Origin of the sequence: Bacillus sp. XT-2 (assembly GCF_025696525.1) — a bacterium.
Lineage (GTDB): Bacteria > Bacillota > Bacilli > Bacillales > Bacillaceae > Bacillus > Bacillus halotolerans.
The window spans coordinates 1-57,671 of sequence record NZ_JAHVOC010000012.1 but is presented as its reverse complement, the minus strand read 5'-3'; the positions used below and the strand labels follow the sequence as shown (position 1 = coordinate 57,671).

The 57,671-nt window shown below is 39.7% G+C and carries 58 protein-coding genes, 1 rRNA gene and 7 pseudogenes (1 of these 66 running past the window's edge); 24 read left to right on the top strand and 42 right to left on the bottom strand.

Annotated elements, in window-relative coordinates; genetic code table 11:
* From KXD37_RS22645 to KXD37_RS24050, 10 genes and pseudogenes are all read right to left on the bottom strand, one after another.
* Positions 1-223, bottom strand: the start of a protein-coding gene (locus KXD37_RS22645; RefSeq protein WP_106019898.1) for an SDR family NAD(P)-dependent oxidoreductase. Its footprint begins 527 nt before the window's first position; 223 of the gene's 750 nt are visible here — the first part of the coding sequence; its start codon is at positions 221-223; its stop codon lies off the left edge, out of view.
* A 326-nt stretch (positions 224-549) separates the two neighbouring features.
* Positions 550-1,335, bottom strand: coding sequence for an SDR family NAD(P)-dependent oxidoreductase (locus KXD37_RS22640; RefSeq protein WP_188323421.1), 786 nt, complete (start codon positions 1,333-1,335; stop codon positions 550-552).
* A 75-nt stretch (positions 1,336-1,410) separates the two neighbouring features.
* Positions 1,411-1,569, bottom strand: coding sequence for a hypothetical protein (locus KXD37_RS22635; protein WP_188323422.1), 159 nt, complete (start codon positions 1,567-1,569; stop codon positions 1,411-1,413).
* Between the two features lie 108 nt (positions 1,570-1,677).
* On the bottom strand, positions 1,678-2,736 hold the full coding sequence (locus tag KXD37_RS22630) for an alkene reductase (RefSeq protein WP_106019899.1): 1,059 nt from the start codon (positions 2,734-2,736) through the stop codon (positions 1,678-1,680).
* 14 nt (positions 2,737-2,750) lie between these two features.
* Positions 2,751-3,599 (bottom strand): alpha/beta fold hydrolase, encoded by an 849-nt coding sequence (locus KXD37_RS22625; RefSeq protein WP_106021829.1) that lies wholly within the window; start codon positions 3,597-3,599, stop codon positions 2,751-2,753.
* A gap of 110 nt (positions 3,600-3,709) precedes the next feature.
* Positions 3,710-4,285: a TetR/AcrR family transcriptional regulator gene (locus KXD37_RS22620; protein WP_106019901.1), complete on the bottom strand. Its 576-nt coding sequence runs from the start codon at positions 4,283-4,285 to the stop codon at positions 3,710-3,712.
* Between the two features lie 223 nt (positions 4,286-4,508).
* A pseudogene (locus KXD37_RS22615) lies at positions 4,509-4,673 on the bottom strand (tryptophan--tRNA ligase); the annotation flags it as partial.
* A 211-nt stretch (positions 4,674-4,884) separates the two neighbouring features.
* On the bottom strand, positions 4,885-5,889 hold the full coding sequence (locus KXD37_RS22610) for an NADP-dependent oxidoreductase (protein WP_106019902.1): 1,005 nt from the start codon (positions 5,887-5,889) through the stop codon (positions 4,885-4,887).
* A gap of 10 nt (positions 5,890-5,899) precedes the next feature.
* A pseudogene (locus tag KXD37_RS24195) lies at positions 5,900-6,201 on the bottom strand (zinc-binding dehydrogenase); the annotation flags it as partial.
* Positions 6,200-6,414, bottom strand: a pseudogene (locus tag KXD37_RS24050) (TetR/AcrR family transcriptional regulator); the annotation flags it as partial. The pseudogenes KXD37_RS24195 and KXD37_RS24050, both read right to left, overlap by 2 nt.
* 507 nt (positions 6,415-6,921) lie before the next feature.
* Here KXD37_RS24050 and KXD37_RS22595 point away from each other — a divergent pair.
* The 3 genes from KXD37_RS22595 (at position 6,922) to KXD37_RS22585 (ending at position 9,500) form a co-directional block, all read left to right on the top strand.
* Entirely contained in the window at positions 6,922-7,734 is an 813-nt protein-coding gene (locus tag KXD37_RS22595; protein ID WP_106019903.1) for a MerR family transcriptional regulator, read from the top strand.
* Between the two features lie 90 nt (positions 7,735-7,824).
* Positions 7,825-8,514, top strand: coding sequence for a DUF554 domain-containing protein (locus KXD37_RS22590; protein WP_106019904.1), 690 nt, complete (start codon positions 7,825-7,827; stop codon positions 8,512-8,514).
* A gap of 95 nt (positions 8,515-8,609) precedes the next feature.
* The gene (locus tag KXD37_RS22585) at positions 8,610-9,500 is read left to right on the top strand and encodes an AraC family transcriptional regulator (protein WP_106019905.1); all 891 of its coding nucleotides are present in this window, start codon (positions 8,610-8,612) and stop codon (positions 9,498-9,500) included.
* Positions 9,501-9,778: 278 nt separating this feature from the next.
* On the opposite strand, the pseudogene KXD37_RS22580 reads toward KXD37_RS22585, so the two are convergent.
* Positions 9,779-9,859 (bottom strand): annotated as a pseudogene (locus KXD37_RS22580) (MarR family transcriptional regulator); the annotation flags it as partial.
* A 55-nt stretch (positions 9,860-9,914) separates the two neighbouring features.
* Between KXD37_RS22580 and KXD37_RS22575 the strand changes: the two are divergent.
* Positions 9,915-10,019 (top strand): annotated as a pseudogene (locus KXD37_RS22575) (DUF255 domain-containing protein); the annotation flags it as partial.
* A 65-nt stretch (positions 10,020-10,084) separates the two neighbouring features.
* Here KXD37_RS22575 and KXD37_RS22570 read toward each other — a convergent pair.
* Positions 10,085-10,921, bottom strand: a complete 837-nt coding sequence (locus KXD37_RS22570) for a helix-turn-helix transcriptional regulator (protein WP_106019906.1) — start codon at positions 10,919-10,921, stop codon at positions 10,085-10,087.
* A gap of 103 nt (positions 10,922-11,024) precedes the next feature.
* On the opposite strand from KXD37_RS22570, the gene fabF reads away from it, so the two are divergent.
* The 5 genes and pseudogenes from fabF to KXD37_RS22545 all read left to right on the top strand — a co-directional run bounded on the left by fabF (position 11,025) and on the right by KXD37_RS22545 (position 14,162).
* Positions 11,025-12,257, top strand: coding sequence for a beta-ketoacyl-ACP synthase II (gene fabF, locus KXD37_RS22565; RefSeq protein ID WP_127696216.1), 1,233 nt, complete (start codon positions 11,025-11,027; stop codon positions 12,255-12,257).
* A gap of 171 nt (positions 12,258-12,428) precedes the next feature.
* Positions 12,429-12,596: pseudogene (locus KXD37_RS22560) on the top strand (DUF255 domain-containing protein); the annotation flags it as partial.
* Positions 12,597-12,668: 72 nt separating this feature from the next.
* Positions 12,669-13,094 carry a recombinase family protein gene (locus KXD37_RS22555; RefSeq protein WP_223203896.1) on the top strand — a complete coding sequence of 142 codons (426 nt, stop codon included), beginning with the start codon at positions 12,669-12,671 and terminating at the stop codon, positions 13,092-13,094.
* Positions 13,095-13,230: 136 nt separating this feature from the next.
* Positions 13,231-13,560, top strand: coding sequence for a recombinase family protein (locus KXD37_RS22550; protein ID WP_223255254.1), 330 nt, complete (start codon positions 13,231-13,233; stop codon positions 13,558-13,560).
* A gap of 32 nt (positions 13,561-13,592) precedes the next feature.
* Positions 13,593-14,162 carry a hypothetical protein gene (locus KXD37_RS22545; protein WP_223203898.1) on the top strand — a complete coding sequence of 190 codons (570 nt, stop codon included), beginning with the start codon at positions 13,593-13,595 and terminating at the stop codon, positions 14,160-14,162.
* A 237-nt stretch (positions 14,163-14,399) separates the two neighbouring features.
* Here the strand turns inward: KXD37_RS22545 and KXD37_RS22540 are convergent, their stop codons facing one another.
* Positions 14,400-15,002 carry a TetR/AcrR family transcriptional regulator gene (locus KXD37_RS22540; protein ID WP_106019909.1) on the bottom strand — a complete coding sequence of 201 codons (603 nt, stop codon included), beginning with the start codon at positions 15,000-15,002 and terminating at the stop codon, positions 14,400-14,402.
* A gap of 477 nt (positions 15,003-15,479) precedes the next feature.
* On the opposite strand from KXD37_RS22540, the gene KXD37_RS22535 reads away from it, so the two are divergent.
* A complete protein-coding gene (locus tag KXD37_RS22535; RefSeq protein ID WP_106019910.1) occupies positions 15,480-15,722 on the top strand; it encodes a hypothetical protein in 243 nt (80 codons plus the stop codon).
* A 39-nt stretch (positions 15,723-15,761) separates the two neighbouring features.
* Here the strand turns inward: KXD37_RS22535 and KXD37_RS22530 are convergent, their stop codons facing one another.
* On the bottom strand, positions 15,762-16,922 hold the full coding sequence (locus tag KXD37_RS22530) for an FAD-dependent oxidoreductase (RefSeq protein WP_164848137.1): 1,161 nt from the start codon (positions 16,920-16,922) through the stop codon (positions 15,762-15,764).
* Positions 16,923-17,156: 234 nt separating this feature from the next.
* Here KXD37_RS22530 and KXD37_RS22525 point away from each other — a divergent pair, with 234 nt between their 5' ends.
* Both KXD37_RS22525 and KXD37_RS22520 read left to right on the top strand, forming a co-directional pair.
* Positions 17,157-17,624 (top strand): ImmA/IrrE family metallo-endopeptidase, encoded by a 468-nt coding sequence (locus KXD37_RS22525; RefSeq protein ID WP_127696210.1) that lies wholly within the window; start codon positions 17,157-17,159, stop codon positions 17,622-17,624.
* Between the two features lie 209 nt (positions 17,625-17,833).
* Positions 17,834-18,691 (top strand): arginase family protein, encoded by an 858-nt coding sequence (locus tag KXD37_RS22520; protein ID WP_106019913.1) that lies wholly within the window; start codon positions 17,834-17,836, stop codon positions 18,689-18,691.
* A 105-nt stretch (positions 18,692-18,796) separates the two neighbouring features.
* On the opposite strand, the gene KXD37_RS22515 is transcribed toward KXD37_RS22520, so the two are convergent.
* The 6 genes from KXD37_RS22515 to KXD37_RS22490 all read right to left on the bottom strand — a co-directional run bounded on the left by KXD37_RS22515 (position 18,797) and on the right by KXD37_RS22490 (position 22,903).
* Entirely contained in the window at positions 18,797-18,937 is a 141-nt protein-coding gene (locus tag KXD37_RS22515) for a hypothetical protein (protein ID WP_223255253.1), read from the bottom strand.
* A gap of 171 nt (positions 18,938-19,108) precedes the next feature.
* Positions 19,109-19,603 carry a tetratricopeptide repeat protein gene (locus KXD37_RS22510; RefSeq protein WP_223255251.1) on the bottom strand — a complete coding sequence of 165 codons (495 nt, stop codon included), beginning with the start codon at positions 19,601-19,603 and terminating at the stop codon, positions 19,109-19,111.
* Between the two features lie 194 nt (positions 19,604-19,797).
* Positions 19,798-20,439 carry a TVP38/TMEM64 family protein gene (locus KXD37_RS22505; protein WP_223255250.1) on the bottom strand — a complete coding sequence of 214 codons (642 nt, stop codon included), beginning with the start codon at positions 20,437-20,439 and terminating at the stop codon, positions 19,798-19,800.
* Between the two features lie 124 nt (positions 20,440-20,563).
* Positions 20,564-21,640 carry a sensor histidine kinase gene (locus tag KXD37_RS22500; protein ID WP_127696208.1) on the bottom strand — a complete coding sequence of 359 codons (1,077 nt, stop codon included), beginning with the start codon at positions 21,638-21,640 and terminating at the stop codon, positions 20,564-20,566.
* Positions 21,637-22,323, bottom strand: coding sequence for a response regulator transcription factor (locus tag KXD37_RS22495; protein ID WP_106019915.1), 687 nt, complete (start codon positions 22,321-22,323; stop codon positions 21,637-21,639). Before KXD37_RS22495 ends, KXD37_RS22500 begins: the two co-directional genes overlap by 4 nt.
* Positions 22,313-22,903 carry a class I SAM-dependent methyltransferase gene (locus tag KXD37_RS22490; RefSeq protein WP_106019916.1) on the bottom strand — a complete coding sequence of 197 codons (591 nt, stop codon included), beginning with the start codon at positions 22,901-22,903 and terminating at the stop codon, positions 22,313-22,315. Before KXD37_RS22490 ends, KXD37_RS22495 begins: the two co-directional genes overlap by 11 nt.
* Positions 22,904-23,330: 427 nt before the next feature.
* Here KXD37_RS22490 and KXD37_RS22485 point away from each other — a divergent pair, with 427 nt between their 5' ends.
* On the top strand, positions 23,331-25,400 hold the full coding sequence (locus KXD37_RS22485) for a thioredoxin domain-containing protein (RefSeq protein WP_263463742.1): 2,070 nt from the start codon (positions 23,331-23,333) through the stop codon (positions 25,398-25,400).
* Here KXD37_RS22485 and KXD37_RS22480 read toward each other — a convergent pair.
* Positions 25,397-26,296, bottom strand: a complete 900-nt coding sequence (locus tag KXD37_RS22480) for a CPBP family intramembrane glutamic endopeptidase (RefSeq protein WP_101859628.1) — start codon at positions 26,294-26,296, stop codon at positions 25,397-25,399. The genes KXD37_RS22485 and KXD37_RS22480 overlap by 4 nt on opposite strands.
* A gap of 228 nt (positions 26,297-26,524) precedes the next feature.
* On the opposite strand from KXD37_RS22480, the gene KXD37_RS22475 reads away from it, so the two are divergent.
* Positions 26,525-27,877, top strand: a complete 1,353-nt coding sequence (locus tag KXD37_RS22475; protein ID WP_101859627.1) for an MFS transporter — start codon at positions 26,525-26,527, stop codon at positions 27,875-27,877.
* Positions 27,878-27,907: 30 nt separating this feature from the next.
* On the opposite strand, the gene KXD37_RS22470 is transcribed toward KXD37_RS22475, so the two are convergent.
* The 11 genes from KXD37_RS22470 to KXD37_RS22420 all read right to left on the bottom strand — a co-directional run bounded on the left by KXD37_RS22470 (position 27,908) and on the right by KXD37_RS22420 (position 36,568).
* The gene (locus KXD37_RS22470) at positions 27,908-28,462 is read right to left on the bottom strand and encodes a maltose acetyltransferase domain-containing protein (protein WP_024123563.1); all 555 of its coding nucleotides are present in this window, start codon (positions 28,460-28,462) and stop codon (positions 27,908-27,910) included.
* An 18-nt stretch (positions 28,463-28,480) separates the two neighbouring features.
* Positions 28,481-28,861: a VOC family protein gene (locus KXD37_RS22465; protein WP_059335345.1), complete on the bottom strand. Its 381-nt coding sequence runs from the start codon at positions 28,859-28,861 to the stop codon at positions 28,481-28,483.
* Positions 28,862-28,917: 56 nt separating this feature from the next.
* Complete coding sequence (locus KXD37_RS22460) at positions 28,918-29,853, bottom strand: LacI family DNA-binding transcriptional regulator (RefSeq protein WP_254517979.1); 936 nt, start codon at positions 29,851-29,853, stop codon at positions 28,918-28,920.
* A gap of 59 nt (positions 29,854-29,912) precedes the next feature.
* Positions 29,913-30,671 (bottom strand): exodeoxyribonuclease III, encoded by a 759-nt coding sequence (gene xth, locus KXD37_RS22455; protein WP_127696204.1) that lies wholly within the window; start codon positions 30,669-30,671, stop codon positions 29,913-29,915.
* 60 nt (positions 30,672-30,731) lie between these two features.
* Positions 30,732-30,971, bottom strand: coding sequence for a 30S ribosomal protein S18 (gene rpsR, locus KXD37_RS22450; RefSeq protein WP_010332656.1), 240 nt, complete (start codon positions 30,969-30,971; stop codon positions 30,732-30,734).
* A 42-nt stretch (positions 30,972-31,013) separates the two neighbouring features.
* The gene (ssbA, locus tag KXD37_RS22445; protein WP_010332657.1) at positions 31,014-31,532 is read right to left on the bottom strand and encodes a single-stranded DNA-binding protein SsbA; all 519 of its coding nucleotides are present in this window, start codon (positions 31,530-31,532) and stop codon (positions 31,014-31,016) included.
* A gap of 40 nt (positions 31,533-31,572) precedes the next feature.
* Positions 31,573-31,860, bottom strand: a complete 288-nt coding sequence (gene rpsF / locus KXD37_RS22440; protein WP_010332658.1) for a 30S ribosomal protein S6 — start codon at positions 31,858-31,860, stop codon at positions 31,573-31,575.
* A 110-nt stretch (positions 31,861-31,970) separates the two neighbouring features.
* Entirely contained in the window at positions 31,971-33,071 is a 1,101-nt protein-coding gene (ychF, locus tag KXD37_RS22435) for a redox-regulated ATPase YchF (RefSeq protein ID WP_127696202.1), read from the bottom strand.
* A 126-nt stretch (positions 33,072-33,197) separates the two neighbouring features.
* The gene (locus KXD37_RS22430; protein ID WP_127696200.1) at positions 33,198-35,201 is read right to left on the bottom strand and encodes a molybdopterin-dependent oxidoreductase; all 2,004 of its coding nucleotides are present in this window, start codon (positions 35,199-35,201) and stop codon (positions 33,198-33,200) included.
* Between the two features lie 50 nt (positions 35,202-35,251).
* Complete coding sequence (locus tag KXD37_RS22425) at positions 35,252-35,458, bottom strand: DUF951 domain-containing protein (RefSeq protein ID WP_024123568.1); 207 nt, start codon at positions 35,456-35,458, stop codon at positions 35,252-35,254.
* A 93-nt stretch (positions 35,459-35,551) separates the two neighbouring features.
* A complete protein-coding gene (locus KXD37_RS22420) occupies positions 35,552-36,568 on the bottom strand; it encodes a hypothetical protein (RefSeq protein WP_254517980.1) in 1,017 nt (338 codons plus the stop codon).
* 511 nt (positions 36,569-37,079) lie between these two features.
* Here KXD37_RS22420 and yyaC point away from each other — a divergent pair.
* Positions 37,080-37,697 carry a spore protease YyaC gene (gene yyaC, locus KXD37_RS22415; protein WP_044160286.1) on the top strand — a complete coding sequence of 206 codons (618 nt, stop codon included), beginning with the start codon at positions 37,080-37,082 and terminating at the stop codon, positions 37,695-37,697.
* Between the two features lie 38 nt (positions 37,698-37,735).
* Here the strand turns inward: yyaC and spo0J are convergent, their stop codons facing one another.
* Positions 37,736-38,584: a stage 0 sporulation protein Spo0J gene (gene spo0J, locus KXD37_RS22410; protein ID WP_044160288.1), complete on the bottom strand. Its 849-nt coding sequence runs from the start codon at positions 38,582-38,584 to the stop codon at positions 37,736-37,738.
* Positions 38,577-39,338, bottom strand: coding sequence for a sporulation initiation inhibitor protein Soj (soj, locus tag KXD37_RS22405; protein WP_010332665.1), 762 nt, complete (start codon positions 39,336-39,338; stop codon positions 38,577-38,579). The genes spo0J and soj overlap by 8 nt, the downstream gene beginning before the upstream one ends.
* Before the next feature lie 248 nt (positions 39,339-39,586).
* Here soj and KXD37_RS22400 point away from each other — a divergent pair.
* A pseudogene (locus KXD37_RS22400) lies at positions 39,587-40,027 on the top strand (PH domain-containing protein).
* 44 nt (positions 40,028-40,071) lie between these two features.
* On the opposite strand, the gene noc reads toward KXD37_RS22400, so the two are convergent.
* From noc to rpmH, 8 genes are all read right to left on the bottom strand, one after another.
* Positions 40,072-40,923, bottom strand: coding sequence for a nucleoid occlusion protein (gene noc / locus KXD37_RS22395; protein WP_003219249.1), 852 nt, complete (start codon positions 40,921-40,923; stop codon positions 40,072-40,074).
* A 121-nt stretch (positions 40,924-41,044) separates the two neighbouring features.
* Positions 41,045-41,764: a 16S rRNA (guanine(527)-N(7))-methyltransferase RsmG gene (gene rsmG, locus KXD37_RS22390; RefSeq protein WP_024123575.1), complete on the bottom strand. Its 720-nt coding sequence runs from the start codon at positions 41,762-41,764 to the stop codon at positions 41,045-41,047.
* 13 nt (positions 41,765-41,777) lie between these two features.
* Positions 41,778-43,664, bottom strand: coding sequence for a tRNA uridine-5-carboxymethylaminomethyl(34) synthesis enzyme MnmG (mnmG, locus tag KXD37_RS22385; RefSeq protein WP_101859620.1), 1,887 nt, complete (start codon positions 43,662-43,664; stop codon positions 41,778-41,780).
* A 20-nt stretch (positions 43,665-43,684) separates the two neighbouring features.
* Complete coding sequence (gene mnmE / locus KXD37_RS22380; protein WP_024123577.1) at positions 43,685-45,064, bottom strand: tRNA uridine-5-carboxymethylaminomethyl(34) synthesis GTPase MnmE; 1,380 nt, start codon at positions 45,062-45,064, stop codon at positions 43,685-43,687.
* A gap of 315 nt (positions 45,065-45,379) precedes the next feature.
* Positions 45,380-46,006 (bottom strand): RNA-binding cell elongation regulator Jag/EloR, encoded by a 627-nt coding sequence (jag, locus tag KXD37_RS22375; RefSeq protein WP_106019926.1) that lies wholly within the window; start codon positions 46,004-46,006, stop codon positions 45,380-45,382.
* The gene (gene spoIIIJ, locus KXD37_RS22370; RefSeq protein WP_081638392.1) at positions 46,003-46,788 is read right to left on the bottom strand and encodes a YidC family membrane integrase SpoIIIJ; all 786 of its coding nucleotides are present in this window, start codon (positions 46,786-46,788) and stop codon (positions 46,003-46,005) included. The genes jag and spoIIIJ overlap by 4 nt, the downstream gene beginning before the upstream one ends.
* Before the next feature lie 141 nt (positions 46,789-46,929).
* Positions 46,930-47,283 carry a ribonuclease P protein component gene (gene rnpA, locus KXD37_RS22365; RefSeq protein ID WP_024123579.1) on the bottom strand — a complete coding sequence of 118 codons (354 nt, stop codon included), beginning with the start codon at positions 47,281-47,283 and terminating at the stop codon, positions 46,930-46,932.
* Positions 47,284-47,430: 147 nt separating this feature from the next.
* Positions 47,431-47,565 (bottom strand): 50S ribosomal protein L34, encoded by a 135-nt coding sequence (gene rpmH / locus KXD37_RS22360; protein WP_003178075.1) that lies wholly within the window; start codon positions 47,563-47,565, stop codon positions 47,431-47,433.
* Between the two features lie 632 nt (positions 47,566-48,197).
* On the opposite strand from rpmH, the gene dnaA reads away from it, so the two are divergent.
* The 8 genes from dnaA to KXD37_RS22320 all read left to right on the top strand — a co-directional run.
* Complete coding sequence (gene dnaA / locus KXD37_RS22355; protein ID WP_003242674.1) at positions 48,198-49,538, top strand: chromosomal replication initiator protein DnaA; 1,341 nt, start codon at positions 48,198-48,200, stop codon at positions 49,536-49,538.
* Between the two features lie 191 nt (positions 49,539-49,729).
* Positions 49,730-50,866, top strand: coding sequence for a DNA polymerase III subunit beta (gene dnaN / locus KXD37_RS22350; RefSeq protein WP_024123581.1), 1,137 nt, complete (start codon positions 49,730-49,732; stop codon positions 50,864-50,866).
* A gap of 131 nt (positions 50,867-50,997) precedes the next feature.
* Positions 50,998-51,213 carry a ribosome maturation protein RlbA gene (gene rlbA, locus KXD37_RS22345; RefSeq protein ID WP_003219264.1) on the top strand — a complete coding sequence of 72 codons (216 nt, stop codon included), beginning with the start codon at positions 50,998-51,000 and terminating at the stop codon, positions 51,211-51,213.
* A 15-nt stretch (positions 51,214-51,228) separates the two neighbouring features.
* Positions 51,229-52,341: a DNA replication/repair protein RecF gene (gene recF, locus KXD37_RS22340; RefSeq protein ID WP_024123582.1), complete on the top strand. Its 1,113-nt coding sequence runs from the start codon at positions 51,229-51,231 to the stop codon at positions 52,339-52,341.
* A 17-nt stretch (positions 52,342-52,358) separates the two neighbouring features.
* Positions 52,359-52,604 carry an extracellular matrix regulator RemB gene (gene remB, locus KXD37_RS22335; protein ID WP_024123583.1) on the top strand — a complete coding sequence of 82 codons (246 nt, stop codon included), beginning with the start codon at positions 52,359-52,361 and terminating at the stop codon, positions 52,602-52,604.
* Between the two features lie 55 nt (positions 52,605-52,659).
* Positions 52,660-54,576: a DNA topoisomerase (ATP-hydrolyzing) subunit B gene (gene gyrB, locus KXD37_RS22330; protein WP_254518329.1), complete on the top strand. Its 1,917-nt coding sequence runs from the start codon at positions 52,660-52,662 to the stop codon at positions 54,574-54,576.
* Positions 54,577-54,787: 211 nt separating this feature from the next.
* Positions 54,788-57,259, top strand: coding sequence for a DNA topoisomerase (ATP-hydrolyzing) subunit A (gene gyrA, locus KXD37_RS22325; RefSeq protein ID WP_024123585.1), 2,472 nt, complete (start codon positions 54,788-54,790; stop codon positions 57,257-57,259).
* Positions 57,260-57,545: 286 nt separating this feature from the next.
* A 16S ribosomal RNA gene (locus tag KXD37_RS22320) occupies positions 57,546-57,671 on the top strand; the annotation flags it as partial.

Sequence of the window (57,671 nt, the reverse complement as noted above, 5' to 3'; positions counted from 1 at the left end):
TTAAACTGTTATACAGTGTATATGCCTGATCTGTGACAGATAGGTCACTTGTACGAATAATAACATCTAAATCAGGATTTAGATTCTGAATGGTTGATTTAAGTTCTTCTAATTTATCTAATCTTCTAGCTACAATAATTAAATTTTTGCCACGAGCAGCAAATGCTAATGCTGTCTCATATCCTATACCTGAGCTTGCTCCTGTAATAACTGTGTACTTCATATTATTCTCTCCTTAAAAATATTTCAGATTAGGTTGACAAAGTCAAACCGATAATGGTTTCTAATTCTTTTTTATCATTTGTTGTTTTTGCTAATACTTGTATTCCTACGAGTGAATTATGAATAAATTGAGAAAGCCCTTTGATATCATAGTGTTTAGAAATTTCTCCTTGTTCTTGACCATATTTCAGTAGATCAAATAAGAAGGTTTCTGTCTTTATAAAAGTCTCTGTAACTTTTTTAGTAAACGATTTACCATTACGAGATCTTGGCTAGATGGCAGATCATAATCAACTGCCACTCCACTCCTAGTTACCCTCAATTAGGTCAATGCCCTGTTCTTTGCTGTGTGGATCTGACCATACGGGTCACCATTTTGCGTGGCATCAACCGTGGAAAGAATGCCATGAACCGGTTTCGAGCCCCTGGCATTATGAACGTCTTGCCACGTAAGAAGCCTCGGTACCCTTCCTCAGCCACCTGCCCGGCCTCCATGATAGCACCACTCTGGAACAACTTCGATTCACCAATACCCGAACGATCAACGAAGCCGGTTGACGTCAGTCCCGGACATAGTGCCGTCACAGTCACCCCTGTACCGCTCAGTTCGTTCTCCAAAGCCTCGGTGAACGACAGCACGTACGCCTTCGTTGCGTAGTAAACCGACATCATAGGTCCCGGGAAGAAAGCCACCAACGAAGCCACATTCATCACGCCTCCTTGACCCCGTTTGACCATATCCGGCAAGAACAGTTTCGTCATAACAGTCAGAGCCTTGATATTGACGTCAATCATATTCGTCTCTTGTTCTAACTGCGTCTCCAAGAACGTCCCGTACAAACCGAAGCCGGCATTATTGACAAGATAGTCGACGACGATTCCCTTCTCCTTGAGCTCCGCAAAAATCTCTTCCGGCACGCCGGGTGACGCCACATCCTTGGCGATGACCGTCGCTTGACTGCCATATCTTTTCCGATATTCCTTCGCGAGCTCCAAAAGCTTACCCTCGCTACGCGCCACCAGCACCAAATTATATCCTCCCTTGGCGAAACGATCCGCCAACTCTTTGCCAATCCCACCCGATACCCCGGTGATAAGAACAGTTTTTTTCATTTTACAGCACACCTCCATTTATAGTTTAATTAAACCTTTAAAACGTTTTACAGCGTTTCTTACTGCGCGTTGTTACTATGGATGTAGGTTATCCATAATTCGAATTTTTGTATCAAGAGAATTTATACTTGCCGCATATATCTCAACTAAGACCTCCTCATTATTTATTTTAGGCTTAGGGAAGTCTAAAACATTTGGTTTTTTACCGTAGTTTTCAATCGCTAAAGCTTTCATTACAATCTTCCACATTTTTATTTAACGCACATGTATCTGTTCATAACGAACCTAAGAAAAAAGAATATGAATATCCCTTCCCTAGATGGGATATTCATATTAAATAAATCATTTTAAGAAAGGATAATCTGTATAACCTTCTTTTCCTCCTGCATAGAGCGTGTTTTTATCAGGTTCGTTTAGGCGAGCACCTGATTGAATCCGTTCTGCAAAGTCTGGATTTGCTAGTACCCAAGTGCCTACTGTGACAACATCTGCAAGATTATTATCTACATCAGACGAAAGTTGATCTAGAGGACGACCTGGACGGTTAACAAGAAGTGCTTGATCCCAAAGTTGGCGCACATCTTTTAGGAATTGCTCGTTTCCAAAGTGCATTAAATGCAGATATGCAAGGTTAAGCTTATTTATTTCACTTATTAAATAGCGATACATCTCAAGGCTATTTTCCCCCTCATCAATGCCTTGCAGTGTTCCTTGAGGAGAAAAACGGATGCCTGTTCTTTCTGCTCCTATTTCATCAACAACTGCTTTAGCTACTTCAATAGCGAATCGAGAACGCCCCTCAATCGTACCACCGTATGCATCTTGACGATGATTGGAGTTTTCACTAAGGAATTGTTGGATCAGATAACCATTTGCTCCGTGAATTTCAACTCCGTCTGCACCAGCTTCAATTGCTGAACGTGCTGCTAAACGAAACTCATTGATAACATCTTTTATCTCAAGCTCACTCAATTCTCTTGGTGTTGGAATTTCTTTCATTCCTTCTGCCGTGAAAATTTCTACACCAGGTGCAATAGCTGACGGTGCAACTGCTTGGCGGTGGTGAGGTGTGTTATCAGGGTGTGATACACGTCCCACATGCATAAGCTGAATAAAAATATGACCGCCTTCACTATGAACTTTAGAAGTTACTTTTTTCCACCCTCTAATATGATTTTCTGTATAAATACCAGGTGTATTCGTGTAACCTTGCCCATCATCTGAAGGTTGGGTTCCTTCGCTTATAATTAAACCGACTGAAGCACGCTGACCATAGTACTCTGCTACTAAATCGCTCGGCGTACCATCTGGTAAAGCTCTATTTCTAGTCATCGGAGCCATACCTATACGATTTTTTAAGTCAATGTTTCCAATACGAACTTTTTCAAATAATCTGCTCATATGAATCCCCCTTTTTAATAAGAATTAGAATCAAGAAATAAATTTACGTGTTCTGCAAATAGTTCTGGAAATTGAAACAGATGCCCGTGACCAGAATCAGGATATATAATCAGCTGTGCTTTGGGTAATTTCTCTGCTAAGATGTAACTGTTTTTAGTCGGTACCATTACATCATTAACACCATTAGTAACAAGTACAGGGTGTTTGATGTTTTGTAACCATTCATAATCATGATTAGATTTTTGTTTAGCCCATTTTGCAATGGCTTGTAATTGTGCCTCTTTTACTTGTTCTGAACTGTTTACTTTTTTCTGATTAAAAATTCTTTGTAGTGAAGCCATTCCTGCAGATTTACTTGTTTCGGTTTGTGCGTAGAAAAAGAACATAAAATCATTTATTCCATCTTCTTCCGTTCCGCCGTGACGATTCATTCTTTCAAAAATCTCTGGATTTGGATTAATACCAGATTCAGGCGAAGTACCTGCCATAATAATTTTTCTTACTAAATCTCCTTCTTGTAAAGCTAGCTCTTGTGCAACCATGCCACCAATGGAAAAACCAAGAATGTCAACTTGTTCTAATCCAAGAGTTTTTATAAATGTTGCTGTATCTTTTGCCATATCAGCAATTGTAGTAGGCGTTAGTCCATCTGTCTCACCAACCCCTTTATTGTCAAATAAGATTACTGGGCGTTTATTTGCAATAGGTTCAAGCATGTCTGGATCCCAGTTTTCCATCGTTCCTCTAAAGTGAACAAGAAATACTAGTGGTATACCATCTTGTGTACCAAATTTTCTATATGCGTAACGAGTTCCATCTGCTTCAATAAATTCTGATTCTGATGGTATTTTAAAGTTTGTCATTTTTGTGTTCCTCCTTAGAAATTAAAAAACGATTTTATAAGTATGCATTATGATGGTTTGTTTCATGCTAATTTTAGAATGAACGTTCTAAATAGGATAAAAAAAGAAAGCTAGTCCAACACTGAAAGTGCTAGAGTAATGATGCCTTCTAATTCTTTTTTACTGTAATTAGTTTTTATTAGTACTCTTATACCTACCAAATTGTTGTGTAAGAAACGAGATATGTTATCAGAATCGATTTCTTTTGATATCTCTCCACTAGTTTGGCCCCGTTTTATAAGGTTATTAAACATATCTTCAGTACGGTTAAACATTTTTGTAACTATGCGTCCAATTTCTTTGTCTAACAAAGATAATTCAATGGCTGCATTTACTGATAGACAACCTTTTGGGTATTGTTCAATGGAATTCAGTACGAAAATAAAAACATCACGTATCGTCTGTTTAATGGATGAAGTGCTGCTAATTATGCTTTCCATCTCATTGACGATGAGCTCTTCATAGTGATTAAGGGAAGCTAAAAACAATGAACGCTTGTCACCAAATGTGTCATATATACTCCTGCGGTGTATCCCCATATGATCCACCAAATCTTGCATGGATGTTTTTTCATAACCCTGTTCCCAGAAGAGCTCCATTGCTTTCCTTAATACTGCTTTTTCGTCAAACTCTTTACTTCTAGCCATTTTATTTCTCCTTAAAAAAATCAATGAACCTATACTAACAAAAACAAACGTCATAATCCATTATAGAATGAACGTTCTAAAATGAACACATAAATTTCAAACCGTGATTAAATCATACCCTTTTTAGAACGATAAGTAAAGAATTATAAATAACCAATAATCATCAATATATTTGCTCCACATGTTGAATTTGGTCTTTTCCAACGGGAACAAAATCTGACTAAAACAGGAGAGTATCAGCAGCCATTAAAATGAGATAGGTATATAACCCCATGGTCACACCCGCATCCACATCTAATCCTTCTTCTTTGTTCTTGTCTACTTTTGCTTTGTATGCATGAGCCCTATTCATTAAACCTTTCGGTGTTATAGAAGATAAAATCCAACTGGTCAACCGACTTCACTTGACTGACATCCGCAGAGCAATGCCGATTAAATTAAGGCTATCTTTGATTGCTTGGTCAATGTTTTACTTCGAGCGACTAGTGACAATCGCCGTGTTGCTCATTTCAAGAAACTTTTCGCACATGCATAGCCTATACCTGACGTCCCGCCCATCACTAAAATAGTTCGATTTGTCAATTTTATGTTGTTGTTTCTCACTCTTGTATAATCAGAAGAATCTTTCCTTGAGCTTTCCCTTTTGCGATTTTGGCAATAGCTTCGTTCACTTGCCGAAAAGCAAATGTCGAATCAATGGTTGGTTTGATGCCCGCTTCATCAATCCACTGGGTGATGTTTTTTAGTTGTTTGCCATTTGGCTGAACATATAAGAAATCATATGTTTTCCGTTGAAGATGTGCCGCTATATCAAACGGCATGCCGATCATACCGAAAAGAAGCCTCTGCAACGTTGAAAATCCGCCATGCTGAATTGCAAAACGTGTATTTGGACCAGCATTCAATGACAATAATTTTCCGCCAGGTTTTAAAACACGTAATTCATGCCTGAACTCACTTGCACCACGAGTATCAATCACGTAATCGAAATCTTTCAGCACCTCAACATAATCTTGCTTCTGATAGTCGATGAACTGGTCAGCACCAATGGATAGCGCTAAATGACGAGCTGTTTCACTACCACTGACAGCTACAAAAAGCTTCTTTGATTTCGCAAACGGAATGGCAATCTGCCCAAATCCGCCTGTTCCACCAGGAATGAACAGTTTTGCGCCAGGTTTCACGTTCAGTACATCGAATGCTTGAACAACTGTCAGAGCCGATAATGGAATGGCAGCCCCTTCTTCAAAAGTAAGATGTTTTGGCAATTTCGCAACGATATTTGCATCAGCCACAACATATTCTGCAAAGGCACCCATTGTATCTAGTGGCATTAGCGCATATACTCTGTCGCCCTTATTAAAGTCTGTCACCGCTTCACCAACCGTTTCAATCACACCTGAAAGTTCATTTCCGAGTGTCAACGGGAAATCATAGTGGTCAAAAACGCGAACCTTTCCAGTAATCGCCAATATAAGATGTGGGTCAACGCCCGCCACATTTGTTTTGATTAACACTTGATGTTTGTTTATTCTTGGAATAGGAACATCGTTGATGTGGGCTTCTAGCTTTTTCGAGTAGCTGTGTATTTGGACTGCTTTCATCATGTCCCCCTTAAAAATTAATAATCACTTTCCCTTTTGGTCGTCCGTTTGCTACTAGTTCTAGCGCTTCATTTACGTTGTCTATGGAAATAGTGTTGGATAAATCTCTGGAACAATGTTGTTTTCTTCAATGATTTTGGTAATCCTTTTAAGTTTGTGTGCCGTCCGAACGAAGATAAAATGATATTTCAGGTCGTGTTTCTTGGCTTTGTGGTCATACTTTGCGCCAGCAAGGAAAAATAGCTTTTGTTTCCACAATGGGAAATTTCTGTCTTTTCCGAAACGTTTATTTGGTCCTGTACGGAGAGACAAATAATTTTCGTATAGCCTGCTTAACCGTTACATCTGTTTTCACCTCATTCTTCATTCTCACTTCCATTACTTCTACAAAGTGACTTAAAGCTCTCATAATAAAGTATGTTTGTCACCAAAAGTATCATAGATACTTCTGCGGTGAACCCCCATATAGTTCACTAAATCTTGCATGGATGTTTTTTCATAACCCTGTTCCCAGAAAAGCTCCATTTTTCATCAAAATTCTTTATTTCTGGCCATGTAATCCCACCATATAACGTATCATCTATTAACACTGATAAAGTACTGAGAATCATTGATGCACTAGGGCACCAATAACTTTATATCATTCATCTCTCCCTATTCTTAAATAATTAAAGAACGATCATTCTCATTTGAGAAGAAAAACAGTTAGACCTAACATGTTTTAAGTATATCAAATTTAAGAACGATCGGTAAAGAATTTAGAATTCATCCTGTGTTTTATATATTTTTTAAGACCAAGGGCGAAAACTTTAAAATTGGCTAGGTGTGCTATTACCTGAATTGTAACGAATATCACTCCTTCTTATTTCTATTCAAATCAGATAAAGAATAGATATAATATTTATCAACTCAATCTTGATTATAGCCGTCTATATAAGGGAAAACTTTACCTTTAGGATTACTGCATCATATATAATGTGGATGTACATAAACAGTCACTAAACACGCTTTAATAACAGAGAGGTTGTTAGGATGAAGGAATTTTTCTCTATTGGAGAAGTATCTAAGTTATTCAATGTAAACATACCTACTCTTAGGTATTATGATGAAATTGGTCTCTTGAAACCAGAATTTACAGACGAACATAATAACTACAGATATTATTCTACACAACAATTTGAACGATTGAGTACAATCAAGTACCTGAGGACATTAGGTTTGCCAATAAATAAACTGCTTGATTTTTATGATTCTCTTGAGGTAGATACTCTGATTCACTTGCTGAAAGACCAGCAAACTGAAATTGATCGAAAAAAAAGGGAATTGGCACGCATTGAGAGAAAGATCTCTCGTCGCATTAAACAAATGGAAGACGCAGTTAATATGCCGCTAGAAGAAATGTCAAAAATCAAACTTCCTGAACTGCGTGTGGCGTATTTACAACATGAATATATTCTTGGTCAAGATATTGAGTATCCGGTAACAGAATTGAGAACTAAGTTTAAAGTCCACAAAGATATATTTTTAGGGAAAGTAGGATTATCCATTTCAGCAACAAATATAAAATCAAATCAGTTTGACCGATATTCCAGTATATTTATGGTTCTGGAAGATGAAGATGAAATCACTTCACCTGAAATCACTTTCCCCTCAAGAGAATATCTGCAAATTAGATTTAAAGGGTCACATTCAGAAGCGGCAAAATACTACGAAATGTTACTTACATATATGAAAAAGCATCATTATGAATTGGCTGGCGACTCAATCGAAATAACGCTGATTGATTACGGGGTAACTAATAATCCAGACAATTATGTGACTGAAATACTTTTGCCAATCAAATAAACTTAATTAATAGCTGTCACATACACTTGACCCTCAAGTAACTTGAGGGTTTATTTTTTTGAAAGGAACTATTATTGGAGGAGATAGCCTATGTTTGGAACAATTTTTAACACAGTTATGATCATTGCAGGAAGTTTAATTGGTGGTATATTCAAAAAAGGAATGAAAGATGAGTACCAAGAGATACTTATGCAGGCAATGGGATTCGCCGCAGTTGGACTAGGGATCAACGCCTTTACACAGCATTTGCCTTCTAGTAAATACCCAATTCTTTTTATTGTCAGTTTAGCAATTGGAGGATTGATTGGTCAGAGCATAAATCTAGAATTAAGATTTAACAATTTAGTCAACAGGTTCTCTAAAAGCAATTTAGCCGAAGGTTTATCAACTGCAATCTTATTATATTGTATAGGCTCGTTGTCAATATTAGGCCCTGTTAACGCTGCTCTGCACGAAGATTATACTTATCTCCTAACAAACGGTATATTAGATGGGATCACTTCCATTGTTCTCGCTTCCACATTTGGTTTTGGAATAGCAGCATCTGCGGTTGTATTATTTACCTGGCAAGGCTCAATATATTTATTTGCAAAATTAATGGAAAGCGCATTAAATACAGACCTTATTAATGAAATCACAATTGTCGGCGGTGTATTAATCCTTAGTTCAGGGTTAAGTATTCTGGGAATTAAAAAATTTAAAACTTTGAACCTCCTGCCATCGCTGTTGATTCCGCCTATTGTAATTTTAATTATTCATGTATTTGGATTAACATTTTAAATCCTTAATCTACAATTAACCTGCAAAACTGTGCACGGAATGTCGGGTAGAAACATTTCACCCCTGCTATTCTTTTGTTAAAGGAGGTCAAATAAATGGATTTGCTTAAAAGTATGAATAAAGCATTAAAGTATATTGAAGAAAACCTCACTAATGATATTGATTTTAAAGAAGCAGCAAAGCTTGCATTCTGCTCTGAATATCATTTTAAAAGGATGTTTTCCTTCCTTTCTGGTATTTCATTATCCGAATATATTCGTCGCAGACGTCTTACTCTTGCAGCTTTTGAGCTTAAAGACAGCAATGTAAAAGTGATTGACATTGCAATAAAGTACGGGTATAACTCACCAGATTCTTTTGCACGGGCATTCCAAAATTTGCATGGCATAAAACCATCAAAAGCCAGACTTAATGGCCATTCACTTAAAGCTTATCCACGTATGACCTTCCAGTTATCAATCAAAGGAGGAAGTGAAATGAACTATCGCATTGAAGAAAAAGAAGCATTTCGCATCGTTGGCATTAAAAAAAGAGTTCCTCTTATTTTCAAAGGGGTTAATCCGGAAATTGCATCCATGTGGGAAAGTTTAGATGAAGAAGCAATCAATACACTTAAAAAGCTTTCTAATGTAGCGCCTTTGGGACTCATTAGTGCTTCCACGAACTTTTCTGAAGGCCGGACAGAGGAGAAAGGTGAGCTTGATCACTATATTGGCGCAGCCACAACGAAACAGTGTCCAAATAACCTCTCACAGCTTGAAGTTCCTGCCTCAACATGGGCTGTATTCGAAGCAATCGGACCATTTCCGGATACGCTGCAAGAAGTATGGGGACGCATTTATTCTGAATGGTTTCCATCGTCAAATTATGAACAAATAGAAGGTCCAGAAATACTGTGGAACGAGCATAAAGATATAACATCCCCTTCTTTTAAAAGTGAAATTTGGATACCGATCTTAAAAAAAAATAAGTTTTACGATAAATGAAGAAGAATTGAAGGTTCTTTTAGCAAACAATTAAAGTAATCGCACGCATGATGAGTAACTATAAGGATTTTTCAAATTATATATACAGAAAATAAAAACATACCAATATTCTTTATTTGGTATGTTTTTTTATAATGCAGCGTCTGCTTTTCATTCTGCAAATTAAGAGAACATTATCTTTATGTCATTCAGGACTTGTATTTGGCCACTGCATATTTTTATTGAAGGGATTATACCATATAATGCACTTTAAATTTTTAAAGGTGAAAAATTGTACTTTAGTAATCCCTTTTGTTTCCCTTCTTCACATATTCCCAATCACGTTCTACATTTTTCCTGACTCTGTAGAGAGAAGGTGATCCCATGCCAAATAACAATAAACCCAATAGATTAATCGCTGAGTAATCACCGTATTTGCTTCAACACGCCCACCACCCAGTAGACTGGTACCCGTGGGGAGAAGAAGCCTTCGAAAAAGCAAAACGCGAACACAAGCCGGTTCTCGTATCTATTGGGTATAGATAACCTTGGCTATTCTAAAGAACATTTTCATTTATGCGCATTAAGAAATAAATTTATCATAGCTAGCCTTCAATTAAACGTTTTAACTTAAGCTCAGTTTCAGTATTCTCAACTGGAGTATAGACGCTGCATCTTAAATCAGTATCTCCATGCACCTGTAATGAAGTAAGATTAAACAACATTTTACCTACCTTAGCATGACGAAACTCAATTAATACTTCAGGAGCAGAGCTTATCTCATTTTCATTCCAAATTTTACGAAACTCGGGATATGCCTGTTCCATTTCTTGTATAAATTGCTCATACCAGTCATCAGCCACATACTGTCCATAATACGTTCTAAATATTGCGATATATCCTCTAACAAAATGCTCCCAATTCACTGCTAAACTTTTAAATTCCTTTCTTGCGAATAGTAAGCGTATTATATTCCTTTCTGCCGGATTGATTTGTTCAAAATCCAAAAATACATTAGCTGCTGCTTGATTCCACCCAACAATCTGGCTTCTTCTATCTGATATAATCGTTGGGCAATAACGAAGTTCCTGCAACATTTTTACTAAAGCCGGACTGATTTCCTTCTCCTTCTCATTTATAAAGGGTTGTTTCACTCCTTCCTCTAACGCTAGAGCATACAAATATCTCCTTTCATCGTTATTTAATTGTAATGCTCGAGAAATAGCATCTAATACCGAAGTAGATACTTTTATATCTCTGCCTTGTTCTAACCATGTATACCAAGTAAGACTTACACCGGCTAGTTGAGCCACTTCTTCTCTTCTTAGTCCTGGTGTTCTTCTGCGGGTTCCTACAGGTAAACCAACCATTTGGGGAGTAATTTTCGAACGTTGGTTCTTTAGAAATTCTGATAAAGCTTGAAGTCTTGTTTCAGGTTTCATTAAGATCTCCCTTTAAAATAGTATTAATTATACTAGGATAAACAACAACTTGTAATAGGATAACACAATAGCTAAAGTTAATAAAAACGAGGAGGGAATGATCATGAAAAGAGTTGTCATTACTGGAATGGGAGTTATTTCTCCACTAGGAAATGATGTAAACAGCTTTTGGAATCAACTAGTTAAAGGACACTCGGGAATATCTCTAATTGATTCTTTTGATACTGCTGATTATAAAACAAAGATAGCCGGAATCGTTCGTGATTTCGATGCAGATGAAATATTGGGGAGAAAAGAAGCAAAACGATTAGATCGTTTTAGTCAGTTTGCCTTAGCAGCAGCCGAACAAGCATTAGAACATTCACAATTACAGTTAGATAAGGTTGATCTTGAACGTTTAGGGGTATATGTTGGTTCAGGAATCGGTGGCATACAATCGCTTGTTGATAATGTGGATGTATTAAATAAACGAGGTCCCGCGAGAGTAAGCCCTAGCCTTGTACCAATGATGATATCAAATGCAGCTGCGGCCCAGATAAGCATAAGATTAGGAGCACAAGGACCATCATTATCACCAGTCACAGCCTGTTCAATCGGGAATACCTCTATTGGTGAAGCTTTCAATGCTATCCGAAATGATGAAGCAGATATTATATTTGCCGGTGGAGCAGAAGCTGCAATCACACAGATATCTTTGGCTAGTTTTGGAAACGCCCATGCACTATCTACAAGAAACCAAAATCCAAATCGAGCCAGCCGTCCGTTCGATACAGATAGAGATGGCTTTGTTATGAGTGAAGGCGCAGGTATCTTAGTATTAGAATCATTAGAAAACGCTATTCTTCGAGATGCGCCGATATTATGTGAAGTAGTGGGGTACGGAGCTAGTTCAGATGCTCATCATATGGTAGCATCACACCCAGAAGGTAAGGGTGCCTACTTAGCCATGAAAAAAGCATTGAGAAGTGCAAATATATCAACAGGTGAAATTGATGTTATTAGTGCTCATGCAACAAGTACACAAGTAGGTGATCGTTCAGAAGTTCTAGCTATTAAGAAATTATTTGGTGAACATTCATGTAAACTTCCAACAACTGCAAACAAGTCAATGACTGGGCACATGCTTGGTGCTGCTGGCGGAGTAGAAGCAATTGCTTTAGTGGAAAGTTTGAGACGAGGAATTATTCCACCAACTATTAATGTAGAGAATCAAGATCCAGATTGCGACTTAGATGTTGTATCAGAAGCGAGACACCTTCCATTGAAATATGGGCTATCAAATTCTTTTGGTTTCGGAGGACATAATTCAGCAATCGTGTTAAAGCATTACGATTGAAGACCCATCTTTATAGTTCAAAGGTGAAATAATGAATCTATCAAGGGTTTATAGCCCTTGATTTTCATTATGGAATACCTCACAGACAAATGATGACGGGTCTTAACTATCTGGTATATTAAATAGAGGAAAGAGAATACTTTAAAAAACATTTAGAAAGAAGGTGATCCCATGCCAAATAAAAGTAAACCCAATAGATTAATCGCTGAGAAGTCTCCTTATTTACTTCAACATGCCCATAACCCCGTAGACTGGTACCCTTGGGGAGAAGAAGCCTTCGAAAAAGCAAAACGCGAAAACAAGCCGGTTCTGGTCAGTGTCGGCTATTCGACATGTCATTGATGCCACGTTCGTAAAAATAGCCACCTAAAAATATAATAACATTATATTATATACGAAAGGTGGTATTATATGGAACTAAAAGACAAAATAAAACGAGTCGCCATATACCTCAGAAAATCACGTAATAATGAAGGCGAAGAAACCTTAGCAAAACACAGAAAACGCTTGTTAGATATTGCAAAAAAATATAACTGGGAGACCAAATTATTTCAAGAAGTTGGCAGTTCAATGGATGAAAATCGACCTGAATATCAAAAAATGATCTGCGAAATCAAAGAGAATCTTTTTGATGCTGTTTTATCTGTAAATCTTGCACGTGTTACTAGAGACGATGCCGAGACACCTAAATTTATGAGTTTATTAAGACAAGAAGATGTCCTCTTTGTTACCGATAGCGAACGAGTATATGACTTAGAGATTCAAGAAGATTGGCAAGCATTGAAATTCACTGGGTTCGTAAACAATTGGGAGTATGAAAATATAAAGGCGAGCTAAGGAAGGGGAAAAAAGATAGTGCCAAGTTAGGTAGGTGGTCAAACGGAACTCCGCCATTTGGTTATATTTATAATCCATTAGAAAAAAGAGTGGAAATTGATAAACAACAAGCAAAAGGTGTTAAATTGCTTTTCAGATGGTTATAGATGGTATTGGTGTAGATAATATCGCTATAAACTTAAACCAGCTAGGATTTAGAACTAAAAAAGGAAACATATTCAGTGATGTAAGCGTTCAGAGAATGATACGATCTGAAATTTATAAAGGATGGATAGTATCTAATCGTTTAAAAGGAAGAAATGTTCATCAAGGAAAGATGAGACCGAAAGAACAATGGATCATAGTTAAGGATGCAATAAACTCTGCATTATTGATGAAGAAACGTGGAACCAAGCCAATGACAAGTTGGACCTTAGACAGAATCTTGCCCCAGCAAGACAACGAAGACACGGTTTGTCAAATTTAATTAAATGCGCAATATGTGGAAGAACTCACTCAGTGACCATTAGAAAGAATCGAAGACAAAAAAAGGAACTTAAACCTTGCAATAGAAAAGACCCGTTAGGCAACAAATGCTATAACAGAGGTTTAAATTACAATACTATGATGGATCTTATAATAAATAGAATAAAAATTAGGCGGGAAGAAATAATTGCTGAACTCCAAAATTTAAAAGAAGTAGGCAAACCTTTTGATTCCAAAGCTATCAAAATACAAATGATTGAAGAACGAATAAGGATAGTTCAAAAAGCGCTGAAAATGCTTCAGATACAATTAGAGGAAGACTTAATTGATTTAAAAGAATTTAAGGAAAGAAAAAAGATACGTTCACGAAAATTAGATAAACTTCAATTAGAATTAGAGGAAACAGAAAATATAACTCAAGAAGATGAAATAAAGGCAAAAGAATTACTCGTTGAGCGACTAGATCACTTTCTTAACAATTGGAAACAGCTAGATGATACGAAAATAAATGAAGGACTTACATCATTTATAAGTAAGGTAATATGGCATTATCCTAAAAGTAGCAATAAACCGCCATCATTAAATATAGAATGGATAGATTAAAGTTGAATAAACATAATCAAACATTTACAAACAAAAAAAATAGAGGAGCAAACACATTGTGTCTACTCCTCTAACTTTGTCTCTTTTTCCTTAACCTCTTCATAATCTGTCAGTTATCAAAAAGATTATAAACAGACCGTACGGTTTATTATAAACTAAATGAGGAGATTTAAAATTATAAAGCTCTAGAGTCAAGTTATTTTACAATTACAATAATTACCTAACACCAATAATATTCTACTTAATGCCTTTAATAAAAATCCTCGTAGCCTCTTTTAGTAGCTCTTTTTTTTGTTGAATGGAATCATTACGATATAAAGTATCTATACTGTAAAATAATCCAGAAAGAATTTTTGAAGTGATTTGTATGTTATTAATAACCCAACTTCCATCGTTGATGCCTTCTCTTAAAATATCTTCCATAATCTCATAGTATTGGTCGTCTAATTTAGTTAATCTTTCCACTACTTCTTCAGATGAAAAAGCACTAGTGAAAAATTCCTCAGTTGCATTTAATAAAGAGTAATTAATATTAATATCAATCATAAATTCTGCTAAACCGTACAGTTTTTCAATCGCGTTTTTATATTGCCCCTTTTTTTCTGTCCAAAGATTATTCCACTCTTGAGTGTCTTCTTCCATAATGTGAAGAAATAAAAACTCTTTCCCTTTAAAATGATGATAAAGATTCCCTTTACTAATGTTGGCTGCAGTTAGAATGTCTCTAATAGACGTTTCTGAATAACCTTTTTTTGCGAATAAGTCGCGGGCAACGTTTATCAATTCTTTTTTTGTCTTTTCACTTTTTCTTTTTCCTTTTCCAGGTGAGTTACTTGTCATACTCCCTATCCTTTCATTATAGACACGTCTTTACTAAGTCCTTTTTCTGTCATTTTACCATATTTAAATCAAAACACGTTCATTTTACAAAGCCCTTTAAAATTTCTGATAAGATCTAGAATTGAAATATATAATGAGCCTGCTATTAGACAAACAATTCCTGTCACTAACATAACTGCTTGAATATGGATTCCCATAGCAATTAACGGAGTAATAATAGCAAAGGAAACAGGGTTAAATCCATTTGATGCTAAAAACATAATACTCATGACCCTGAAAAAAATAAAGAATAGACCGACTATTAGCTCGTCTAAACAGAATCATGAATACAGAAATAGTAATAGACCGTAAATCGTTAATGGACCTCTATTCTGTTTAAATAAATACCAAGTGTGATTTCTGAATTTATTCCTCATAAAACTATGTGTCTAATATAAAATTTATTGAATACATTTGCTCTATAAGGAGATGATTATTATGATTAAAATAAAACCGTCAAAAGTTATAATCATATCTTTATCAAAAAAACAGTTAAAAGAATTCTTATTTTTTGAAATTATTATTGGCTCAACAGGATATTGGATTTTTAAATACAAAAATAATATTTTCTTCGAATGTACGGGATTAGCAGCGAGTATTCTTTGTCCTTTACTTTTCAAAAAAATGATTTCTAAAAATAAATTTAAATTCAAGAAAAATCATATTATCACAGTAAGATAAAGAAGATACCGAATGTGGTATCTTCTTTTATTTATTAAGTCACTTGTTCACTGTTTCTTTACTATCTAATATAGTGCTTACTGTACCTTCAACCACATTAGTTGGGTTTTTATAGAGGTCAAAGTCAAAGAACATCGATTCGTTCTCTATCTCAGCCATTTTCTTGATTTTTTGAACTCTAGGTTTTCGATCGAATTCAAAATAATAATAAGCATCCTTATAATCATGTTCGGACATTAATTTCGATAAATACATTGCATCTTCAAGTGCAAGGGACACGCCCTGACCTGTAATAGGAGAAATACCATGTAAAGCGTCACCAATTAACACAACTCTATTCTCTGACCAATTTTCTAATGACTTAAATTTAAATCGGCTTCTTGCATGTATTTGACTTGAATTTTCAATCATACTCGGGATAGGATCGCTCCAATCTTTAAATAATTTTAGCAACTCTATCCTCAGTTCTTCGGACGTCTTTTGTTCTAGCTCCTTTGAAGAAATTTTTCGATCTGAAAAAACAAAACACAACCAATGATAGTTCTCTATATCTCCAGAATGACATCTTGCTATCATCATACTATTGTTTCCTTTTGCATAACCTACAAACCCTTCATTATCCTTACCGCATAAATCCTTCGAAGAAACAATTCCTTGAATAATTGAGTAGCCCGCATAAACCATTGAACATTGGTTAAATATATTTTGCCTTGTCTTTGAATGAATACCATCAGCTCCAATTAGTTCAGTTCCTGTCTCTTGCGTTCCATCCTCAAAAAAAGCTGTAACCAAGGTTTCATCCTGATGCAAATTTATTAGTTTTTTTCCGTAATGAATGCAAACTCCCTCATCTTGCGCTTTTTCTAACAATATGCTCATTAAATTTGATCTAGTCATGTATTGCATGGGGTAATAATTATTGTCTTCATCAACTAGATTAATAGTTGACATGACAGTCCCATACATATTGTGCATTTCAACATTTTTAATGCTCCAACTATTTCTTAACACTTCTTGTTTTAAACCGAGTGCTTCTAACACATCCATTCCATTTGGAGAGATTCCAAAAGCAGCACCAGCATCTTTTTTAATTGGATAACTTTCATAAACGGATGAACTAATCCCTTGTTTTTTCAAAAAAATCCCCATTGCTACTCCAGCAATTCCACCACCAATAATTAAAACATGTTTTTCCCTCACATTTATCATCCCCCTTTTTTAAAACAGACCGTTCGGTTTATATTTAAACAGTTATAGTTAACAAACACAATAGGACCTATTCCCTGTTTATGGAAATTATCCGAAGATAAAAACCGTGTCACTAACCTCTATCTATTTTAAAAAATAGTGACTGGATTTCAGACATGAGCAATACTTTTGCGACTTGACGCCACATCACTGGCAATCCTTTTATAAACAGAAAAAAAGGAAAGAGTGATACCAATTTATACGAGCAAGAACATAAAACATAAAGTACAGTCAATCTTGTTGAGTTATGGAACTAATGATGTTTATGAAATTTGCGAACAACTAAATATAATCATAACCAAGAACAATTTAGGTCAAGCCGAAGGTTTACTTCAACATCTTAAAGAAGAAAAACGTTATATAATCCATACAAATGAAAACCTAACGCACCAAACATTCATTGTTGCCCACGAACTTGGACTTTATTTCCTCCACAAAAATTTAAATACTTTTAAAATGGCTAATTGCTCCGTTGTCTTAAAAGATAAGTTAGAACACCAAGCAAATATATTCGCTTCTGAATTGTTACTTCCGGACAAATTATTAAAAGAACATTTATTCGAAATACAAAACTTAACAATCAATCAACTCGCATCTTTCTTTAATCTGCCTACACATGTCATACAGCACAAACACTCACAATTGAAAATTTAGGCAAGGAGCAGGATGGAAACAGGGATTAACCATGTATGTGAAATCTCAATATAGTGGCACTTCCATAAAAATTCCAATTTGTCATTAACATGCTAAATCCTTTTTAAAAGTTTTAATGTATCTAACAAGACCAATTTATTGATACAAATATAGTTAATTGATAAAGTTTGAATTAAATGGATTAATTTAATAATGGAGGTTTGGTGTTTATGAGTAGAACAATAAGGTTAATAGCCCCTGATTGGCAAGGTGGAAATAAGCGAGAATATTATTTTGGCGCAGAATTACTGTCATGGTTAGCTCCTAAAAATGCCAACCAAAAAGAGATAAAATTAAATATTGAGGAACCGAAAAATGAAGAATTAGAAAAGGAAAATGGTGTGGTTGCTCAATCTACCGTTAAACGAAATGTGAGTATGGCAGCGGAAGTTTTGAAAAAAGAATTGCCAGATAAAATTATTACTTTTGGTGGGAATTGCTTAGTATCTCAAGCACCTTTTGATTATCTTCATGGTAAATATGGAAAAGAACTAGGAATCATTTGGATAGATTCTCATCCTGATGTTTCAACCCCAAAAGAATTTCATCATGAACATGCTATGGTTTTGGGGAATTTATTAGGAGCAGGAGATCCAGAGCTATCAAAAGGCGTTGAACATCCTTTTGATTCAGATCAATTTTTATATGTTGGATTGCAAAAACCACTTGATTTAGAAGTGAAATTATTAAAGGAATTAAATCTAAATTATACAGTTCAAGATAAAAACAATTTAAAATCTGAAGATATACAAAAGTGGATTAAAAAGAATGGTTTTACTAAAATAGCTGTTCATTTTGATTTAGACGTATTAGATCCAAATTTCTTTAGATCTTTATATTTCTCAGAGCCTGGTGTGACAGAATTTCCTTCAGAATCTGGAAAGATGACTCTTAAAGATTCATTGAATATATTAAAAGGTGTTTTTAAAGAAAATGATGTTGTCGGATTCACAATTGCAGAGTTTTTACCCTGGGATTCTATAAATTTAAAAAATTTATTAGCTGAATTAGATATTTTCGAACAATAGATAACGATTTTTCCTCTTGTATTGATTTAACAAAAAGACAAACGTCCATTTTCTAGACTCTATCCAAATAAAAAAAGCCCACTCACGAAAAACGAGTGGGTTACTTTAGCTTCCAAGCCGATCTGATGCAATACTAATTACGTTTTCAGATTTAGCTTGACCAAAAGTATCTGAATTAAAGGATAAGCCTAGTACTGTCATCCCCATTAAAATCGTCATTGATAAGGCAATCATTTTTTTCTTCATGAATAATCTCCCCTTTTCGAATTTCTTTTCTGGCTGCTATTACCTTACGATAATATTCGTTAGAGAGCGAAGAATTTCCTTTTTCATAATAAAACTCTGCAACCTCATGAGCATATTCTTCAATATCAGCAAACAATTTCTTCGATTGAAAGTAATCTAAGGCCTCATTAATTAAAGAAACATCTTCATCGGAAAATAAAGTCCCTTTAGCAATTTGAATTTGGCTTGGTATTCATAATCATTGTTACGCAGAACAATGGCACTTCCTTGTTCAAAATATAGAAGCGCTTTATTCATTTCCCCTTTCTGGGCTAATACATGAAACAAATTAAATAACGTTTTTGACTTAAAAATATGCTTTTCCTCTTGAAAAACTTGCAATGCCTTCATGAGATTTTGAATCGACAAATCATATTGATCAACACTCCTATAAACAATCCCTAAATTCATATGAAATGTTGCAATGAGATATTTTTTTCCGATTTTAAAAGCATCCTGTAATCCTTTTTTCAATTCCTTAATTGCACTATTGTAATTTAAAGTATCAATTAAATTTCCAGCTACAATAAACCTGCAATGAAGTATTCTTTCATCGTGAATGTCAAATTTCTTGTATATCTTTATAGCTCTCTTTGCATAACTCAGCGAAAAATAAGTTTGTTTCATATAGTAATAGACCTCTGATACTTTAAAATAAAATTCTCCACGTTCAATTTCCCATTGGTTACAAGTCATTTCTAAAGGGTTATGTATTTCTATAGGAAAAACAAAAAAAGATACCAAAATCATCTGGTATCTATGGTTGAGTTCTCTAAAGATAGATTCAATTTAATATTAAGCTAAGCAACTATATCTAGTATCTATGCACTTTGCTTCTGCTTAAGACTGTTCCACATTTTAATGGTTACAACAGAAATCAAAACAAATGATACGATAACCAAGACAGTTCCCACTAAAGACTCGCTAAAGTTAATGACGATAAAGCTAGAAAAAATCAATAGAGGGATATTCGTAATAACGACAGTTAAGATGTAGACACTATACTTTAACCCAACGGCAGCTGATAAAAAACACACGACATCTGTTGGGGCTATCGGACAAATCATCCCCAATGCCAAAAACTTATAATTGTAAGCCTCCAATAATTTTTTTAGTCCTGGATGTTTATGCTCCAAATCCTTCATCATTTTTCCGCTTGAAAATATTCTAGAGAAAAGATAAACCAAGGTCTCGCTCAAAAAAATGCCAACCATCGATAATATAAAACTAACAATTGGATCAAAGCATATGCCCCCTAAAAACATGAGAGTTACTCCTGGAATAAAAAAGAGAAGCCTAATGATCCACAGGGCAATAAACAGCATCATCGCATATTTTGTATTCGTTGATATAAATTCCTGTAAATCACTCATTTCGAGTGAGAGGAAATGATATTCCTTTAGGATATAAATAGCTAAAAGCCATAAAGCTAAAATAAGAAATTTATTTTTCAATTTCTTCACTCTCCTCGCTTTCCATACATAAATGATAAGCAATAAAAATGAAGAAACACTCCGCAAAATACTTAAGGATTCTTAAGTTTTATTTTCAAGATAAAAGCTTATGGAAATTTTCCTCCATAAGCTTTTATCTATGCATTGGATGTTCGACAATGAAGCTCATCCAGCCTTCTCTATATTCAGCAAGGATATTACCATTATGAAGCTCAACAATTCTTTTTGAGATCGCAAGCCCTAGGCCGCTTCCTTGTTGATCTGTTCTTGCCTTATCGCCCCTGAAAAACCGTTCAAACAATTTGTTTATATTGTCAACCGGGAAATCCTCAACTTTATTAGAAACTTTCAAGATTGCTTTGTCACCAATGATCTCAAGGCTAATAAATAATTTAGATGGTTTCTTGCTGTATTTTATCGCATTCATAAAGAGATTATCATAAACACGAACCAACTTATCGATATCCATTAACACAGGAATATTGTCTTCTGTAATTGATTTTTGAACACTTAACTGTTCCTTTTCAAAAATAGGGATGTATTCCCCGATTATCTGTTCCAATAAACCCGACAAATCAGCTTCTTTACAGGTTAACTTAACGTCCGGGCTCGATAAATGTGTATACTCAAACAGTTCATCAATCAGGTATTTCAGCCTTTGCGATTTTGAATCAATTGTTTCGAGATATTCCTGAAATTGAGCTTTACTGTCATATTGGCCTTTTTTTAATAAATCCAAATACCCGATAATTGATGTTAATGGTGTTCTTAAATCATGAGATACATTTGAGATCAGTTCACTTTTCGATCTTTCTAATTGTCTTTCGTGTTCAAATTTTTTTTCTAACTCTTTGGACATATCATTAATGTTTTGTGCAAGCTGGGTCAATTCATCCCTACTTTCAATCCTAATGGTCAAGCCAAGTTTTCCATTGGCAATATGATGAACACTCTCAGTAATAAGCCTCAAATATAATATTTTTTTCCGTGCCATAATAAAAAAAACTACAATAAAAGTAAGAATAGCTACCGAGAATTGAAGCAATATCATAAAATAGCTACTCCGGAGGCTAAATTCTTTCAGATAATTCATTTTTTGTAGATATACGTTAGATAATATAATGAGTGTCATCATACCTAATGAAATAAGAAAACTAATTGCAATCGTACCAAGAAGCTTTACAATTAGCTTATTTCCAAACTTCCTCATATTTTATATCCTGTTCCCCAAACAGTTTTTATGTAAATGGGATGTTTGGAATCCTCTTCTATCTTATCCCTGATTTTTGTAATGTGTACCATGACAGTGTTGTCCGATTTAAAAAAGTCTTCCTTCCATACTGCTTCATATATTTTCTCAACACTTAGAACCATACCTTTGTTCATGCAAAGAAGTTCAAGTATATCGAACTCTTTTGGCGTCAGCCGCACTTCCTGCCCCCGCACCCATACTTGCCGTGTATCTGTATTGACGATCAGGTCACCGATTTCAATGATGTTCTTCGTGCTATTAGTATCCGTATTGTATTTTTTATACCTCCTTAATTGGGATTTGACCCTTGCGATTAACTCTAATGGGTTAAACGGTTTCGATAAATAATCATCGGCACCGGCAGCAAGCCCTTGAATTTTATCCATATCTTCCGATTTTGCAGAAAGCATGATGATGGGCAGATTTCGTTCCTGCCTAATCTTCATACATGCTTTAATTCCATCCATGCTGGGCATCATAATATCCAAGATCATGAGATCAAACTCTTTTTGTTCCAACAGTTTTAAAGCTTCGATTGCATCTTTAGCCTTTTGCGTGTGCAGACCTTCATTTTCTAAATAAACAGAAATAAGATTTCTAATATCTTTGTCATCGTCAACAATAAGAATGTTAGACTTCATATAACTCCTCCTTATCATTTTGCGGCATCGAACAGCTGAAGACATAAGCCGGAGGCACATTTCTAAGTTCTCTTTTTACATCTATTTTGGTAAAAAACTGTTCAATAAATGTCTTTTTATACATAGTGTATTGGAAAGTAATGAATTCCCCATCTTTTTTTAAAATCTTAGAGGTTTCTAATAAAATTTTGTTTGAAACACTTTTTGGCAAGCTTGCAAATGGAAGACCGGAAATAACATAGTCTATATAAGGTATACCATACTCCCTTACATGCTCGATGATATTTTCGGCAGATCCGTATACAATGAATAAATTCCTCTCATTTTTAAATTTTTCTTTCAGCAATGAATAAAATTCTTTATTTTGTTCGACTAATAAAATAATCGTCTCTGGATTTCGTTTTTCAAGCAGTTTTTTTGTGAATACACCTGTACCTGGTCCATATTCGATAATGTATTTGGCTTTCTTAAAATCAATTCCTTCCATCATTCTATCTCCAAGAAACCTTGAGCTGGGAAGGATGGAACCAACAGTGCTGGGATTACCTATATATTGAAATAAGAACAACAGACGTTTCATCTCTAATCTCTCCATTTGTTTTAAATTTATAATCTTACTTTAAATTCAAAACCTGAAGAAAGAGGGGCAAAAGTTCTTAAGAATTCTTAAGTTTTGGCGGAACTCTTTTCATAACTGTCGTCCTTAGCATAGGACTATCTATTTCCCTGCCGCCATCTATATCAAGAATGACAAATAAAAAAGAGAAGTATTAATCTTTGCATGAGTGATCGAGCATTCTCTTTCTATATATCTGAACCATTACTGACTCAACAAAGAAGAATTATTTAATTTATGTTATTTTATTCACCATTCATCAACACTTTTACACCCTGCGTTTTCATCACTATTGGATTTAAGAGGTTTGGATTGCCATATATGAAGGTATGCAATTAAATAATTGTGGTACAGTAAGTAGGAATAAAACAAGATGAAAGAAGGTGATCCCATGCCCACTAACAATAAACCCAATAGATTAATCGCTGAGAAATCACCATACTTACTTCAACACGCCCACAACCCAGTAGACTGGTTCCCTTGGGGAGAAGAAGCCTTCGAAAAAGCAAAACGCGAAAACAAGCCGGTTCTGGTCAGCATCGGCTATTCAACTTGTCATTGGTGCCATGTCATGGCTCATGAAAGCTTCGAGGACGAGGAAATCGCCCGCCTTCTTAACGAACGTTTTGTTGCGATTAAAGTGGATCGGGAAGAGCGGCCTGATGTTGATTCTGTTTATATGAGAATCTGCCAGCTGATGACCGGACAGGGCGGCTGGCCGCTGAATGTGTTTATCACGCCTGATCAGAAGCCGTTTTACGCAGGTACATATTTTCCGAAGACGAGTAAATATAATCGTCCGGGTTTTGTGGATGTGCTTGAGCATCTTTCAGAAACGTTTGCGAACGATCGTGAGCATGTCGAGGATATTGCAGAAAACGCCGCTAAACATTTACAGACCAAAACAGCAGCTAAAACAAGCGAGGGGTTAAGCGAATCGGCGATCCACCGGACATTCCAGCAGCTTGCCAACGGTTTCGATACAATCTACGGCGGCTTCGGACAGGCGCCGAAATTTCCTATGCCTCATATGCTCATGTATTTGCTCCGTTATTATCACACGACGGGGCAGGAAAACGCTTTGTACAACGTCACGAAAACACTGGACAGCATGGCAAATGGAGGCATCTATGACCATATCGGCTCTGGGTTTGCCCGCTATTCGACCGATGATGAGTGGCTCGTCCCTCACTTTGAAAAAATGCTGTATGACAATGCACTCCTGCTGACAGCTTATACTGAAGCTTATCAAGTCACGCAAAACAGCCGTTACAAAGAGATTTGTGAGCAGATCATTACGTTCATTCAACGGGAAATGACCCATGAAGACGGGAGCTTTTTCTCCGCTTTAGACGCGGATACAGAAGGCGAAGAAGGAAAATACTACGTGTGGTCAAAAGAAGAGATCTTGAAGACGCTCGGAGAGGATCTCGGCACGCTGTATTGCAACGTGTATGACATCACAGAAAAAGGCAACTTTGAGGGCAAAAACATTCCCAACCTCATTCACACCAAGCGGGAACAAATCAAAGCGGATAGCGGCTTAACCGAAGAAGAGCTCAGCCGCAAGCTTGAAGATGCAAGATTGAAGCTGTTAAAGACGCGTGAAAAAAGAACGTATCCGCATGTCGATGATAAGGTGCTCACCTCATGGAACGCGCTGATGATTGCGGGTCTTGCTAAAGCAGCAAAGGTATTCCAGGAACCCCAATACCTCAGCTTGGCTGAAGACGCTATCACCTTTATTGAAAACAATGTAATCATCGACGGCCGGGTGATGGTTCGGTATCGCGACGGCGAAGTGAAAAACAAAGGATTTATCGACGATTATGCCTTTCTCTTATGGGCTTATCTCGATCTCTATGAAGCCTCGTTTGATCTATCATATATAGAAAAAGCGAAGAAGCTGTCAAACGATATGATCGATTTGTTTTGGGACGAGGAGCATGGTGGATTCTACTTTACCGGACATGACGCAGAAGCATTAATTGTCAGAGAAAAAGAAGTGTACGATGGCGCCGTGCCTTCAGGAAACAGCGTGGCAGCCGTTCAGCTCCTGCGCCTCGGGCAAGTCACAGGCGATTTGTCGCTGATTGAAAAAGCCGAAACGATGTTTTCCGTGTTCAAGCCTGAAATCGAGGCATACCCGAGCGGCCACTCTTACTTTATGCAAAGTGTGTTAAAACAGATGACGCCTAAAAAGGAAATTGTGATTTTTGGACGCCCGGACGATCCAGACAGAAAACAAATCACAAGCGCGCTTCAAAAGGCCTTTAATCCAAACGATTCCATCCTGGTGGCAGAACATCCCGACCAGTGCAAAGACATTGCACCGTTCGCGGCTGACTATCGCATCATAGACGATCAAACAACCGTGTATATTTGTGAAAATTTCGCCTGCCAGCAGCCGACAACAGACATCGAAGAAGCCTTACAAACATTAAAAAGCAGCAGGGATTAAACGCCTTGCTGCTTTCTTTTTGATCTCTTATGGTATTGTACAACGATAAACGCAAAGAAAAGATTAACGACAACCGTAAAGAAAGTCTCCCACATCGGATTTCCCCGTGTGATGGCAAATAATGAAGGAATATCTCCATATACACTGTTTTTTTCAGTCATAAATAGACATAAGAACATATTATTCGCGGCATGCACACCAAGTGAAATTTCAAGGCTGCCTGTTTTAACCGTATAATATGTTAAAAGAATCCCAATCGTTACATACTCAATGCCTGCCCAAAAAGCGCCATTACTCATTTCAGGATTGCCAAAGTGTACAGCCCCAAATAGACCGCCGACAATCAGCGTCAATACAAAAGGGTTCTTTATTACTTTTCCAAAAGCCTGCAATAAAAATCCCCTGAAAAACAGTTCTTCCGCAGAAGTCTGGAGCGGCACCAATAACAGAGATGCCACAAGCAGCCACAGAAAACGTGAGGCGTCAAAATCCTGAAAAGTGTATTTCGCCGGATGAATCGCATAATCAATCCCCTGGACCACAGCCATCAGCAAAAAATAAGCGAGAAAGCCAAAGAAAATGCTGCGCCAGCTGATTTTTGCATGCGGTGTAATGACTGACCGAAACGGGCGTTTCAGGATAAATCGAACAGCCAGCCAAACCCCAGGAATCGCAAATACATAAACGATATGAGCTAAAAACAGATCAGCCAAAGAATCGGTTAACATACCTGTATCCACATCAAACGCGATATGTGGACTTAAAAGTGCAGTCAATAACATCATAAAGACATAAACAATGCTTCCAAAAAAGAATAAGCCAACCATCACCAAAAAGGAGAAAAAATATCTCCACAATGTATTGTTTCCTTCTAGAGGACGGATAAATGAATTCATTCCTTCTATGACTCTTCCTTTCAATGAGAATATTACTATATATTTGCATAATTTGGTCTATTAATCTACTGTTTTGGAAATCTTTTAAGCAAAATTAAGGCGAAAAGTGTGAATTTAGTTCTTCCATCTAGTGATTTGAACACTGTTCCCAATGATTCCAGGTACTTATAATAATGCCAAGAGGAGAATGTTCAGTCTTTCTCCCTCTATTAATAAAGGGGGTATTTTATGAATACGGGCGTCAAACAGAAACATACACATCCTTTTTCAAACGCGGCAAACCGTTTAGACCGCCTCCCGATTTCACGTGTCCACTTCCAAGTATTAACCGCTCTCGGCATTGTTTACTTCTTTGATCTTGCGGATTTATTTACCCTCAGCAATGTAGCGCCAGCACTGATCGAGCATTGGGGCATCCAGCTTTCAACCATTGCCAATGTAACGGCTGCTTCGTTTTTAGGCATGTTTTTGGGAGCATCACTTGGGGGACGGCTTTCAGATCAAATCGGCCGAAAAAAAGCCTTGAACCTATTTGTCTTCGTTTTTTCAATCGCATCGTTATGTAATGCCGCGGCATGGGACATCCCATCCTTAATGGCGTTTCGTTTCCTCACTGGGTTTGGCGTCGCAGCTGCCATGGTCATCACCAATAGCTATTTAGCAGAATTTTTCCCGTCCAGTGTTCGCGGAAAATATATTTCTTTCTGTGCCATGATCGGATTGATCGGCGTTCCAATCACCAATATCGTATCAGCCTTTGTCATTCCGCTCGGCTCATGGGGGTGGAGACTTGTCTTTGTGTGGGGCGCTGTTGGTCTTATATATTTTTTCTTTATTCGGCGGCTGGAGGAATCACCCCGCTGGCATGAAAATCGCGGTGAATATGAAAAAGCCGATGCCATCCTGAAAAGGATTGAAGCAAGCGTTGAAAAAGAAAAAGGCCCGCTTCCTGCTCCGGCGCCGCAAACCGCAAGCGGACAGGTACAACATGCGGGTTACGCGGGATTATTAAAGGGGAGAAACCTGAAAATAACCATTGTGTTATCCGCGGTATGGATTTTTGAAACCTTTGGATTCTATGGCTTTGCCTCTTGGGTCCCCAGCCTGCTAAAAAGCAACGGGGTCACGATGGAAAATACATTATGGTATAACGTATTGCACTCGGTCGGCGCTCCGCTGGGCGCATTGCTGGGTTCAATGATTTCTGAAAAATTTCAGAGAAAATGGATATTGGCCGCCAGTGCGTTTCTGACTGCCATCGCAGGTCTTTTATATGGCATGACCTTCATTCCCATCATGATTATCGTGTTTGGTTTCATCGTCAATATTACGGAACGGGTTTTCACATCAAACTTATATGCGTATACATCTGAGCCTTTTCCAACAGAGTATCGCTCGTCAGGCAGCGGTTTAGCCTATGGGCTCGGGCGCTTTTCGAACATCTTCGGATCATTGCTCGTCGGTTTTATCGCCGTTCAGCTCGGCTATGTCAGCGTCTTTTTCTTTATAGGCGGCTGCTGGCTCGCATGCTCCATTTTGTTAATCTGCTTCGGCCCCAATACGAATGCCAAGCAGATATAAAAAGTCAGTGCGGCGTTAACCGCACTGATTTCAATTCAATTCCTTCAGCTTTCTCGCAGGGTTTCCCCCTACAACCGTATTCGCAGGCACATCCTTTGTCACTACGGAACCCGAAGCAATCACCGCATTATCGCCGATCGTCACTCCCGGGTTTATCACTGCCCGCCCGCCAATCCAAACATTATCTCCTATTGTAACAGGCTTACCGAACTCCTTCCCCGACTTCCTAACAAGCGGGTCGAGAGGGTGACCAGCCGTGTAGATATGCACCCCTGGAGCTATCAAACAATCACATCCTATACGAACTTCACAAACATCAAGAATGACACAGTCAAAATTAACAAATGTACGATCCCCCATATGAATGTGATAGCCGTAATCACAGCGGAATGTCGGCAAAATGGTGACTTGATCACCGATCGAACCAAGCAGATTTTTCAAAAGCTCCGTTCGCACTGACTCGTCTTCTGGTGATTCGTTATATTGTTTAATCAGATTTCTCGCATGTTTACGCTCTAGTGATAATTCACGGTCTTCCGAGTTGTATAATTCTCCGGCTGCCATTTTTTCTTTTTCTGTCAGCATTCAATTCACTCCAAGATGTTAAATTGTAATCTCTATTAGATTTCCTTCCTCATCTTCAATTACACTTTCATAGTAGCCGTCCCCTGTCGTCCTTGGACCGCTTACTACAGCGAATCCGTCCTGCTTTAACCTTTCTGTCAGTTCATCAACATTCTCTTTGCTTCCAGTGGAAAAAGCGATATGCGCCCAGCCTGTCATCGTTTGTGACGGCTGATCAGTCACATCTCCTTTTTTCATGATTTCCAGCCTTGCTCCGGAATCAAACGTCATAAAATACGATTTAAAATCTTTCTTCTCATTATGATAAAGAGAATTGGCTTTGCCATGAAAGTACGTTTCATAAAAAGCCTTCATTCGCTCTAAATCACTGACCCAGATGGCCGTGTGCTCAATACGCATTTCTTCCTCCTCCTTTGTCTTTCAATGAAGTTATAAGGTATGAAATGCATTTCAGTTCAAGCTTTTTTCATGAATTGGTGGAGAATTTTTATATCTTTGGGACGCTCCTGCAAAAATAACGAAAATGCTGCGGTGCCCAGCTGCTCAAGATTCAGATCAAGCGATGGGAAACAGAGGGCACGGCTGATAGAGGAATTCCCTTCTCCAATGATCTCAACATCCCAGTCTTTCTTTTTGGCAAATACATAAATTCCCGCTGCCACTTCATCACTGTTTGCATAAATAGCTGTTGGAGCCCGGCCGCTTGTATAGAAATACGCACCTGCCTGCTCTCCGTCGTCCATATGATTACAGCCGATCAGCATATGGCGGTCCTCTAGGCTGCCATAGACGGCCTGATAAGCCGCTGCTTTATCCGCCGTACTCGGGCTCTTGTCGGCGCTTCTCACGCAAGTAAAAGCGATATTCTCATGTCCGCGGTTCTTTAGATATCGAAAGCTTTCTATGTAGGCTGCTTTTCTGTCATTGTAAGCACAAGGAATATCAATGTCTCCAGTATCTTCACAAGCGATAATCGGTCCATATTCTTGATAGGCTATTATACTGTCCCAGTGATTGGCTCGTGATGTAATAATGAGGCCATCTATTTTTTTCATTCTTAACAGCTCTAAATATTTGATTTCAATGTCGGGGTTATAGTTGGTAGGGAGGAGGGTTGTTGCATATTCATGTCTAAATGCCGCCTTTGTGATGCCGTTTACGATTTTATCAAAGCAAGGGTGATCGCTGTAAGGCAGGATTACACCGATCGTTTGAGTCTTGCCGCGAATAAGATCGATCGCAGTTCGATTCGGTGTGTAGTCTAATTCCTCCATGACTTGATGCACCAGCTTCCTTTTTTCTTCAGACACATACGGATGATGATTCAGTACACGTGACACAGTCGAAACAGATACATTCGCCAATCTCGCAATCTCTTTTATGTTTGCCATCTCTTTCTCCTTTTTCATCATAAAAAAAGCAGTAAGGATCAATCCTTACTGCTATCTCATCATATATTGATCGTAAGTTCAACAGGACAATGGTCGGAGCCCAAGACGTGTGCTGATATCTTGGCATTTTCAATCTGCCCCTTAAGACTCTCAGAAACAATAAAGTAATCCAGACGCCAGCCGATATTTCTGTCCCGGGCACCCGCACGATACGACCACCAGGAATAAGCGCCTTCCAAATCAGGGTATAAATAACGGAATGAGTCAATAAAGCCGGCTTCCAAGAAACGAGTGAATGCTCCTCTTTCTTGATCAGAAAAACCCGCGTTATTCCGGTTTGCTTTTGGATTCTTCAAATCAATTTCCTGATGAGCCACATTTAAATCACCGCACAGGATAACCGGTTTTTTCTTGTCCAATTCGAGAATAAACGCTAATAAAGCCTCTTCCCATTGCAAACGGTAATCAATGCGTTCCAGCCCTCTTTTTGCATTAGGCGTGTAAACGGTCATCACATACATGTTTTCAAATTCCAGCGTAATCACTCTGCCCTCTTGATCATGCTCTTCTATTCCGATTCCGTACATGACGTTCAGTGGCTTTTGTTTTGAAAAAACAGCCGTACCTGAATATCCTTTTTTCTCTGCATAGTTCCAATACACATGATAGCCTTCTGGTTCAAGATCCACTTGGCCATCCTGAATCTTTGTTTCCTGCAGACATACAACATCGGCATCCTCTTCTTTCAAGTAAGAAAGGAAATCCATTTTTCTCATGACAGCCCGCAGGCCATTCACATTCCAAGAAATGAGCTTCATTTTTTATCCCCCTATAAAAAAGAGCAAGAACCCGAAGGTCCTTGCTCTTTACGTATCAGCTTACTCACCAGTTACGTATGGAAGTAAAGCCATTTGACGAGCGCGTTTGATCGCTGCAGTCAATTTACGTTGGTATTTAGCGTTTGTTCCAGTTACACGACGTGGTAAAATTTTACCGCGCTCAGAAACAAACTTTCTAAGAAGATCTACATCTTTGTAGTCGATGTGCGTGATACCGTTAGAAGTGAAATAACACACTTTACGGCGCTTCGCACGACCGCCTCTGCGTCCTCCTGCCATTGTCATTTCCCTCCTTTCTTTGTCAATTTAGCGATATTCTCATTAGAATGGAAGATCATCATCCGAGATGTCAATCGGCTTGCCGTCGTTGGCAAATGGGTCATCATTAAAGCTGTTCCCCTGATTGCGTCTCTGGTTGTTTTGATTTCCCCCGAATGGATTATCATTTTGGCCTCCGCCAAAGTACTGGCCTCCGCCGCTGTTTCCTTCGTTGTATCCACCTGAACCAGAACCGCCGCCGCTTTTCGGCTCAAGAAATTGAACACTTTCAGCTTGGACCTCGGTCACGAAGACACGCTGCCCTTGCTGGTTTTCATAGTTTCTTGTTTGTAAACGGCCATCTACGCCTGCAAGGCTTCCTTTTTTCAGGAAGTTTGCAACGTTTTCGGCTTGTCTTCTCCAAGTGACACAATTAATGAAATCGGCCTCACGTTCTCCAGACTGGTTCGTAAATGTACGATTCACAGCAAGAGTAAACGTGGCAACAGCCGCACCGTTTGGCGTATAACGAAGCTCTGGGTCTTTTGTCAGTCTTCCGACTAATACAACTCGGTTAAGCATAAGAAAGACCACCTTTTACCATTATATATTTCAAAATTGCTTATTCTTCTTCTTTAACAACAATGTGGCGAATGATATCGTCACTGATCTTAGCTAGACGGTCAAATTCTTGAACTGCCGCAGCATCAGCTTGAACGTTTACGATTTGGTAGAAACCGTCGCGGAAATCGTTGATTTCGTAAGCTAGACGACGTTTACCCCAATCCTTTGTTCCAGTGATCTCCGCACCGTTAGAAGTCAGAACGTTGCTGAAACGCTCGATAACTGCTTTTTTAGACTCATCGTCAATGTTTGGGCGGATAATGTACATAACTTCGTACTTTCTCATCTGTTTGCACCTCCTTTTGGACTAAGCGGCCCGTAATGGGCAAGGAGCAATAATTCTATTACTCACAATTTTATATTATACCAAAGCTCTTGTCCCTTTACAACTGCATCCTATACATTAAATCGGAAATGAATAACATCTCCGTCTTTTACCACGTAGTCTTTTCCTTCAAGACGGACTTTTCCGGCTTCCTTCGCTCCTGCCATGCCGCCGCCCGCAAGAAGATCATCATAAGCAACCGTTTCAGCGCGAATGAAGCCGCGCTCAAAGTCACTATGAATAATTCCAGCGCATTCAGGGGCCTTCATGCCTTTTTTGAATGTCCAAGCTCTGACTTCCTGCTCACCGGCTGTGAAATATGTTGCCAGCCCAAGCAGCGAGTAAGATGCTTTAATCAGCTGATCAAGACCTGACTCTTCAATTCCCAGCTCTTCAAGGAACATTTGCTTCTCATCGCCTTCAAGCTCAGCGATTTCGGATTCAATCTTCGCACAAACGACGATGACTTCTGCGTTTTCGCCGGCAGCGTATTCACGAATCTTCGCTACATATTCATTGCCAGACGGGTCAGCCACTTCCTCTTCACTTACGTTTGCAACATACAAAATAGGCTTTGACGTCAGCAAATGAAGCTGCTTTACAAGCTTTTGCTGCTCTTCAGTAAACTCAACAGAACGAGCAGGCTTTTCATTTTCAAACGCTTCTTTCAGTTTAGTCAAAATGTCAAACTCAAACACAGCCTCTTTATCTTTTTGCTTTGCAAGCTTGCTGACACGTGTAATCCGCTTTTCAACTGTTTCCATATCAGCGAGAATCAGCTCAAGATTGATCGTTTCGATATCATCAATCGGATCAACTTTACCGGAAACGTGTGTAATATTATCATCAGAAAAAGCACGGACAACGTGGCAGATCGCGTCAACTTGGCGAATATGAGAAAGGAATTTGTTACCGAGACCTTCTCCTTTTGACGCGCCTTTTACGATTCCTGCAATATCAGTGAATTCAAAAGCAGTCGGCACAGTCTTCTTCGGTTTGACCAGCTCAGTCAGCTTTCGCAGACGATCGTCCGGTACTTCTACAATTCCCACGTTCGGATCAATTGTACAGAACGGGTAGTTGGCTGATTCGGCACCGGCCTGTGTAATTGCGTTAAATAATGTTGATTTCCCGACGTTCGGCAAACCGACAATTCCAGCTGTTAAAGCCATTCTTTCATCTCCTCTATATAAAACCGTCATTGCATTAACGTATTTTGAACCTAGAGCAATTATAAGGAGGTTCACTGGAAAAGACAAGCTGACAAAAAAGCATTTTCAGCCTGCTGAACCCTCTCATTATGCTTTTTTCAAGCCCACTAAACAGTCAAAAAGCGTACTTCCCATTCCATTATCAGAATTTGTATCATTTGTCAGCGTATTGACGGAGCCGCCAAAAGCCGCCCACATGCCTTCATCTACATTTATCGTCTTCGGATGAGCCTGTTTCATCACTTTAACTTTACCATTCAAACGGCCCCGATCATTGAAAATGACAACCTCGTCTCCATCCTGAAGATCCCGCTCAGCCGCTATATCTGAAGAAATATCGACCTGTATGTGCTGAAGCTTCTCGATGAACGGAACATGCTGTGAATGATTAGAGCGCTGCGGATGAATGGACAAAAGCGTGTAAGGGTATTTTTCGGCAAGTTCTTCGTTATGGTAAACAGACTCCTCAGGCACTTCCAATTGAAGTGCACCGCTAAATCCTTTTTCTTCAGCTAAAGAAGAGGTAAACTCAAATTTTCCGCTTGGCGTCAGAAACGTAAAGTCTTCCCACGGCACCTGTTTAACCGGAAGCGGCAGATGGCCTTTTTCTTTCAAGTGCTCAAGCGTTACACCGTCTGCCTCCAATGAAGAAAGCCCCATCTCCAAAAGTTCTTCAGTACTGTGTTCAAAAAGCTCTCCAAATCCAAGGCGCTTTGCAAGCTCTGACCATATCCATCTGTCTGACTTCGCTTCGCCCTGCGGTTCCACCAGCTTCTTCCCATACTGAACATAATGATGGTACATACTGGAATAATAAATATCCTCTTCTTCAAAAACAGTGGCAGTCGGCAAAACATAGTCGCACAGCTTTGCCGTATCGGTCATGATGGAATCAATCGCTACTGTCACCGGAACCTTTTCAAACGCCCGTCTTACTTTATTTGTGTTTGGCACCTGAGTCAGCGGGTTCCCGCATGTCACGATAATCATCTCGATCGCAGGATCATCAGCGGTTAAAACCTCTTCAGCCTGTGTCATCATTGAAAAAGAACGTGATGTCGTTTTTAATTCCGGCAGCGTCAGCTTCGTTTTTGCAAAACTTTCACCAATCTGGACATTGCCAAAATTTGCGCCGCCGCCTTTAATACCAACGTTTCCGCTTGCCGCAACAAGCGCATCAATCCAGCGAATCGTCCCGCCGCCATTTTTATACCGCTGCATACCAAGCCCCATAAAAGTAGACACCGGACCATCCGCATACAGACCTGCAAGAAACTCCAGCTCTTCCATCGTAGTTTCTGTTTTCGCAGTAAACTCCTCGAAAGAAACCGTGCTCAAAAGCTCTTTTACATCATCAAACCCGACAGAATGCTGAGAAATAAAATCCTCATCCGTTCTTCCCGTCTCGATCAGAACCTTCAAAACAGCCGCGGCAAGCCAGCCATCCATTCCCGGCTTTACAGAAATATAACGGTCAGCCAGTTTTGCAGTCGGATTAAAAATCGGATCAATCACCGTCAGTGTTGCGCCCTTTTTCTTTACCTGCTGCAAATGGTGATAAAGGTGCATATTTGTCCTTGATACATTTCTGCCCCACACAACGACGTGTTTGCTGTTGTAAATATCAAGCGGCCCGTGCCCATACGACCGGCCGAAATCCCAGCTTTGCGCCTCTATACCCGAGCCCCAGCAAATGCTTCCGACAATCTCAGTCACACCGCCATACGCATTAAAAAAACGCTGATCTAGCGCTTTTAATAAACCGTTATTGGCATAATCATGGCTGTGCAAAACTGCTGTTGTTTCTGACGTCTCCTGAATGTCCCGAAGTTTATCGGCAATTTCATCAAGAGCCTGCTCCCAGGAAATCCGCACAAACTCGCCATTTTGTTTTTTCATCGGATAACGAAGCCGATCAGGCGAATTTGTTTTCGTCTCTAGCATTCTGCCGCGGCCGCAGATTTTCCCTTCCGTAATCGGATGGTTTGGATCTCCGTCCACTTTTGTTACCTTTCCGTCATCAACAGTCACCACAAAACCGCAGCTGTCCCAGCAATTCAGAGGGCATGCTGACTGATGCACTTTGCTCATCGCCGTCTTCTCCTTACCTTCTATATGAAAAAGCATGAGTGTCAGCCTTTTTATGAAGTAGGCTCCTCATGCTTGACCAGTACTTTTTTTACTTTTCTTTCAAATTCTTTTCTCGGAATCATCACGCTGTGAGAGCAACCCTCACATTTAATCCGAATATCCATTCCCATACGTATAATTTTCCATCTGTTTGCTCCGCATGGGTGCGGTTTCTTCATTTCTACAATATCATTCAGGCCAAAGTCTTTATCCGCCAAGACCCTTCACCTCTCTTCATAAACTGCTGAATCTATTGTACAAAAAAACTGATCATTAGAGCAATCATCATACCCAAAAAGAAAGGAATCCTCTTATTTCCATTTACTTAAAATAGGGTATAGCAGCAAACAAACTAATAGATAAAGATTCAGCATTCCATAAATGGGATACAAAAAAGCGATTAAATCGGAAAAACCGAAAGAAGTAAAAGGCACCATTAACACTAACAGAATCAATACGATCACCCATCTCGGCATGTGGAGAAAAGCCATCAGCCGGCTGGACAATCCGAATAAACCAGCGACCGTCGTCGTATATATCGCAAGGCACAGCACCGCAGTCATACATAAAAAAAGAAGGTAAGGGGCACCCTCCAGAATGGCAAACAGCGGAATTTCAAATTGAGAAAGGGAACCAGCCAGTTCTACCAACGTTTCATTATATACAAAAGAGATCACGCCAAAAATAAGACCGCTGGCCACACTGGCGATTTTAGCTTCCCCCAGCCCTTTCATTTCTTTCCCGACAGACGATAAAATCGCGACAACCGAAAGAATATTTAAAGAAGTAAACGTAATGCTGGCAGGCCAGTTATACTGCCGGCTCAAATCTATCGTCCACGTATGGTGATGAGTGCTCTGAAATGAAAATAACGCATACATCAGCCCGGCAACTAAAATAGGAATTAAAATGCCATTCACAGATAAAATCCCTTTCACATCCCAGAAAAACAAACACACCGTCACGATGCAAAGCAGCGCAATTCCCCACCAAAAAGGGAGCTTGTACATTTGCAGCGTCACTCCGCCTCCGGCGATCATCACCATGGTTGTAGAAAATAAATAAAAGACAATGAGAATATCATAAATTTTCGCCAGCCACGGTCCCATTAAATGTTCAAGAACCGGAAGAAAGTGAGTGGATTGAACCTTAAAACTGATTTTCATCACAATATAAGACGAGAAAATGAACATCACTGTAAACAGCACAATAGCCAGTCCGCTTTCTGCGCCAAAAAACTGCCATATCTCCTGACCGCTTGCATATCCGGCGCCGATCAGGCTGCCTAATATAAGCAGCATCCACCTCATTCCGGCTCTCCACAACATTATCACCTCATAAGTACAGAGTTCAGCTTGTTTCCGTTATTGTTACTATATAGAGCGCTAATAATAAAAATGCCTATTTTCATAGGAAAACAAAAAATAATGGTTGAATGTGAAAATATCATACAAAATACTCGTAAAAAAAGACCACCTAAACAGGCAGTCAAAATACAAAATCCCATCCTTCACTTTCCTACCATTCCTTTATACGCTCTTCACCAAGATATCATGTTCAATCATTCAGTTATTCCGATCTTATCGTAAACTCCATTAGGTGTTCCAAAGCATATTAATGATTCCTCCATTACCAAAACAGCAGACCATATCTTGCTTCACCTGAAGCGCTGCGGCACAATACTTGTAAATAACCTCTATCTTTTCCTCTTTGTATCCAAAAATCCGTAAACAGACACAAAGCATAAAAAACCTAACTGCTGGATATAATGTAAACAACCTTACATACCAAAAAAACACATCCCTAGCAATTCCGATATCTAACAAGGAAGTGAAACCTATGAATCGAAAAGGCGGGCTTTTTTCTTCTCAGGAACGAGTAAAGCAATATGTTTCACATACAGATACAGCTGCAGCAAAACAAATACAAACGATTCTTTCTTCATCCTTACGTAAAGCTGCCGGCAGACCGATTGTTGTGGTTTGTATCGGAACAGACCGTTCAACTGGTGACTCATTAGGCCCGCTCGTAGGAATGAAACTCAAACAGATGCAGCTCACCAGATTCCACGTCTACGGCACTCTGTCTGATCCTGTGCATGCTGTAAACATGAAGGACAAATTGATGGAAATTCACAAATTACACAAAAACCCATTTATTGTAGCAGTTGATGCATGCTTAGGGCGTGTGAAAAGCGTAGGTTCATTCCAGATCGGAGATGGCCCACTAAAGCCTGGTGCCGGTGTACAGAAGGATCTTCCTGAGGTAGGAGATCTCCATGTGAATGGAATTGTAAATGTTAGCGGTTTCATGGAGTACTTTGTTTTACAAAATACAAGGCTTCACTTGGTCATGAATATGGCAAATGTTCTTGCTGAAGGACTGAGTTTAACAGATCGAACAGAGTGGAGGCAGGAACGGCTTAGTCCGCTGCAAAGACTCACAGGACGATTATAAAACAAAAAACCATCTTCAATAGAGATGGTTTTCTTTCATTACGATTCACGTTCTGATAAGAGCTCTAAGATCCGTTCAAGATCCTCGTTGGAGAAAAACTCAATTTCGATTTTGCCTTTTTTCTTTTGTCTCTTAATATTTACTGTTGTACCAAAATAATTTTGGAGATACGATTCCCGTTCTTTGATAATCGCATCTTTTACAGGCTCTTTTTTCTTTGTTTCACGTGGAACATTCTGATTTAGTTGCTGAATCAGCTGCTCAAGCTGGCGAACGTTAAGCTGTTCTGCAATCACTTTTTGCACAAGCGGTTCAAGCTTGTTTTTATTTTTCAAACCAAGAAGTGTGCGGCCATGCCCCATAGAGAGCGTGCCTTCCGCAATCAGCTGCTGAATGTTCTCAGGCAATGTCAGCAATCTTAAATGGTTGGCAATATGCGGCCTGCTTTTTCCGAGACGTTTTGCAAGCTGCTCTTGCGTGACATCTAAGTGTTTGAGCAAAGAGTCATAAGCCTGAGCCTCTTCCAGCGGTGATAAATCCTCACGCTGAAGGTTTTCCAGTAAAGCAATTTCTCTCATTAACGCCTCTGATAATTCACGGACAATCGCTGGAACTGTTTCTAAACCTGCAAGCTTTGCCGCCCGAAAGCGCCGTTCACCCGCAACGATATCATAGCCTTTTAAAGATTTTCTGACGATAAGCGGCTGGAGAATGCCATGCTGCAGCACAGATTCTTTGAGCTCAGCTAGAGCTTCGTCGTCAAAGTGTTTTCTTGGCTGATAAGGATTAGGGCGTAAATCGGTAACTTTGATTTCCTCAACTGTCTCTTCAGACAAATCAACCTGATTAAACAACGCATTAATCCCTTTTCCAAGGCCTTTAGCCATTCGCAGCCACTTCCTTTGCTAAATCTAAATATACTTCCGCACCTCTTGACCGCGGATCGTATAAAATGATGGGTTTACCGTGACTCGGTGCCTCACTCAGACGGACATTACGCGGAATAACAGTCTGATATACTTTATCTCTAAAGTATTTTTTCACCTCTTCAATCACTTGAATGCCAAGATTTGTCCGGGCATCAAGCATCGTCAGCAATACGCCTTCAATCATTAAATCAGTATTCAAATGCTTTTGCACAAGACGTACTGTATTTAATAATTGGCTCAGTCCCTCCAAGGCATAGTATTCGCACTGTACAGGAATCACAACTGAATCTGAAGCAGTCAGCGCGTTAATTGTCAGCAATCCCAATGACGGAGGACAATCAATAATAATATAATCATAATTCTGCTTCACTGCTTCAAGCGCTCTCTTAAGTCTCACTTCTCTTGAAATTGTCGGAACCAGCTCGATCTCAGCTCCTGCAAGCTGTATCGTCGCAGGAATCACATCCAAATTCTCTACTGAAGTTGCTTTAATAATATCTATTACATCTGCATCATCTACTAAAATATCGTACACACACTGATCTACATCGGCTTTTTCAATCCCCAATCCGCTCGTTGCATTCCCCTGCGGATCAATATCTACCAGCAGAACCCTTTTCCCTATGTAAGCTAAGCATGCTCCAAGGTTGACAGACGTCGTTGTTTTTCCGACTCCGCCTTTTTGGTTCGTAATTGCTATGATTTTTCCCACGATGTCACCTACTTTCACATGAACATGTACTGTCATGTTTCTATTTTATCAAAAAAAGATTAAAGCGTTTCACTTTTTTCATCATTTTGTTTTTTATCAGAAGGGAATATTTGAAAATTAAATCAGCGCTTTATTGCTTTCTCTTATAAATTCTTAAACTGATATGTTTTTTTGACTTAAAAAAGGGATTTCTAATAGAAAAAAAGAAGAAGTTACAATGCAGAAAGTACAAACAGGACGGTGATCATATGGTTTACAAAACAAAAAGAGATGCACCCGTTACTCTTATGATTGTGTTTCTCATATTACTGATACAAGCAGATGCCATAGTTCCTTTTGTGCTGGGACATATGAGGATATCCGGCTGAATCATTTTTGTTCTGCTGACTCTTTTCAACGTGCTCATCATTTGGAGTTTCATTGATCTGAAATATGTATTGAAGGAGCACCGTTTGATCATTAAAGCCGGATTGATCAAACATCAAATTCCTTACGAAAAAATCGACAAAGTGATTCAACAAAAGAAGCTGTGGTCAGGTTTTCGGCTTATTGGCTCACGGCGTGCGATTACGATTTATTATCGGGGAGGCTGGGGACATGCAGTCATTTCTCCACAAGACACGGAAGAATTTATCCACAAGCTCAAAGAAAAGAATTCTAATATGACAATCATAACTAAAAGTAATTAATTTCCTTTTAGCGAAAAAGCTCTCCTGGACAAGCAGGAGAGCTTTTATTTTGGTATGCGAATCGTCAATTGAATATATTCTTCAAATTCCTCTTCTTCCGTATTCAATTTTACGCCGCTGTCTTCAACCATTGACAGTGACTGGCGAATCGTGTTCATTGCAATTCTAGTATCCCTGCTGAACGCTTTGCGTCTAGGCTTTGGTTTTCTCTGGCCTTGCTCCAGCATTTTAACCACGCGGTCTTCTGTCTGCTTTACATTTAAGCTTTTCTCAATTATCTCTGTGAGCAGTGTGACTTGGAGCTCAGGCTGTTTCAGGGGAATCAGCGCTCTGGCATGACGCTCTGTGATTTTCTTCTCCATGATTGCGTCTTGAACCGGCTGAGGCAGCTTTAATAGCCGCAGTTTGTTCGCAATCGTTGACTGCCCTTTTCCTAAACGCTGCGCCAGTGCTTCCTGTGTTAAATCATGAAGCTCAAGGAGCCTTGCGTAGGCATGCGCTTCCTCAATCGAAGACAATTCCTCACGTTGCAAATTTTCAATTAACGCCACTGAAGCGGTTTCCGTGTCGGAAAAATCCTTAATAATGGCCGGAATCTTTTCCCACTCGAGCGATTGCACCGCTCTCCAGCGTCTTTCACCTGCAATGAGTTCGTATTGGCCTTCTTCTTCTGTATGCCTGACAACAATCGGCTGAATAATGCCGTGTGTATGAATGGTCATTGCTAACTCTTTGATTTTTTCATCTGAGAAAATGGTGCGTGGCTGAAAACGGTTGGGAACGATAGCATTTACCGGTATTTCCAGAATCTCTTCTTTGTTTGTCTCATGTTCAGCAATCTCCGGTTCCTGTTCCTTCTCACCAAGCCCGAAGAAACGAGAGAATGAATGCTTCATGTACCTACACCACCTTTAAAAACTGCCATTTTTATAATTCTATTTTCTCATGGTTTTTCCTGCTGTACCGTCATTAATTTTGAAGAAAATATGATGGTATTGTCATATCAGGCTGTCTAAATTACCCTTCAATTGGCGATTTATTAGGAGTTCCCGGTTTTCTTGGATACTTCTTAGGTGTATTTTTGATCTTGCGTATCACCATAATATTACGATCGCTTTCTTCAATAGGCAGCTTAAAGGAATGGGTATTCTCAAGTTCTCCTCCAAGCGTTGTGATTGCTTTTTTCCCCGCATTTAATTCTTCTTCAGCAGATGCGGCTTTTAAAGCAACAAATAAACCGTTTTTCTTAACCAGAGGCAGACAAAGCTCGCTTAAAACAGATAGTCTCGCAACCGCTCGCGCTGTCACGATATCATAGCTTTCCCTTACGTCTTTCCGTTGCCCGAATGTTTCAGCTCTGTCATGGCAAAATGTCGTATTCTCCAATTGTAAAGCTTCAGACAGCTTTTCTAAAAACGTTATTCGTTTGTTTAGTGAATCTACGATTGTGACATGAAGGTGAGGAAAACATATTTTAATCGGCAGACTCGGAAAACCCGCTCCCGCTCCGACATCACAAATCGTATTCATCTGATTGAAGTCGACATAAAATGCAGCTGTAATGGAATCATAAAAATGCTTCAGATACACTTCTTTTTTCTCTGTAATCGAAGTCAGATTGATTTTTTCATTCCACTCAACCAGCATATCGTAATACAGCTCAAATTGCTCCAGCTGACGAGGAGAAAGGGAGATCCCTTTTTCCGCCAGTCCAGAAGTGAATTCTTCAATATTCATGCCGTCATCCTTTCTACTCGGCTATCTTCGCAATGCGGCCCTGCTCTAAATATACCAATAGAATTGAAATGTCTGCCGGATTCACACCGGAAATACGGGAAGCTTGGGCAACAGACAAAGGCCGTACGTTTTTCAGCTTTTGACGAGCCTCGGTTGCAATCCCCTTAATTGCGTCATAATCAATTCGATCAGGGATTTTTTTGTTTTCCATCTTCTTCAGTTTTTCCACTTGCTGAAGCGATTTTTCAATATATCCTTCATATTTCACTTGGATTTCTACTTGTTCTGCCACGTCTTGAGGAACCGGCACTTCTGGCGGCGCCAGTTTTGTAACAGTTTCATAGTTCATTTCAGGACGTTTCATCAAGTCTGTGCCGCGTACCCCATCTTTCAATTCGCTTCCGCCAAGAGAACGGATATATTCTTGATTTTCTGGAGACGGCTTGATAATCACAGAATGCAGACGTTTTTTCTCCGCTTCGATCGCCGCTTTTTTCTTCTCAAAAGCCGCAAATCGCTCATCAGAAATCAATCCAATGCGGTGGCCGATTTCTGTCAGACGCAGATCTGCATTGTCATGACGAAGAAGCAATCTGTATTCAGCGCGAGATGTCAAAAGACGGTATGGCTCATTTGTCCCTTTCGTCACAAGGTCATCAATGAGAACACCAATGTAGGCGTCAGAACGGCTTAGAATCACTTCTTCTTTTCCAAGCGCTTTTCGTCCTGCATTGATTCCCGCCATAATGCCTTGTCCCGCAGCTTCTTCATAACCGGATGTTCCGTTAATTTGGCCGGCAGTGTAGAGATTGGTAATTTTTTTCGTTTCAAGCGTCGGCCATAGCTGAGTCGGTACAATCGCATCGTACTCAATCGCATAGCCGGCTCTCATCATTTGAACGTTTTCCAGACCCGGAATCGTTGCAAGCATTCTTTGCTGCACGTCCTCTGGAAGACTGGTAGACAAACCTTGAACATAAACTTCCTGCGTATTTCTGCCTTCTGGCTCAAGGAAAATTTGATGACGCGGTTTATCATTAAAACGAACAACTTTATCTTCAATTGACGGGCAGTATCTCGGACCTGTACCTTTGATCATACCGGAATACATCGGTGAACGGTGCAGGTTGCTGTCAATAATCTCATGTGTCTCAGGGCTCGTATATGTCAGCCAGCAAGGAAGCTGATCTGTGATATATTCAACTGTTTCATATGAGAAAGCGCGAGGCACTTCGTCACCAGGCTGAATTTCCGTTTTGCTGTAATCAATCGTGTCGCTTTTGACGCGAGGCGGCGTACCTGTTTTAAAACGAACAAGGTCGAAGCCCAGTTCTTCCAAATGCTCAGAAAGCTTAATAGAAGGCTGCTGGTTGTTCGGACCGCTTGAGTAAGAAAGATCACCGAGAATGATACGTCCTCTCAAATATGTTCCTGTCGTCATAACAACTGCTTTCGCGCGGTAATTCGCACCGGTTTGTGTAATGACACCGCGGCACTCGCCGTCTTCAATGATCAGACGCTCTACAATTCCTTGCAGCAGCGTTAAGTTTGGTTCTTTTTCAAGCGTATTTTTCATTTCATGCTGATATTGGAATTTATCTGCTTGCGCACGCAGCGCACGGACAGCAGGACCTTTTCCTGTATTCAGCATTCTCATTTGAATATGCGTTTTATCAATATTTCTGCCCATTTCTCCGCCAAGCGCGTCAATTTCGCGGACGACAATCCCTTTTGCAGGGCCGCCGACAGACGGATTACATGGCATAAACGCAACCATATCTAAGTTGATGGTCAAGACAAGCGTTTTGGCGCCTTGACGTGCTGATGCGAGGGCAGCCTCAACACCGGCATGCCCGGCGCCAATCACTATCACATCGTATTGGCCTGCTTCATACCCCATGATTCTAGTTCCTCCTTTATTTATTTTCCTAAACAGAACTGTGAAAAGAGCTGATCAATTAAGCTTTCATGGACAGCGTCTCCAATGATTTCGCCCAGAAGCTCCCAGCATCTTGTAAGATCAATCTGCACCATGTCGATCGGGACATCCTGTTCGATGCCGCTAAGCGCGTCTTCAATGGCGCGTTTTGCTTCCTGTAAAATTGAAATATGGCGTGTATTGCTGACATACGTTAAATCTCCGCTTTCAATAGCACCTGTATAGAACAGCGATTGAATCGCTTCCTCCAAATCATTAACGCCTTCTTCTTTTAGAAGAGATGTCGTTACAACAGGACGTCCATTGGCCAGCTCGCGTACACGTTCTATGTCAATTTTCGCCTCGAGGTCAGTCTTATTCATAATGACGATGACGTCCATTCCCTCAACGGCTTCAAAAAGCTTCACGTCTTCTTCAGAAAGCTCTTCACTATAATTAAGCACAAGTAAAATCAGGTCTGCTTCCTTCAGAACCTGACGAGAGCGTTCAACACCTATTCGTTCAACAATATCCTCTGTTTCACGAATACCTGCAGTATCAACAAGACGAAGCGGAACACCTCTTACATTTACGTATTCCTCAATCACATCCCGTGTCGTACCCGGAATATCGGTAACAATAGCTTTTGCCTCATGAACCAGGCTGTTAAGAAGAGAAGACTTTCCGACATTCGGACGGCCGATAATGACAGTAGAAAGACCTTCCCGCAAAATTTTGCCCTGCTCAGATGTTCTAAGCAGCGCCTCAATTTCTTTTTTAACGGAGCTTGCCTTTTCAACTAAAAGCTGATGTGTCATTTCTTCTACATCATCATACTCCGGATAATCTATATTTACCTCAACATGGGCCAGCGTTTCTAAAATATCATCGCGTAAACGGCGCACCAAAGCAGAGAGACGCCCTTCCATTTGATTCATAGCGACGTTCATTGCCCGATCCGTTTTCGCTCTGATTAAGTCCATCACCGCTTCCGCCTGTGAAAGGTCGATTCGCCCATTTAAAAACGCGCGTTTCGTGAATTCACCAGGCTCCGCCAGTCTCGCTCCCTCTCTTAAGGCGAGCTGGAGCACTTGGTTTACTGTCACAATTCCCCCGTGGCAGTTTATTTCTATAACATCTTCACGTGTAAAAGTTCTCGGTGCTTTTAACACCGATACCATTACTTCCTCCACGACCCGATCCGTACGTTTGTCTACAATATGGCCGTAATGAATCGTGTGTGATTCGACCGAACTGATCGTTTTCCCTTTCGGCCCTTTATACATTCTGTCGGCGATCTGGATTGCTTCCGGTCCGCTCAGCCGCACAATAGCAATCGCACCCTCTCCCATCGGTGTAGAAATGGCCGCAATTGTATCCATGTTGTTCACCTCTCTTTTCTATACTCTCATTCATCTATATAAAAAAATATTTTATTATGCCAAAACTAAAAGATAACATAGTTTGGTTCGAAGTGGAAGATGTGTTATCCACAGACTTAGAAATTCATCCCTTATTACTTTAACTTATCCACATGTGAATAACAATTAATTTTATTTCCTGAACTTCCTTTTTATCAACAGGATACACCTAAAAAGGAAAAACTTAAACGGAAAAAGCTTGATATTACAAGGAAAAATAGATTTTTCTATACAAAAAAACCGAAGCTCCGATTTTTACCGGACTTCGGTTTTTTGTTATCTTTTCTGGGAAATAACGAGGTGGCGATTTTCGCCTTCACCCATTGAATACGTTTCGATCTGCTGATTTGCATATCTGGAAAGAGCATCATGAATGATTTTTCTTTCACTGGACGGCATCGGTTCTAAATGAACATCTTTTTTCGTTTTCAAAACCTGGTCTGCCAGTCTCACAGCCAGCTGACTCAGCGTCTCTTTCCTTTTCAAACGGTAGTTTTCTGCATCTACCGTCACATTTAAATACTGATCTGAATAACGATTAAGGACAAGCTGGGTCAAAGTTTGAAGTGCATTTAAGGTTTGTCCTCTTTTTCCAATTAACAATGCCGCTTTTTCACCCGTTATATGGAAAATCACTGCCTTTTTGCTTTCTTTTACAGTCACATCAGACTTTCCGGCAATGGATTCGGCAATTCTTTCAAGATACATCTTTGTTTCCTGAATCGGATCAAATTTTTCAGCCAGCTTCACGATTGCCGGCTTTTTGCCGAATATACCAAGAAAACCTTTGTTTCCCTCTTCAATAACGGTAATTTCAACTTCATCCTTCGTTAATTGCAGTTCTCGTAATCCGGACTGTACTGCTTCATCGACATTTCGCCCTGCAGCAGTCACATTCCTCACTTTTTCTTTCCTCCGGCTTTTTGCGGCTGAGGATCTTTTTTAATATCAGGCCCTTTAATGAGGAAAGTTTGCGCAATCATAAACAAGTTACCGACTACCCAATAAAGAGAAAGCGCCGCCGGGAAGTTGATCGCAAACACAATGATCATAATCGGCATAATCCAAAGCATCATTGCCATTTGCGGATTTTGCTGCGCATTGCCCGCCATCATTAATTTTTGCTGTACGAAAGTGGCAACACCGGCAACAATCGGAAGAATATAGAAAGGATCTTTTTCTCCTAAGTCAAACCATAAGAAACTGTGCTCTGAAATCGCCTGTGTTCTCATGATCGCATGATAGAATCCGATTAAAATCGGCATTTGAATTAAAATCGGGAAACACCCTGCCAATGGGTTGACGCCATGCTTTTGAAATAAAGCCATTGTTTCCTGCTGAAGTTTTTGCTGCGTTTTTTGATCCTTTGAGCTGTATTTTTCTTTGAGCTTTTGCATTTCCGGCTGTAAAGCCTGCATCGCTTTCGAGCTTCTCAGCTGCTTGATCATCAGCGGCAAAATTAATAAACGGATTAAAATTGTAACAATAATAATTGACAGTCCATAGTTGTCTCCCGTCAATTTCGCAACATACGTAATGAGCTCAGACAATGGAAATACTACGTACTTGTCCCAAAAATGCGGACTATCTGCAGTGATCGGCTCTTTGACACTCGAGCATCCAGCCAATAGCATGAATACGCCGACCATACTTAATAGCAACCATATTCTCCTTTTCAACAACATTTCCTCCTATAATCATTCTTTACACTCTCTTATTACAAAACATACTTGTATGTATTTTAGCATCTTTCAGTTTTAAATGGTGTCTTTTTCTGATCAACCAGAAAGGAAGCGCTTTTAAAAGTTTTAAGAAAGCAGTGGCATCTACTTTTTTGACGAAGTTTTCTTATATAATGAGGCCTTCCTGAATAAATGCTGCAGACTTTTTTTCGTTTCCTCAAATGTCAGCTGACTTGCTGGTTTTCTGGCAATAATAATGTAATCCTTTTGCTTCAGTCTGTCTCTCTCTTCTAGAAAAGCTTGCCGGATCAAACGTTTTATCCGATTTCGCATTACTGCATTGCCAATTTTTTTGCTGACGGAAAGGCCAACGCGCAGCTCATCGTTTTCAGGCTGATCAAGCGTATATAAGACAAACTGGCGATTCGCTACTGATGTGCCATGCTTGAACACTTTTTGAAAATCTTCATTTTTCTTTAAACGATTTCGCTTCTTCAAATTGACTCACTCCGATACTGGCTGGCAGAAACTTTTAATTTTATTTGAAAATGAGATGCGCAGAGACAGGGAGATCCCCCTGCTCATACACATCACATATATCTTTTCCCTTAAAGTGAAAAAAGACCACTGACATTATTCAGTGGCCTAAGCTGATAATACTTTTCTGCCTTTGCGGCGACGGCGCGCTAAAACTAGACGACCGTTTTTTGAACTCATACGGCTTCTGAAGCCATGAACTTTACTGCGTTTACGGTTATTCGGTTGGAATGTTCTTTTCATTTATGACACCTCCCTCGAGGAATAGCTGTTAAAGACAGTCTTACTTATTATATTTGCGTTACCTATTCATTGTCAACTTCACTAGTGCTTTTGTTTCTTGCAACCATAATAGGATACCATACCTTCTCGACTTTCGAAACCTTATTTTTCAGATTCCTGAAATTAACGAAAAAAAAAGTCCTGATTCAATTAACATTCTGAGCTGAAAATACGCGATGTGGATATCTTTTTCCCCTTTTTTCAATATCCACAAAGGTTATCGACAACATTTTCACACCGCCAACCCCTGTGGACAAATTTTTTTCAACAGGTTGTCCGCTTTGTGGATAAGATTGTGACAACCATTGCAAGCTCTCGTTTAATTTGGTATTATATTTGTGTTTTAACTCTTGATTACTAATCTTGCTTTCACTCATTATCCACAAACTGTGGATAACTTGTGGATTGATTTCACACAGCATGTGTAGAAAGTTGTCCACAAGTTGTGAAATTTGTCGAAAAGCTATTTATCTACTATATTATATGTTCTCAACATTTAATGTGTACGAATGGTTACCGCCATTTGCTCTTTTTTTGTGTTCTATAACAGGAAAAGACGTTATTTTCTTAGAAAAGGAGGGACGTGCCGGAAGATGGAAAATATATTAGACCTGTGGAACCAAGCCCTTGCTCAAATCGAAAAAAAATTGAGCAAACCGAGTTTCGAGACTTGGATGAAATCAACGAAAGCCCACTCACTGCAAGGAGATACATTAACAATTACCGCTCCTAATGAATTTGCCAGAGACTGGCTGGAGTCCAGATACTTGCATCTCATTGCAGATACTATATATGAATTAACCGGGGAAGAATTGAGCATTAAGTTTGTCATTCCTCAAAATCAAGATGTCGAAGACTTTATGCCAAAACCGCAAGTCAAAAAAGCGGTAAAAGAAGATACATCTGATTTTCCTCAAAATATGCTCAACCCAAAATATACATTTGATACTTTTGTCATCGGATCTGGAAACCGATTCGCTCACGCAGCTTCCCTGGCAGTAGCGGAAGCACCTGCAAAAGCATACAACCCTTTATTTATCTATGGGGGCGTTGGCTTAGGGAAAACACACTTAATGCATGCGATCGGCCATTATGTAATAGATCATAATCCTTCTGCCAAAGTGGTTTATCTGTCTTCTGAGAAATTTACTAACGAGTTCATCAACTCTATTCGAGATAATAAAGCAGTTGATTTTCGCAATCGCTACCGAAATGTTGATGTGCTTTTGATAGATGATATTCAATTTTTAGCCGGGAAAGAACAAACGCAAGAAGAATTTTTCCATACTTTTAACACGCTGCACGAAGAAAGCAAACAAATCGTCATTTCAAGTGATAGACCGCCTAAAGAAATTCCGACACTTGAAGACAGATTGCGTTCACGATTTGAATGGGGTCTGATTACAGATATCACGCCTCCTGATTTAGAAACGAGAATTGCGATTTTAAGAAAAAAAGCCAAAGCGGAAGGCTTGGATATTCCGAACGAGGTTATGCTTTATATCGCAAATCAAATCGACAGCAACATTCGGGAGCTGGAAGGGGCGTTAATCAGGGTCGTTGCTTATTCATCTTTAATTAATAAAGATATTAATGCCGATCTGGCCGCTGAGGCATTAAAAGATATTATTCCTTCCTCAAAACCGAAAGTGATTACAATAAAAGAAATTCAGAGAGTAGTAGGCCAGCAATTCAATATTAAGCTTGAGGATTTCAAAGCAAAAAAACGGACAAAATCGGTAGCATTCCCGCGTCAAATCGCTATGTACTTATCGAGAGAAATGACTGACTCCTCTCTCCCTAAAATCGGAGAGGAATTCGGAGGACGTGACCATACAACCGTTATTCATGCGCATGAAAAAATTTCAAAACTGCTGGCAGATGATGAACAGCTTCAGCAGCATGTAAAAGAAATTAAGGAACAGCTTAAATAATAGGGCCGGGGATAAATCGGGAGAAGTGTGAATAACTTTTCTAAAGTCATGCACAGTCTGTCCACATGTGGATAGGCTGTGTTTCCTGTCTTTTTCACAACTTATCCACAAATCCACAAGCCCTACTATTACTTCTACTACTTTTTTTAAAAAAATATATATATTAAACATTATCCGTTAGGAGGATAAAAATGAAATTTACGATTCAAAAAGATCGTCTTGTTGAAAGTGTCCAAGATGTATTAAAAGCAGTTTCATCCAGAACTACAATTCCGATTTTGACCGGTATTAAGATCGTTGCCTCAGATGAAGGGGTATCTTTTACTGGAAGCGATTCAGATATTTCCATCGAGTCTTTTATTCCAAAAGAAGAAGGAGATAAAGAAATCGTTACGATTGAACAGCCAGGCAGCATTGTATTACAAGCCCGCTTCTTTAGTGAGATTGTAAAAAAACTCCCGATGGCAACTGTAGAAATCGAAGTGCAAAATCAATATCTGACGATTATCCGCTCTGGAAAAGCCGAATTTAACCTAAATGGGCTTGATGCCGATGAGTATCCGCACTTGCCGCAGATTGAAGAGCATCATGCGATTCAGATTCCTACGGATTTATTAAAAAACCTAATTAGACAAACAGTGTTTGCGGTGTCCACCTCAGAAACACGCCCTATCTTGACAGGTGTAAACTGGAAAGTGGAGAAAAGTGAATTATTATGCACTGCAACGGATAGCCACCGTTTAGCTTTAAGAAAAGCGAAACTTGATATTTCAGAAGACAGATCCTATAACGTCGTGATTCCGGGTAAGAGCTTAACTGAACTCAGCAAGATTTTGGATGACAACCAAGAACTTGTAGATATCGTCATTACAGAAACCCAGGTTCTGTTTAAAGCAAAAAACGTCTTGTTCTTCTCACGCCTGCTGGATGGAAATTATCCGGATACAACCAGCCTTATTCCGCAAGAGAGCAAGACAGAAATCATTGTGAACACAAAAGAATTCCTTCAGGCGATTGATCGTGCATCTTTATTAGCCAGAGAAGGACGCAATAACGTGGTGAAGCTTTCTGCAAAACCTGCTGAATCAATTGAGATTTCTTCTAATTCACCTGAAATCGGAAAAGTGGTGGAAGCGGTTCTTGCGGATCAAATCGAGGGTGAGGAATTAAATATCTCATTTAGTCCAAAATATATGCTGGATGCATTAAAGGTGCTTGAAGGAGCAGAGATACGTGTAAGCTTTACAGGAGCTATGAGACCTTTCTTAATTCGCACGCCGAATGATGAAACAATCGTACAGCTTATCCTCCCTGTCAGAACCTATTAATCCGATATACGGCTGCCGACCTGCTCGGCAGCTTTTCTATTCGTAATCTGCTCCGTCAAGTTTTCCCTTTCCCTAATTCGTTTTTTTTTAGTACAATTAGATATTAGTGATATTTGAAAGAGGTCGATATAATGGCAAATCCGATTTCTATTGATACAGAGATGATTACACTCGGGCAATTTCTGAAATTAGCCGATGTGATTCAGTCAGGCGGCATGGCAAAGTGGTTTTTGAGCGAGCATGAAGTGCTTGTGAACAATGAGCCGGACAATCGCCGCGGCAGAAAGCTGTATGTTGGAGATGTGGTAGAGATTGAAGGATTTGGTTCATTTCAAGTCGTCAATTAAAGCGGGTGACACTGATTGTATATCCAGAACTTAGAACTGACATCTTACCGCAACTATGAACATGCTGAACTTCAATTTGAAAATAAAGTAAATGTGATCATTGGAGAAAATGCTCAGGGGAAAACAAACCTCATGGAAGCGATCTATGTCTTGTCCATGGCAAAATCGCATCGGACTTCAAATGACAAAGAACTTATCCGGTGGGACAAAGACTATGCTAAAATAGAGGGAAGAGTGATGAAGCAAAACGGGGCGATCCCGATGCAGCTCGTCATCTCCAAAAAGGGTAAAAAGGGCAAGGTCAATCATATCGAACAGCAAAAGCTCAGCCAGTATGTCGGCGCCCTCAACACCATCATGTTTGCACCGGAAGATTTAAACCTTGTAAAGGGAAGCCCTCAAGTGAGACGGAGATTTCTTGACATGGAAATCGGCCAAGTTTCTCCCGTCTACCTGTATGACCTTTCTCTTTACCAGAAGATTCTTTCCCAGCGAAATCATTTTTTGAAACAGCTGCAAACAAGAAAACAAACTGACAGAACAATGCTTGATGTTCTGACTGATCAGCTTATTGAAGTTGCCGCAAAAGTCGTCGTAAAACGTCTGCAGTTCACGGCACAGCTCGAAAAATGGGCGCAGCCTATCCATTCGGGCATCTCAAGAGGGCTTGAGGAATTGACGCTGAAGTACCATACGGCGCTTGAGGTATCAGATCCTGAAGACTTGTCGAAAATAGGAGATAGCTATCAAGAAGCGTTTTCTAAATTAAGAGAAAAAGAAATCGAGCGCGGCGTCACGCTGTCTGGACCTCATCGGGATGATGTTCTTTTCTATGTGAACGGACGCGATGTGCAGACGTATGGGTCTCAAGGACAGCAGCGGACGACGGCATTATCCCTTAAGCTGGCTGAGATTGACCTGATCCATGAAGAAATCGGAGAATATCCCATTTTACTATTGGATGATGTGCTGAGTGAACTGGATGATTATCGCCAATCGCACTTGCTTCATACCATCCAGGGCCGTGTACAAACGTTTGTCACAACGACAAGCGTTGATGGCATTGATCACGAAACCTTACGGCAAGCAGGAATGTTCCGTGTGCAAAACGGTACGTTAGTGAAGTGAAGAAATGAGGTGGGCAATTGTATATTCATTTAGGTGATGATTTTGTGGTTTCAACACGCGATATTATTGGCATTTTTGATTTTAAAGCCAACATGTCGCCAATTGTTGAAGAATTTCTGGAAAAACAGAAACACAAGCTGGTGCCTTCCGTAAACGGCACACCCAAATCTATCGTAGTCACGGTTCAGAATATATATTACTCTCCCTTATCTTCCAGCACATTAAAAAAACGTGCGCAATTTATGGTTGAAATAGATTCTTAGTGATTTTTTATAACGAATATATTGTTTAAGAAAAGTGTAGGTGAATAACGTGGCTATGGAACAGCAGCAAAATAGTTATGATGAAAATCAGATACAGGTACTAGAAGGATTGGAAGCTGTTCGTAAAAGACCGGGGATGTACATCGGTTCAACCAACAGTAAAGGCCTTCACCATCTGGTATGGGAAATTGTCGACAATAGTATTGACGAAGCCCTGGCCGGTTATTGTACAGATATCAATATCCAAATTGAAAAAGACAACAGCATTACGGTAATTGATAATGGCCGCGGGATTCCAGTCGGTATTCATGAGAAAATGGGTCGTCCTGCGGTTGAAGTCATTATGACTGTGCTTCACGCCGGCGGAAAATTTGACGGAAGCGGATATAAAGTGTCCGGAGGTTTGCACGGTGTAGGTGCCTCGGTCGTTAACGCGTTATCAACAGAGCTTGATGTGACTGTTCACCGTGACGGAAAAATCCATCGCCAAATCTATAACCGCGGTGTCCCGGTTTCTGATCTTGAAGTTATTGGCGAAACGGATCATACAGGAACGACTACACACTTTGTTCCAGATCCTGAAATCTTCACGGAAACAACTGAGTATGAATATGATCTGCTTGCTAACCGTGTTCGCGAATTAGCCTTTTTGACAAAAGGCGTAAACATCACGATTGAAGATAAACGTGAAGGCCAAGAGCGCAAAAATGAGTATCATTACGAAGGCGGAATTAAAAGCTATGTAGAGTATTTAAACCGCTCCAAAGAAGTTGTCCATGAAGAGCCGATTTATATTGAAGGCGAAAAGGACGGCATTACGGTTGAAGTCGCTCTGCAATACAATGACAGCTACACAAGCAATATTTACTCATTTACAAACAATATCAACACGTACGAAGGCGGTACCCACGAAGCTGGTTTTAAAACGGGGCTGACTCGTGTCATCAATGATTACGCCAGAAAAAAAGGACTCATAAAAGAAAATGATCCAAACTTAAGCGGAGATGATGTGAGAGAAGGGCTTACCGCGATTATCTCGATCAAACACCCGGATCCGCAGTTCGAAGGCCAAACGAAAACAAAACTAGGCAACTCAGAGGCGCGGACGATCACAGATACGTTATTTTCTGCGGCGTTGGAAACATTTATGCTGGAAAATCCAGATGCGGCAAAAAAAATCGTTGACAAAGGTTTAATGGCAGCAAGAGCAAGAATGGCTGCGAAAAAAGCGCGTGAATTAACGCGCCGCAAAAGCGCTTTGGAGATTTCAAACCTTCCCGGTAAATTAGCGGACTGCTCTTCGAAAGACCCGAGCATCTCCGAGTTATATATCGTAGAGGGTGACTCTGCCGGAGGATCTGCAAAACAGGGACGTGACAGGCATTTCCAAGCCATTTTGCCGCTAAGAGGTAAAATCCTAAACGTTGAAAAAGCAAGGCTTGATAAAATTCTTTCTAACAACGAAGTTCGTTCTATGATTACTGCACTCGGCACAGGTATCGGGGAAGATTTCAACTTGGAAAAAGCCCGTTATCACAAAGTCGTCATTATGACAGATGCCGACGTTGACGGCGCGCACATCAGAACATTGCTGTTGACGTTCTTTTACAGATATATGCGTCAGATTATCGAAAATGGCTACGTGTACATCGCGCAGCCGCCGCTCTACAAAGTCCAGCAGGGTAAACGTGTTGAATATGCATACAATGACAAGCAGCTTGAGGAATTGTTGCAAACTCTTCCTCAAACGCCTAAGCCTGGATTGCAGCGTTACAAAGGTCTAGGTGAAATGAATGCCACCCAGCTTTGGGAGACAACAATGGACCCGGGCTCAAGAACGCTTCTGCAGGTGACTCTAGAGGATGCAATGGATGCGGATGAAACTTTCGAAATGCTGATGGGAGACAAAGTAGAACCGCGCAGAAATTTCATAGAAGCAAATGCGAGATACGTGAAAAATCTCGATATCTAATAATAAAAAGCCTTATTTCCAATAAGAAATAAGGCTTTTTTCTGAACGGGACAGGACACAGGAATTCTTGTAAAACCTATATATTCTAGTAATTTAATGTGTATAAGTATAAGTTTATTGATATAATGGAGAATAGTGAAATCGTATTGAAGATCATAATGGACAATCTACTCCCACATAATTTCATGTGATACTTCAGGGAGGTTTTTTAATGAGTGAACAAAACACACCAAAAGTTCGTGAAATAAATATCAGTCAGGAAATGCGCACGTCCTTTTTGGATTATGCGATGAGCGTTATCGTATCCCGGGCGCTTCCGGATGTGCGTGACGGTTTAAAACCGGTTCACAGACGGATTTTATACGCGATGAATGATTTAGGCATGACGAGTGACAAGCCGTATAAAAAATCGGCTCGTATCGTCGGAGAAGTTATCGGGAAATACCATCCTCACGGTGATTCAGCGGTATATGAATCTATGGTCAGAATGGCGCAGGATTTCAACTACCGTTATATGCTGGTGGACGGTCACGGAAACTTTGGTTCTGTAGACGGAGACTCAGCCGCTGCGATGCGGTACACCGAAGCCAGAATGTCTAAGATCGCCATGGAAATTCTGCGAGACATCACAAAAGACACGATTGATTATCAAGATAACTATGATGGTTCAGAGAGAGAACCTGTTGTCATGCCGTCAAGATTCCCAAACCTGCTTGTAAATGGAGCAGCCGGTATTGCAGTCGGAATGGCTACAAATATACCGCCGCACCAGCTTGGAGAAATTATTGACGGAGTGCTTGCCGTAAGCGAGAACAAGGACATAACAATCCAAGAGCTGATGGAATTCATTCCTGGACCGGATTTCCCGACTGCCGGACAAATTTTAGGCAGAAGCGGAATTCGCAAGGCATATGAATCCGGAAGAGGTTCTATTACGATTAGGGCAAAAGCAGAAATTGAAGAAACTTCATCAGGGAAAGAAAGAATTTTAGTAACAGAACTCCCTTATCAGGTGAATAAAGCGCGTCTAATTGAGAAGATTGCTGATCTTGTCAGAGATAAGAAAATTGAAGGAATAACTGATTTGCGTGATGAATCTGACCGTAACGGTATGCGGATTGTCATTGAAATCAGACGAGATGCCAATGCGCATGTTATCCTGAACAATCTTTACAAACAAACGGCCCTGCAAACTTCCTTCGGGATTAACATGCTGGCGCTTGTTGACGGTGAGCCGAAGGTATTAAATTTAAAGCAATGCCTGGTGCATTATCTAGATCACCAAAAAGTCGTTATCAGACGCCGTACTGCTTATGAATTGCGTAAAGCAGAGGCAAGAGCGCATATCTTGGAAGGATTAAGGATTGCCCTCGATCATCTTGATGCAGTTATTTCCCTTATCCGCAACTCTCAAACGGCTGAAATTGCGAGAACAGGGTTAATTGAACAATTCTCGCTGACCGAAAAACAAGCCCAAGCTATTCTAGACATGAGGCTCCAGCGTTTAACAGGGTTGGAACGAGAAAAGATTGAAGAAGAATACCAATCCCTTATTAAATTAATTGCAGAGCTTAAAGAAATCTTGGCCAATGAAGAAAAAGTGCTTGAGATCATCCGTGAAGAGCTCACAGAAATTAAAGAGCGTTTCAACGATGAAAGACGCACTGAGATTGTTACTGCCGGCCTTGAAACAATTGAAGATGAAGATCTCATCGAAAGAGAAAACATCGTTGTCACTCTGACGCATAACGGATATATCAAACGTCTGCCTGCTTCGACTTACCGCAGTCAAAAGCGCGGAGGAAAAGGCGTTCAGGGAATGGGGACAAACGAAGATGATTTCGTTGAACATCTGATTTCTACTTCAACACATGACACGATTCTCTTCTTCTCCAACAAAGGGAAAGTGTATCGTTCAAAAGGGTATGAAATTCCTGAATACGGTAGAACCGCTAAGGGAATCCCGATTATCAATCTGTTGGAGGTAGAAAAAGGTGAATGGATTAACGCAATAATCCCAGTCACTGCATTCGAAGAAGATCTCTATCTCTTCTTCACAACAAAACATGGGGTTTCAAAACGCACTTCACTGTCTCAGTTTGCTAATATCCGTAACAACGGCTTAATTGCGCTGAGCCTGCGTGAAGATGATGAATTAATGGGTGTCCGGCTTACTGACGGCACAAAACAAATCATCATCGGAACGAAAAACGGCTTGCTGATTCGTTTCTCTGAAACAGATGTTAGGGAAATGGGAAGAACAGCGGCAGGCGTAAAAGGCATCACCCTTACTGACGACGATATTGTCGTCGGCATGGAAATATTAGAGGAAGAATCTGATGTCCTTATCGTGACCGAGAAAGGTTACGGTAAACGAACTCCGGCTGAAGAATACAGAACTCAGAGCCGAGGCGGAAAAGGACTGAAAACATGTAAAATCACGGAGAACAACGGCCATTTAGTAGCGGTGAAAGCTACCAAAGGTGAAGAGGATCTGATGATTATTACTGCCAGCGGTGTACTGATCAGAATGGATATCAATGATATCTCAACTACCGGACGCGTAACTCAAGGTGTACGTCTCATCAGAATGGCGGAACAAGAGCATGTGGCCACAGTCGCATTAGTTGAGAAAAACGATGATAATGAAGAAAATGAGCAAGAAGAGACACAAGAAAGTTAAGAAAAAGCGCAGCTATACCAGCTGCGCTTTTTTATATCAAAAACTCTTTACAGTGAGAAGATTTATGGTATAATCATTTCTGTTGTCTTTTAAAAGACATAGACATTACTAGATGAAAACATTTTAAAAAAAGTGTTGACCTAGTTAACTAAAAATGTTACTATTAAGTAGTCGCTTCGAGAGAGGCACACAAAGTTCTTTGAAAACTAAACAAGACAAAACGTACCTGTTAATTCAAGTTTTATTATAAAATCGCACAGCGATGTGCGTAGTCAGTCAAACTACTTTATCGGAGAGTTTGATCCTGGCTCAGGACGAACGCTGGCGGCGTGCCTAATACATGCAAGTCGAGCGGACAGATGGGAGCTTGCTCCCTGATGTTAGCGGCGGACGGGTGAGTAACACGTGGGTA

Bases quoted from the DNA above. Each gene is read 5' to 3' on its own strand.
- KXD37_RS22640 (WP_188323421.1), bottom strand. From the start codon at position 1,335: ATGAAAAAAACTGTTCTTATCACCGGGGTATCGGGTGGGATTGGCAAA.
- KXD37_RS22635 (WP_188323422.1), bottom strand. From the start codon at position 1,569: ATGAAAGCTTTAGCGATTGAAAACTACGGTAAAAAACCAAATGTTTTA.
- KXD37_RS22630 (WP_106019899.1), bottom strand. From the start codon at position 2,736: ATGAGCAGATTATTTGAAAAAGTTCGTATTGGAAACATTGACTTAAAA.
- KXD37_RS22625 (WP_106021829.1), bottom strand. From the start codon at position 3,599: ATGACAAACTTTAAAATACCATCAGAATCAGAATTTATTGAAGCAGAT.
- KXD37_RS22620 (WP_106019901.1), bottom strand. From the start codon at position 4,285: ATGGCTAGAAGTAAAGAGTTTGACGAAAAAGCAGTATTAAGGAAAGCA.
- KXD37_RS22610 (WP_106019902.1), bottom strand. From the start codon at position 5,889: ATGAAAGCAGTCCAAATACACAGCTACTCGAAAAAGCTAGAAGCCCAC.
- KXD37_RS22595 (WP_106019903.1), top strand. From the start codon at position 6,922: ATGAAGGAATTTTTCTCTATTGGAGAAGTATCTAAGTTATTCAATGTA.
- KXD37_RS22590 (WP_106019904.1), top strand. From the start codon at position 7,825: ATGTTTGGAACAATTTTTAACACAGTTATGATCATTGCAGGAAGTTTA.
- KXD37_RS22585 (WP_106019905.1), top strand. From the start codon at position 8,610: ATGGATTTGCTTAAAAGTATGAATAAAGCATTAAAGTATATTGAAGAA.
- KXD37_RS22570 (WP_106019906.1), bottom strand. From the start codon at position 10,921: ATGAAACCTGAAACAAGACTTCAAGCTTTATCAGAATTTCTAAAGAAC.
- fabF (WP_127696216.1), top strand. From the start codon at position 11,025: ATGAAAAGAGTTGTCATTACTGGAATGGGAGTTATTTCTCCACTAGGA.
- KXD37_RS22555 (WP_223203896.1), top strand. From the start codon at position 12,669: ATGGAACTAAAAGACAAAATAAAACGAGTCGCCATATACCTCAGAAAA.
- KXD37_RS22550 (WP_223255254.1), top strand. From the start codon at position 13,231: ATGGTTATAGATGGTATTGGTGTAGATAATATCGCTATAAACTTAAAC.
- KXD37_RS22540 (WP_106019909.1), bottom strand. From the start codon at position 15,002: ATGACAAGTAACTCACCTGGAAAAGGAAAAAGAAAAAGTGAAAAGACA.
- KXD37_RS22535 (WP_106019910.1), top strand. From the start codon at position 15,480: ATGATTAAAATAAAACCGTCAAAAGTTATAATCATATCTTTATCAAAA.
- KXD37_RS22520 (WP_106019913.1), top strand. From the start codon at position 17,834: ATGAGTAGAACAATAAGGTTAATAGCCCCTGATTGGCAAGGTGGAAAT.
- KXD37_RS22515 (WP_223255253.1), bottom strand. From the start codon at position 18,937: ATGAAGAAAAAAATGATTGCCTTATCAATGACGATTTTAATGGGGATG.
- KXD37_RS22510 (WP_223255251.1), bottom strand. From the start codon at position 19,603: ATGAAACAAACTTATTTTTCGCTGAGTTATGCAAAGAGAGCTATAAAG.
- KXD37_RS22500 (WP_127696208.1), bottom strand. From the start codon at position 21,640: ATGAGGAAGTTTGGAAATAAGCTAATTGTAAAGCTTCTTGGTACGATT.
- KXD37_RS22495 (WP_106019915.1), bottom strand. From the start codon at position 22,323: ATGAAGTCTAACATTCTTATTGTTGACGATGACAAAGATATTAGAAAT.
- KXD37_RS22490 (WP_106019916.1), bottom strand. From the start codon at position 22,903: ATGAAACGTCTGTTGTTCTTATTTCAATATATAGGTAATCCCAGCACT.
- KXD37_RS22485 (WP_263463742.1), top strand. From the start codon at position 23,331: ATGCCCACTAACAATAAACCCAATAGATTAATCGCTGAGAAATCACCA.
- KXD37_RS22480 (WP_101859628.1), bottom strand. From the start codon at position 26,296: ATGAATTCATTTATCCGTCCTCTAGAAGGAAACAATACATTGTGGAGA.
- KXD37_RS22475 (WP_101859627.1), top strand. From the start codon at position 26,525: ATGAATACGGGCGTCAAACAGAAACATACACATCCTTTTTCAAACGCG.
- KXD37_RS22470 (WP_024123563.1), bottom strand. From the start codon at position 28,462: ATGCTGACAGAAAAAGAAAAAATGGCAGCCGGAGAATTATACAACTCG.
- KXD37_RS22465 (WP_059335345.1), bottom strand. From the start codon at position 28,861: ATGCGTATTGAGCACACGGCCATCTGGGTCAGTGATTTAGAGCGAATG.
- KXD37_RS22460 (WP_254517979.1), bottom strand. From the start codon at position 29,853: ATGGCAAACATAAAAGAGATTGCGAGATTGGCGAATGTATCTGTTTCG.
- xth (WP_127696204.1), bottom strand. From the start codon at position 30,671: ATGAAGCTCATTTCTTGGAATGTGAATGGCCTGCGGGCTGTCATGAGA.
- rpsR (WP_010332656.1), bottom strand. From the start codon at position 30,971: ATGGCAGGAGGACGCAGAGGCGGTCGTGCGAAGCGCCGTAAAGTGTGT.
- ssbA (WP_010332657.1), bottom strand. From the start codon at position 31,532: ATGCTTAACCGAGTTGTATTAGTCGGAAGACTGACAAAAGACCCAGAG.
- rpsF (WP_010332658.1), bottom strand. From the start codon at position 31,860: ATGAGAAAGTACGAAGTTATGTACATTATCCGCCCAAACATTGACGAT.
- ychF (WP_127696202.1), bottom strand. From the start codon at position 33,071: ATGGCTTTAACAGCTGGAATTGTCGGTTTGCCGAACGTCGGGAAATCA.
- KXD37_RS22430 (WP_127696200.1), bottom strand. From the start codon at position 35,201: ATGAGCAAAGTGCATCAGTCAGCATGCCCTCTGAATTGCTGGGACAGC.
- KXD37_RS22420 (WP_254517980.1), bottom strand. From the start codon at position 36,568: ATGTTGTGGAGAGCCGGAATGAGGTGGATGCTGCTTATATTAGGCAGC.
- yyaC (WP_044160286.1), top strand. From the start codon at position 37,080: ATGAATCGAAAAGGCGGGCTTTTTTCTTCTCAGGAACGAGTAAAGCAA.
- spo0J (WP_044160288.1), bottom strand. From the start codon at position 38,584: ATGGCTAAAGGCCTTGGAAAAGGGATTAATGCGTTGTTTAATCAGGTT.
- noc (WP_003219249.1), bottom strand. From the start codon at position 40,923: ATGAAGCATTCATTCTCTCGTTTCTTCGGGCTTGGTGAGAAGGAACAG.
- rsmG (WP_024123575.1), bottom strand. From the start codon at position 41,764: ATGAATATTGAAGAATTCACTTCTGGACTGGCGGAAAAAGGGATCTCC.
- mnmG (WP_101859620.1), bottom strand. From the start codon at position 43,664: ATGGGGTATGAAGCAGGCCAATACGATGTGATAGTGATTGGCGCCGGG.
- mnmE (WP_024123577.1), bottom strand. From the start codon at position 45,064: ATGGATACAATTGCGGCCATTTCTACACCGATGGGAGAGGGTGCGATT.
- spoIIIJ (WP_081638392.1), bottom strand. From the start codon at position 46,788: ATGTTGTTGAAAAGGAGAATATGGTTGCTATTAAGTATGGTCGGCGTA.
- rpmH (WP_003178075.1), bottom strand. From the start codon at position 47,565: ATGAAAAGAACATTCCAACCGAATAACCGTAAACGCAGTAAAGTTCAT.
- dnaA (WP_003242674.1), top strand. From the start codon at position 48,198: ATGGAAAATATATTAGACCTGTGGAACCAAGCCCTTGCTCAAATCGAA.
- dnaN (WP_024123581.1), top strand. From the start codon at position 49,730: ATGAAATTTACGATTCAAAAAGATCGTCTTGTTGAAAGTGTCCAAGAT.
- rlbA (WP_003219264.1), top strand. From the start codon at position 50,998: ATGGCAAATCCGATTTCTATTGATACAGAGATGATTACACTCGGGCAA.
- gyrB (WP_254518329.1), top strand. From the start codon at position 52,660: ATGGAACAGCAGCAAAATAGTTATGATGAAAATCAGATACAGGTACTA.
- gyrA (WP_024123585.1), top strand. From the start codon at position 54,788: ATGAGTGAACAAAACACACCAAAAGTTCGTGAAATAAATATCAGTCAG.